Raw genomic sequence first — 40,628 nt, forward strand, 5'->3', positions numbered from 1 at the left:
AGACCCGACAAAGCAAAAAACCCCATTTCGCAAGAAGAGCTCGATAGCGTATCACGCCTTGTAGAAACAAAATTACTTGATTTTAACGTACAAGCAACCGTGGTTGGAGTATATCCAGGCCCTGTTGTTACCCGTTTTGAGCTTGATTTAGCACCGGGTATTAAGGTGTCTAAAATTACTGGGCTGTCAAAAGATTTAGCGCGCTCACTTTCGGCAATTAGTGTGCGCGTGGTAGAAGTTATTCCGGGTAAAACCTATATAGGTATTGAGCTGCCTAATAAATACCGTGAAATTGTACGTTTATCAGAAGTTATAAACGCGCCTAAGTTTGAGCAAAACCCATCGCCGTTAACCATGGTGCTAGGTAAAGATATTGCAGGGCAACCTGTGTGTGCCGACTTAGGTAAAATGCCACATTTATTAGTGGCCGGTACAACCGGTTCAGGTAAGTCAGTGGGCGTTAATGTAATGATATTAAGCTTACTGTATAAATCGGGCCCTGAAGATGTTCGCATGATCATGATTGACCCGAAAATGCTTGAACTTTCTGTTTACGAAGGCATTCCGCATTTGTTATGTGAAGTTGTGACCGACATGAAAGAAGCGGCTAATGCGCTGCGTTGGTGTGTAGGTGAAATGGAACGCCGTTATAAGCTGATGTCGGCTTTAGGGGTACGTAACTTAAAAGGTTACAATCAAAAAGTAATGGAAGCCAAAGAAGCGGGCTACCCAATTATGGATCCATTATTTAAAGATACCGATGGCATGAAAGACGGCCCAGATGAGCTAGATAAATTACCTAGCATAGTGGTGGTGATTGACGAATTTGCCGACATGATGATGATTGTAGGTAAAAAAGTTGAAGAGTTAATTGCTCGTATTGCGCAAAAAGCGCGTGCTGCGGGTATTCACTTAATATTGGCAACGCAGCGTCCGTCGGTTGATGTAATAACCGGTTTAATTAAAGCGAATATACCTACACGTATGGCGTTTCAGGTATCAAGTAAAATAGACTCGCGCACCATACTGGATCAACAAGGCGCAGAGAATTTATTAGGCATGGGTGACATGCTTTATTTACCGCCAGGCACCAGTGTGCCAGAGCGTGTGCATGGCGCGTTTGTAGACGACCATGAAGTACATGCCGTGGTAAACGATTGGAAAGCTCGTGCTAAACCAAATTACATAGATGAAATTTTAAATGGCGATGCCACTGAAGATATTTTATTACCAGGGGAAGCAAGCGAAAATGGCGATGAAGAGTCAGATCCGTTATACGACGAAGCGGTCGCCTTTGTAATAGAAACCGGTAAAGTGTCGGTATCATCAGTACAACGTAAATTACGTGTAGGCTATAACCGTGCTGCACGATTAGTAGAACAAATGGAAACATCAGGTATCGTGAGTGCACCAGGACATAACGGCGCGCGCGATGTATTAGTACCTAATGGAGCAAATTAATGAAAAAATTAAGTAGTTTATTATTAGTGCTTGGTAGTTTAGTGGCGATGCCAAGCTTTGCTGACGACAGCCAAGCATTACAAGATAAGTTATCGACTTTAAGAAGCTTTAAAGCACAATTTAAACAAAACGTAACCGACGGTGAAGGCCAACTGGTAATGCAAGGCCAAGGTAATATTGCGTTGCAACAGCCATTAATGATCCGCTGGCAGCAAACTAACCCAGACGACACTTTATTTGTATCAAACGGTGATAAAACCTATTACTTTGATAGCTTTGCTGAGCAAGTAACCATTATGAAAACCAGCGGTTTAATTGACTCAACGCCGTTTATATTGCTCACCTCTAAAGACCCAGCGCAATGGGAAAAATACAGCGTGATCGCTACCGATTTAGGCTTTAGCATTACCCCAAACAAAGGGGTAGAAAGCCAAGTAGAGCAGCTTGATATTACTTTTGCTGATAACGAGCAAGGGCTTGCAAAACTGGTAGTTAAAGATAATTCAGGCCAGCTGTCTGCGTTTACATTTAGCAATGCACAGGTTAATACTGAGCTTGATAAAACAACTTTTGAATTTACCCCGCCAGCGGGTGTAGAAATAGACGATCAGAGTAACGGTGAGTAATTTAGGATTTAACTTTGGGCCCGATGTGCGCCCACTCGCTGCGCGTATGCGTCCTTTATCGCTTAACGATTACATAGGGCAGCAACATTTACTCAGCGCTGATAAACCCCTTCATCAAGCGATAGTAGCAGGGCGCTGCCATAGTTTAATTTTATGGGGGCCGCCGGGGGTAGGTAAAACTACGCTGGCGCAAATTATTGCCAACCATGCAGACGCTGAACTAATTCAAATGTCGGCAGTAACCGCTGGCGTAAAAGATATTCGCGATAGCGTAACCCAAGCTCGCGATAACTTACAAAGCCGTGGTCAGCGCACTTTGATGTTTGTTGACGAGGTACACCGCTTTAATAAATCTCAGCAAGACGCGTTTTTACCCCACATTGAAGATGGCACTTTTATATTTGTAGGCGCCACCACCGAAAACCCCTCGTTTGCGCTTAATAATGCGATTTTGTCTCGTGCAAGGGTGTATGTTTTAAAATCCTTGCAGGAAAGCGATTTATACACAGTAATAGAGCGCGCACTCAAACAAGACGAACAACTTAGCCAAAAGCAAATCGTGATTGCAGATAACGCTAAACAAGCGCTGTGCCAAGCAAGCGGTGGCGATGCTCGTAAAGTGCTTAATTTACTCGAGCAAGCAGTGGATTTAACCACTGAGCAAAACGGCCAATTTCATGTTGACGAACAGGTACTCAGCCAAGTACTGCCTACGCATTTAGCTAAATACGATAAAGGCGGCGATGAATTTTACGATTTAATTTCGGCGTTTCATAAATCAGTGCGAGGCAGTTCGCCAGATGGTGCGCTTTACTGGTACTGCCGTATTTTAGCCGGTGGCGGCGACCCGCTTTATGTTGCAAGGCGCTTATTAGCAATTGCTACAGAAGACATTGGCAACGCCGATCCGCGCGCTATGGAAGTGGCTTTAAACGCATGGGATATATTCCAACGTGTTGGCCCAAGCGAAGGTGAGCGCGCTATTGCACAGGCCACTTTGTACTTGGCTAGTGCACCTAAAAGTAATGCGGTTTATATGGCGTTTAATCAAGCTAAACAAGACGCTAAAAACGAGCCAAGCTACCCCGTACCAGAGCATTTACGAAACGCCCCCACCAACTTAATGAAAGACTTAGGCTATGGTGCAGAGTATCGTTATGCGCATAACGAAGAAGGCGCATTTGCTGCTGGTGAAAAATACCTACCGCCAGAAATGGATGGCAAACAATACTACCAGCCAAGTGATCGTGGACTTGAGCAAAAAATTAAACAAAAGCTCGATTATTTAAAAGAGCGCGACGCACAAAGCCCAATAAAACGTTATGAGCATGATTAAACTTTACATGATGATAGCCCTTGGCGGAGCGTCAGGAGCCTGTTTACGGTTTTTTATTAGCGAAACCATGCTAAAACTCCTCGGTAGGGGATTCCCTTTTGGCACGTTGACGGTTAATATTCTGGGTTCATTGTTGATGGGCATTTTATACGGTTTAATAGATAAACAAGTTATTGCCGTCAGTCCTGCTAAAACCCTCATCGGAATTGGCTTTTTAGGTGCGTTAACCACCTTTTCAACATTCTCAATGGATTCGTTGTTGTTATTACAACAAGGTCACTTTATTAAAATGGCCCTCAATATCATCTTAAACGTGATGGTGTGTATTTTTATGGCTTGGCTGGGCCTTCAGCTAGTAATGCAAAAAGGTTAAAAAACTAACATGTTAGATTCTAAATATTTACGTCAAGATGTCGAACAAACTGCAGCACGTTTAGCCGCACGTGGTTATGAACTAGATGTAGCGGTAGTGACTGAACTTGAAGAAAAACGCAAAACATTACAAGTAAAAACGCAAGAACTTCAAAGTCAACGTAACGCCAGTGCTAAAGCCATTGGTCAGGCAAAAGCAAAAGGCGAAGACGCACAACCATTGCTAGACGCAGTTGCTAACTTAGGCAGCGAGTTAGACGCGGCTAAAGCTGAGCAAGACGAAGTGTTAGAAGCAATTAAACAAATTGCCTTAGCAATTCCAAACTTACCGGACGAGTCGGTACCAGAAGGCGCTGACGAAGACGACAACGTAGAAATTTTAACTTGGGGCACCCCTAAAAAGTACGATTTTGAAGTTAAAGACCACGTTGACGTAGGGCAAGACCTAAATGGCCTAGACTTTGAAATGGGCGTTAAAATTAGTGGCGCACGTTTTACCGTAATGCGCGGCCAAGTAGCACGTATGCACCGTGCACTTACCCAATACATGCTAGACACCCACATAGATAAAAACGGCTACACAGAAATGTATGTACCGTACTTAGTTAATAGCGCAAGCCTATACGGTACGAGCCAATTACCTAAGTTTGCGGGCGATTTATTCCACACGTTAGGCCTAGTGAACGATGATGGCGAGCAGCAAGCTGGTTTTAGCCTTATTCCTACGGCAGAAGTACCGCTTACAAACAGCGCACGTGATGAAATTTACGAAGAGAGCGATTTACCTATTCGCCTAACAGCGCACACGCCGTGTTTTAGAAGTGAAGCAGGCAGCTACGGTCGCGATACACGCGGTTTAATCCGTCAGCACCAGTTTGATAAAGTAGAGCTAGTACAACTTGTAAAACCAGAAGATTCAATGCAAGCACTCGAAGAGCTAACAGGTCACGCAGAGCAAATTTTACAAGCGCTTGAATTGCCATACCGCAAAGTAATTTTATGTATGGGCGACATGGGCTTTGGCGCAGCAAAAACATACGATTTAGAAGTATGGTTACCAGCACAAGACACCTATCGCGAAATTTCATCATGTTCAAACATGGTTGATTTCCAAGCACGTCGTATGCAAGCACGTTTTCGTCGTGAAGGCGCTAAAAAACCAGAGCTTTTACACACACTAAACGGCTCAGGTTTAGCGGTTGGCCGTACACTTGTAGCAATACTAGAAAACTACCAACAAGCCGACGGTTCAGTAGTCGTGCCAGAAGTATTACGCCCATACATGGGTGGACTTGAAGTGATTGGTAAAGCTTAAAGTACTAGCTGTAAGCTGTAAGCTGTCAGTTTTTAGCTATAAGCTTTAGAAAGCCGCTGTTTTAACGAACAGCGGCTTTTTTGTGGGTTCAGGAAAAAGGTGAAAGGGAAAAGGTTCAAGGCGAAAGTAAAAGTCTAAATTACGCTATTTGTCAGTAAAAATAATAAACCTGCCTCTATTGTTTATTTGCACAACACTTTTGTCTAATATTACTGATCTCCACCATTTTGGTGTTTTTCTGCATCCAGTAAATTTAGATGAGAGGTAACTAATTGTTTACATGTGCTTATTCGCTGGTTACATTAAATTAATTATAATATTTAGACATTTGTCGGTTTATAAAACGGTAAATGTCGGATACAGAGTTGTTAAGTGCCTTTCTGGCAAGGAGAAATATTCTGATTAGTATAGCTTTTGGTGCGGGAGCAAGTTTTGGTTCAGGTGGGTGCTCGCCAAAAAATCCTCCATTGGGAAATGACTTATTCAATGATCTTGAAAACTTGAATGGTGCATTTTATAGACTTAGCTCTGAATCAAAAGCTGTATTTAGAACCTGTGGATTTGAAGCAGGTATGGCTACAGTTGCTGATGACAGCCGAATCATTAACCCACTTCAAAAGGAGTTAGCTTGTTACTTATCAAAATTTTTTACTAGACCAGACAATGCTTATGTACGTTTATTTAATAAACTACGAAGCTGTATGGATAGATAAATATAACAACTTTAAATTATGATTTATTGATAAAACAATCCCTAACTAGGAATGGCTTTAACTTGAATTATAATGCTGATGATAATGGTGTTAACTTATTGAAGCCACCTGGTTCATCTAATTTTCTACCACAACATCCTAATGGCATTGTTATGTCAGGCAATACAATGATAGGTTGTAGAACGTATGTGGAAGGTTTAGAAACTAAAGCTGTGTCGACAGCTCATGACGTAGAAAAATGGTGTAATGACCAAAAAACCCTGACTTGAGCCCCGTTTTAGCTGTGTATGCAGAGGGAAATCGTGTCGTTGTAAATAGTGAGCTGATTAAGAATACACAAAAAAGATATTCTGAAATTATTGCTACCCCAAGCTTAGTTGTTCTTGTTGGTATAAAATATATAGCTCATGATGTACATATCTTCATCTTTTTGTCGGATGGCGTGGCTTTGCCACTTATCCGACCTACGTTAAAAGGTAGGTTGGTTAAGCCAAAGGCGCCACCCAACAGAGTTCTTAAAGCTATTAAAGCGGCTTAATTCAAGCCGCTACTTACCTCTAAAAGCGCAGCGTCTCTTATCCTCTTTGTAAATTAATTTGCTTTAAACAACATCAGCTTTGCCTCTTTTCCATCCGTTAATATCGCCACATTACCTTCAGCAGTGACAAACACATCTCTGAGCCTGCCTGTGGCTTCTGGGTAAATATGAGTCTGGGTGTATTCACTATTCGCTAAATTTACACTGTAGAGCTTTTTATCGACCAATGTAGTAATAAGCACGTGACGTTGCAGTGAAGGGAAGGCTGCATGGTTAGCGCCATAATATGCCATGCCTGATGGGGCGATTGAGGGCGTCCAATCTACGGTTGGTTGAGCCATTCCGGGGTAGTCTCTAAAGGGGGAAATACGTGCTTGTGAATAATCGTCACCGTTGGTGATTACTGGCCAGCCGTAATTGGTGCCAGCCGTTAAATAGTTAAGCTCGTCACCGCCTGCGGGGCCGTGTTCGTGACTAATAATTTGCTTGGTATCGTAATCATAAACCAAGCCTTGCAAGTTACGGTGCCCGAGTGAATAAATGGCATGCGCGTTAGCGTTTTTGTGGCTAATAAACGGGTTATCGCTTGGTATTGTGCCGTTTAAGTTTATGCGTAATGTTTTGCCAAGTTGACTGGTAATAACCTGTGCTTGCTCACGGTAGTCAAAGCCATCGCCACTTGAAAATAATAAGGTGTTATCAGGCAGCACAAGCGCGCGGCCAGAATAATGCTGCGGTGTGCCTTTATCGGTGACTACTTTATAAATAATTTTTGGCGTTGAAAATTGCGCACCATCAAACGTGGCTTTGGCTATTACTAGCCTGTTTGCATCAAGCTCACCTTGGGCGTAAGTGAATATAATTTCTTGTGATTCACTGTAATTTGGCGAAAGCACTACATCAAGTAAACCACCTTGCCCTGCAACGTATAAGCCCTCGAAGTTTATTTTAACTCGGGTTTGTTGGTTGTTTTTAATGATAACAACATGGCCATCACGCTCGGTGATTAACCAGGTATTGTTTGGGAGTTTAACCATGCTCCACGGTGAATTGAGCCCTGTTGCTAAAGTACTAGCAGTATATTGCTGTGTTGGTAACTCGGCACTGGCGTGACAAGAAAACGCTAAAAGTGACAGTAGCGTAATACAATATAGAGATTGTTTACCCTGCAAGCCTTTGCTAGTGTAAGGAAAAAGTTTTATTTTAAGTTGAGATAACCATGCAGTTTTTAACACGTATACTCCCGTCATTTTTAGTTTCTTGGTTACTAACATTCACTCTTGCTAGCTTGTTTCATAGTCAATACGTTGTCAATCAATTAGTTAATGTAGGTGTTGTAGTGGGCTTTAATGATCGTGTTAACTTAACCCTTGAAGATTGGCTCGGCTTGCTACCGACCTATGGCGCTATTATTGCGGTTGCACTTGCTATCGCGTTTTTGGTTACTTGGTTTATTGCTAAAAAAATGAACAAGCAAGGTACACAACTATTTGTTATTGCTGGTGTGGTGGCGTTTGCAACGGCGTTAATTGCGATTGAATCTATTATGAATATTACTATTATTGCAGGCGCAAGAGGTTGGGGTTTTTATGCGCAATTATGTGCAGGTGCAGTAGGGGGTTATGTATTTGCAAAATTCATTAAGGAAAATAAGCACAAGGCAGCGCATCGCGGCTTTTAAGTCAGTATTGGTCTGCAATGTAAAAAGCCGCTATTAATATAGCGGCTTTTGTGTGTATAAATTGCGTCTTGATATCAAAAAATCAAACTAAACAGCTTGTAACCACTTAAGCCAAAAATAAGCACTAACACCGGTAAAGTAAGCAAGTTTACCAACATTGAGTTGGTGTATTTGCCCATTACTGATTTTTGGTTAACCAGCCACACAAGGTAAGTGGTGACAATAGGCAGTAATAGGCCATTAGCTGCTTGGGCAAAAATTATCACGGCAACAGGGTCTAAACCCAGAGACGCCACGGCTGCACCAAATAATAAAATAACAATGGCGACACTTTTAAATCGGATGTTATCCATTTTATTTGACCAACCTAACATGCCACATACTGCATACGCACCGGCAAGGGGGGCTGTAATTGCGCTGGTTAAACCTGCTGCAAATAAGCCAGTAGCAAAAAAGTAATGGGCAGCATCGCCAAGTAATGGCTCAAGTTGTACCGCCATGTTGGCAGCGCTAATTTGCCCTGCATCTGTGCCATAAAATGCCACTGACGCGGTTGATAAAATTGCCAGCGTGATCACGCCACCTAAGGTGATAGACACACCCGTATCTACATTAGTTTTCTTAATAACTTTTTGCTTATCACTTTTACTGTCGTGTCTAGCAGCGAGTACGCCGGAGTGCAAAAATAAGTTATACGGCACAATGGTGGTGCCCACTAATGCCAATACCGTGGTAATTGAACCCTCAGGCATACTAGGAATAAAGCCTGCTAACACATCATTCAGCGAGGGAGCAGCCATAACTAACGTAGAGATAAACACTAGGCTCATTAAAATCACTAATAAAATAAGCGCGTTTTCAACAACTTTGTGTTTACCGCTGTAAAGTAACACCGCACTTAAAAATGCAATGAGTGGCGTCCAAAGCTGGGCATTAACATGAGGAAATATTTCAATTAATCCCATGCTGGCACCGCTAAGGTTGCCAGCCTCGTAGGCGGCACTACCTACTCCAATGGCGCTGATCACTAAAAATATAGCGAGAGATTTACATAGGGGCGTTTCAATGTGAGCTCTTAGCGCTTGCGCTAAATCTTGCCCGGTGGCTACGCCAAGGCGCGCCGCCATAGATTGTAATAATATGGTGGCAATAACTGAAAACAGTAATGTCCATATTAGTGCAAAACCAAAGTTTGCACCTGCCACGCTGGCAGTCGTAATAGTCCCTGGTCCAATGAAGGCAGCGGTGACGAGTAATCCTGGTCCTAATCGCATAATTGACCTTAATAGTGCTTTTGTATATTGCTATTTAAAGTTACATCTAACGTTTTTAACGCGATGCCTGTATTATTGCTGCCACTTATATAAAGTGCCTTGCAGCGATAGCCGCCCCTTGGCAAACCCTTTTGATGATAATCATATGTTAAAAAAGGTCGCGTAGGATACCAACTTATATATAAATTTAAAGGGGGGGTGGCGCGTTTGCACAAAATTAATACAATCAATAAATAACAGTAATACCGGCTGTCTATCATCAACATTCCCAGCTGTCACTTTTACAGCTAATAAACCCCCTTCATCATTATGATGAGGTGAAGTTTAAAGCCATAAAACCAGCCCATTGATCCTTTGTCTCGTTTGGCTTCTCCCGCGAAAACGTGGTTGCGAGGAGTACGCATGTTGTGACACACACCTGATTGATGAAAAGCAATTAATATAGTCATCACTTCGCTAGAGGATAGTCGAGATGGCTTTTCGTTGCTTTTCACCTGATTCTATTAGGTGTTTAAGCCATTGAGGTTCAAACAATAAACAAAAATCATCGACATCTAGGTAAATTGCATCTAAATTATTCATGCCCTTGCCTCGGTAATCTTATGTTTCTTGGTCGAAAGATCTGATCACCGCAAGGGCATTTAGTTCCATTTCGTATGTGCAGCTCAGGTTAGCTAATAAATCGAGATGCTGTACTTCTTCATCAGTGATGACATAACCTATAGGGTTAGTAGGGCAAGACACACAGTACGCTAATGCTGCTGTCGCTTGCTAATACTTGCTCAACAGCTTTAATTTAATGATATATTTAAATTGGTTTGAGCCACTTTCAGTATTTAAAATTTCGATATCGGGCTTTGTTGCTACAAACATATCGTCTGTTAAGGCTTGATCTGCATAGCCTACATATCAGGTGCCAGCGGAAATAAAACCTTTTTATGGCTTCCATCAGGCATACTGCCAGCTAACAGATCGAATAACAAAAAAAATTGGCTTGGCTGCCATTACCCGCAGGGCCATCGTAAAGTCTGAATACGTTGGAAAGTGTATTATTCACAACAAACCTTTGTAACTCATTGATAAAAAATTATTAACCTCAGGCACTAAGGCCGGATTACCACCACCGAGCATAACAATATTTGGATTGTTACTGTTTTTAGCATCGCCTAAATCTTCAATTAACTGAGTAATACCATTAGGTTGAGTAAATTTAGTGCCGAAGTTTGAGTAATCCATAATGACCGTGTGCCTTAAAAAATGATAAGTTAGTGTAAATTAACACTATGAATTTGATATTGAAAAATTTTCACCGCTTAGATTACTATAGTGATAACCCGCTATGATCGTTTTTAATATTTTAAGTAGGGCAGCCTTATCAGCAACCTTGAATCACACACTAAAACACCTTTAAACACCACAGCAGACGATTCGGTTATTACTGATACGAGCCTTAAAATTGCTACTTTTAATTTGTTTAATTACCTCGAGCCGCCTAATGCCTATTATGAATTTGAACGCATATACACCGCAGAGCAGTGGGCTAAAAAGCAGCGTTGGCTTGTAAATTACTTAACCGAGCATCAGCCTGATGTGATTGGCTTTCAAGAAGTATTTAGTATTAAGTCGCTTAAAGAATTAGTTAAAGAGCAAGGTTATGCGTACTTTGCCGTGGTAGATGAGCCCCAGGTAATCGACGACTTTATTTACAAACGCCCTGTAGTAGCGCTTGCTGCTAAATATCCCATCGTTGAAGTGGCGAGTGTTAAGCATGACCATGAGCTTGCTAAAACCCTTGGCTTAACTGAGGATTTTACATTTAGCCGAAAGGTGCTTAGAGCTACAATAACCTTACCGCATATCGGCAATACCGATTGCTATGTGGTGCATTTTAAGCCTAAGCGCTCAATGATAGAGCTCGATGAGCAAAACCAAGACCTCACACCCGAAAAAAACATTATCGAGCTATTAAAAGCCGATATAGCAGGGAGTTGGGGCTCAACAATTCAGCGCGGCAGTGAGGCTACATTGCTGATGATAGACATCATTGCACGCCGCGAATCTGCACAAAACCCAATAGTTTTAATGGGCGATTTTAATAACAACTTAGCCGATGGTGTATTAAGCCATTTGTTAACTAATACGCTGCGTTTTGCCCCGACGTTTGACAGTAAAACTTACCTTGCAAAATATTGCCTTAACGACGCGTGGCAGTTATTTACAAGGTCGCAATTAAATTCGGCTAATCAAAATAATGAAAATACAGTAGATTTAAAGCGAAAGCCTACCTATTATATTGGCGCGAGCAGCTCAGTGCTTGACTACATTTTGCTATCTTGCGAGTTTGACTCAAGTTACGACGACAGCTTTTTTGAGGTGAGGCAGTACCATACTTACGATCGTCATTTAATTAACCCTGAATTTGAGCGTGATGATTTAAGCACCGATCATGGCGTGGTATTGATTAGCTTAGCATTAAGGTCGTGACGGATTTTGTTACTAAAAATTATAAGCTAATCTGCCGCTGACATAATCAATATTAAGGCGCTCAGTAGGTGCCTTGATGTTATCCCTTTCTTTTATCCTGCTGTTTTAAAAAATCACTAATAAATAGTGCATTAACTCTAATTTATATTGATCCACATCATCTTTATTAGCGGTGAGGATGGTAGATTAGTGACGCTGGATTTTTAAGTTCGTTTAAATTGCTTATTACAACTACCCATGTTGTACTTTCAAGGCAGGGTTGCTTTAATATAACAAATAGCGTGCTGTATCATAAAAATTTTTACCTTGACTACCCTCACTTACATTACTTTATACATACATGGAGTTTTAGCACATGACAATTAAATCAACGTTCAAATCTTTGAGTAAGCTCGCTGTTTTGGTCATTGTGGGGGGGGCTGGCTGGTATGCTTGGCAAACCTTGCAGCCTACATCATTTGCTGAACAACTCCCTGACAGTGTTGCCTATGGAAATGGGCGAATTGAAGCGACTGAGTACGATATTGTTACAAAATTACCGGGCCGCTTAGTTGACGTTATGGTGCAAGAAGGCGATATGGTCAAAGCGGGTCAAACGTTAGCGGTTATTGACACTGATGATTTAAATGCACAGTTACGTGAAGCTCAGGCGGGGCTTCGTGTTGCTAATGAGTCTCGTAAATACGCATTAGCGATTGTAGAGCAGCATAAAAGTGAGCTTAATTTTGCACAAACTGAATTGCGCCGCTCTGCAAAATTATTGGAAAAAGGCCATATTTCAAAAGAAGTGGTTGATCAACAACGAACCACCTCTGCTATTGCGCAAGCTGCTTTAACCGCGGCAAACGTAAAAGTTGTGCAGTCGGATGCTGAAATAGAAGCAGCGCAGGCACGTATTGAGCGATTACAAAGCAACATAGCCGACAGCACGCTCACAGCACCAATCAATGGACGCATATTGTATCGATTAGCTGAACCTGGCGAAGTGCTTGGCAGTGGTGGTAAGGTTTTATCGTTATTGGATTTAACCGATGTTTATATGAGTATATATTTACCAACAGCGCAAGCGGGCAAGGTAACAATAGGCTCACAAGCGCGCATTGTTATTGATGCTATTGCCGAGTATACATTACCGGCTAAAGTGACGTTTGTATCTGCACAGGCGCAATTTACCCCTAAATCGGTAGAAACCCGAAACGAGCGCGATAAACTGATGTTTAGAGTTAAGGTAAAGCTCGACTCGCAGTTATTAAAAGATCATATCAAACAAGTAAAAACAGGGGTGCCAGGGCTTGCTTATGTGTTGTTAGCGCCTGAAAAAAATTGGCCTACGTCATTACAGGTACGAGTGCCTGAATAATGGATAACGACGATAAAAACATTCAACAGCCATCAAGTGAAAGTGTGGTTAGGCTTACTAAGGTGAGCCATCGCTATGCTAATAATCGCGTGCTTGACAACATTAGTATTTCATTACCTGCCGGGAAAATGGTCGGGTTTATAGGCCCTGATGGCGTAGGAAAATCAAGCTTGCTGGCACTTATCGCTGGGGCAAGGGCGATTCAAGAGGGGGAGGTTGAGGTATTAAACGGCAATATGCGCAGCAGTGGTTTTCGTAATACGGTGTCGCCACGCATTGCTTACATGCCTCAAGGACTTGGCAAAAATGTGTATCCAACACTTTCTGTGTTTGAAAATATAGATTTTTTTGGTCGTCTATTTTCTCAAAATAAAGCCGAGCGAAAACAACGAATTAATAACCTTTTAAAAAGTACAGGCTTAGAGGCATTTGCCGATCGCCCCGCAGAAAAGCTCTCTGGCGGGATGAAACAAAAACTTGGTTTGTGCTGCGCACTGATCCATGACCCTCAATTATTAATTTTAGATGAGCCAACAACCGGGGTTGATCCGTTATCACGTCGTCAATTTTGGCAATTAATAAACAGTATTCGCGCTGAAAATACACAGATGAGCGTACTGGTTGCGACCGCCTACATGGAAGAAGCCGATGATTTTGATTGGCTAGTCGCTATGGACGATGGAAAAGTAATCGGTACGGGCAGCCCACAAAACCTAAAAACGCAAACGAATAAAGAATCGCTTGATGAGGCGTTTATAGCATTACTTCCTGAAGAAAAGCGCCATGATCATCAGCGGTTAGTTGTGCCACCTCGTAAACAAGACATAAACACAACTCAGTTCGCTATAGAAGCAAATGGATTATGTAAAACATTTGGTGATTTTACCGCCGTTAACAAGGTGAGCTTGAGTATTGAACAAGGTGAAATTTTTGGCTTTTTAGGCTCAAATGGCTGTGGAAAAACCACCACAATGAAAATGCTTACGGGGTTACAACCGGCAACTAGTGGCGAAGCAAAATTGTTTGGTGAAAAGGTCGATGCCAATAACATCGAAAGCCGCAAACGCGTTGGTTTTATGTCACAAGCGTTTTCGCTTTATAACGAGCTTACAGTAAAGCAAAACTTGGTATTGCATGCGCGTTTATTTCACTTACCTGCAGAGAAAATAGAGCCGCGCGTTAAAGATTTAATTACTCGGTTTAACCTTAAAAAATACAGTGACGATTTTCCTACCGATTTGCCCTTAGGTATTCGCCAGCGTTTATCGCTTGCTGTTGCGGTAGTACATAGCCCTGAAATGCTCATACTTGATGAGCCCACATCGGGGGTAGACCCCGTTGCGAGGGATGACTTTTGGCAGCTACTCATTGAGCTTTCGCGCGAACAAGGCGTGACTATTTTTATTTCGACTCACTTTATGGATGAGGCGGCACGTTGCGATAGAATTTCGTTAATGCATGCAGGTAAAATACTTGCCAGCGATACGCCAGCTGCACTGTGCCAAGCGCGTAATACCGACACACTAGAAGCTGCCTTTATTGAATATTTAGAAGAGGCGGTAAATGCAGCCGGAGCAAGCTCGGCGATACAAGCATCGATAACGGATAAAACCAAAGCATTGGATTCAGCGCCCGCTACTTGTAAAAATAACATTAACCCCGCATTTAGTTTGTTGCGGTTATTTGGTTATGCGCATCGCGAAACGCTAGAGTTATGGCGCGATCCTATTCGCCTAACGTTTGCTTTGCTGGGCTCGATAATTTTACTGTTTATTTTAGGTTACGGCATTACATTTGATGTTGAAGATTTAAGCTTTGCGGTACTAGATCAAGACCAATCGCCCGAGAGCCGCAACTACATTCAAAATATGGCAGGTTCACGTTACTTTATCCAAAGAGCAGATATTAAAAGCCCGCAAGAACTTGATAAACGAATGCGAAGTGGTGAGTTAAGCGTGGCCGTTGAAATTCCACCTAACTTTGCTCAGCAATTTAAACGCGGCCGTAAACCTGAAATTGTAGTGTGGATTGATGGTTCTATGCCGTTTAGGGCAGAAACGATTAATGGTTATATGAGCGGCTTGTATTACAGCTATTTAACCAACTTATCTTTGCGCACTTATGCACAAGTACCAAACTTAGTGCCAGCTAATATTGAATCTCGCTATCGTTATAACCAAGATTTTAAAAGCATTGAGGCCATGGTGCCGGCGGTTATTCCACTACTATTGGTATTTATTCCTGCGATATTGATGGCGCTTGGCGTAGTCCGGGAAAAAGAGTTGGGTTCAATCATAAACTTATATGTAACACCGGTTAACCGGCTGGAATTTATTATTGGCAAACAGCTGCCTTACATTTTAGTGAGTATGATCAGCTTTTTTGGCTTAGTCGCACTTGCTATTACTGTGTTTGGTGTGGCGCTAAAAGGCAGCTTTTGGGCGCTTAGTTTGGCTGCATTATTATACGTTACAGCGACTACCGGAGTCGGGCTGTTAATTTCGGCTTTTACAAAAACACAAATTTCAGCATTGGCAGCCACTACGGTGGTTGTGTTGATGATTGCCGTTAACTTTTGTGGGCTAATTGACCCTGTTTCTTCCTTAGAAGGGTTTGGCGCTATTATTGGTAAACTGTTTCCGACCACCTACTTTTTAGAGGCGTGTCGAGGGGTCTTTAATAAAGCGCTTAATTTTTCTGATTTATCAGCCCAGCTACTGCCTTTATTCGCTTTTATACCTGTGCTGACTCTGGCCAGTGTATTTTTACTTCCAAAGCAGGACAAATAGCCATGCAACGTCACGGAAATATTGTTAATTTAGGTATTAAAGAGTTGCGTAGTTTATGGCGTGATAAGGTTTTACTGCTATTTGTTTTTTTTGCTTTTACTGGGTTGATTTATGTGGTGGCTTCAGCCACGTCGATAGAGTTAAATAATGCGCCGATTGCAGTTGTTGATCACGACCAATCGCAATTATCTAAGCGTATTATTAATGCCTTTTATGAGCCTTACTTTAAAACGCCAGACAGTATTTCATTAAGCGATGTTGACTCAGCTATGGATAATGGCCGCTATACTTTTGTGCTTAATATCCCGCCTTATTTTGAGCGTGATGTACTTGCAGCTAAGCAACCTACAATTCAAGTAAATATAGATGCTACGCGCATGTCGCAAGCATTTATTGGTGATAACTATATTCAAACCATTATTAACGGCGAAGTAAATGAGTTTGTGCAAGGTTATCGAACCGTTTATTCACTGCCAATAAAGCAATCGGCGCACATTATGTTTAATCCAAACATGACAAGTGTATGGTTTGGTAGCGTGATGGAATTAATGAACGTGATCACAATGATTTCGATTATTTTAACTGGCGCCGCGGTGATCCGTGAACGCGAACACGGCACATTAGAGCATTTATTAGTGATGCCATTAAGCCCATTTGAAATAGTGATGGCGAAAATTTGGGCCAATGGGGTAGTGATTTTATTACTAACTGCGTTTTCATTATTTATTGTGATCGAAGGTTTGTTACAAGTGCCTATTCATGGCTCGCCAGGCTTATTTTTATTTGGCGTTGCTATTCATTTATTTGCGACCACATCGCTGGGTATATTGTTAGGCACACAGGCGCGCACCATGCCGCAACTCGGGTTACTGATGATTTTAATTTTATTACCATTACAAATGCTCTCTGGCGGTGTTACGCCGCGAGAAAGTATGCCTGAGGTGGTACAAAATATAATGTTATTGGCGCCAACAACGCATTTTGTCAAATTTGCTCAAGCTATTTTATACCGAGGAGCAGGGTGGGATGTAGTTTGGCCTTACTTTTTAGCATTAACAGTTATTGGCAGTGTGTTTTTTACTGTTGCATTAATGCGCTTTCGTAAATCAGTGGCGCAAGGTTAGGGTAATAAAATATAACGCGTGTTTTCAAAAAATCACTTTAAGATAAAGCCACCCGTTAACGTTAAAGCGCTAATGGGTGGCTATTGAAGTATGGGGGAGTGATACCATCCGCAATAATTATTAAGCGAATGGGTTTGACTTAGTTTAGTCTTGGGTTAAGTGGTAAACCTTTCAGTTGTTGTAACGCGCTGTTTGCTAAACGAGTATTTTGTTGTGTGTGCATGCCTAAAGACGGTAGCTGATCCGCATTCAAAACCAGTTTATATTGGCTTAGCGTTTGTATAAGATCAGCGTTTAATACACTGTAATTAAGCGCTATTTTTTTGCGAAATTGCGTTTAATGGTGGCTACGTCTTTGTATTGTGCCAACTTAGCCAAGTTTTCACCTTTTTCGATTTCATATTGAGCTGAAAAAGCGGGCGCTGATACACAGTTCAATAGCGCTAAGGTTACCAAGCATTTGGTTATTTTATTCATCATATTCATTTACCGTTCCGTTATCAGTAACACCATAAAACAACACTTAGAATAAATGCTAAAATAAAAATTATAAAAATATGTAATTAGTACTGGTTTTAAGTTGCGCTCAGACTCTAAAAAAATACCAAGACGCTGTGATAGAGTAAGTTTTATATAAAGAATGAATCTATTACAAAAAATTATTTTACTAAAAAGTAATTACTATATACATCAGTGGCTTATCTTTGGCTTGATAGTTGCTGTAACGACTACTCTAATAACAACACAAAGGATTAAACAATGACCGATATAGCACATTCAGCGTTTATAGCATTTTATTTATATTTAATTATGATGTTAGTTCAGTGGGCAGTGGCGACGTTTAGTAAAGCCAAACAGCCTGGGGCTGTACCAGGAAAAATTGATAAAGACCTATCTCATGAGAGTTTTATATTTAGAGCGCATCGCACCTTTCATAACACATTAGAAAACAGTGCGTTATTTATAGGAACGGTTTTATTTGCCTTTGTGATGAATTACCACAGTTCGGTTTTTGCAATCTGTATTTGGGTTTACGTTATTGCACGTTTAATTCATATGGCACTGTATTACGCCATTGCCACAGAGAAAAACCCCAGCCCGCGTAGTTACTTCTTTTTGATTGGTGTGATTGCAAACATTGTGATGTTAGTGCTGTTAGGACTGCGATTAGCTAGTTAAGTAAATGATTAAAGCGAAAAGCAGACAGTCCCTAGCTTTTCGCTTACTTATTTTATTGGGCTGGCTTTGTTTTTCGGGTCACCATAAAACACATTAATGAGCCTAATGTAACTAATACTACGCCTTGCCAAAATGCGTTGGTGAGCGATAGTGATAAGTAAATAGAGGCAAATAGCGTAGACAATACAGGAATAAAGTAAGACAAGGTGCCTAACAACACTAGGTTACCGCCAATTATTGCTTGGTTCCATAGTGCGTAACCTCCACCAATAACCACCCCTGCCAGCAATAAAGTAAAACTAGAATATACGTTAAACTCAAAGCTGGGTTCATTACTCAGTCCGTAACTTATCCATAAAGAGATTGCCGTGGCTGCAAAAAATACACTAATGGCATTTTTACCCTCGCTAAGTTTAACCGTTACACTGCAATACACAGCCCAAATAAACGCTGCTGCAAACGCCATAGAGTAGGGCAGTGGGTTGTCGCTAATATTAGCGGTTAATACAGCCATAGATAAACCACTGTTGCCTGCAATACACCATGCAACGCCTAAAAATGCAATCAGTATGCTCGGGTAGACTAATACGCTTACTTTAGTGCGGTTAACAATAATCGATAATAATATGGTTAACGCTGGCCAAAGGTAGTTAATAATTGCCATTTCTAACGCTTGCTGGCGACTATTTGCAAAGCCGAGGGATAACGCTAAACACATTTCGTAAATAACAAATAAGCTGCCACCAAAGACTAAATAGCGTTTTGGGTAATTGCTTAGCCTTGGTACACCCATGACTAGTATTAAAAAAATCGCACTGACGCTGTAAATTAAAGCAGCACCGCCAATAGGGCTAAATAACTCTGATAGGTCACGGATAAAGGCAGTTAAACTGCTCCAAAGTAAAATAGCGAACACCCCATAGAGGGTGTATTTATGTTTGATTAAAAATGACATGGTGAATTGCTTGATGAATGATAAAAAGTCAGTCGCGAATGTGGCATTTTAAAAACAGTGGGGCAAGAGGTAGACTATAAAATTCGACTAAATAACTATAAATAGCTTTAAAATCAAAGCATAAGTTTAATTTTAGTAAACAAGAGCGGGCTATAATAGCCCGCCCTCAATTAGTTTAATTACTCAACGCCAATAAAGCCGCCGGTTTGATGTGCCCAAAGAGCAGCGTAAATGCCGCCTTGGGCAATTAATTCATCGTGACTGCCTTGCTCTACAACGCCGCCTTCATCAAGCACGATGAGTCTGTCCATTTGTGCAATGGTCGATAATCGATGGGCAATGGCGATTACTGTTTTACCTGTCATTAAATCATCTAAGCTTGCTTGAATAGCCGCTTCGACTTCTGAGTCTAAAGCGCTGGTGGCTTCATCAAGTATGAGGATTGGCGCGTTTTTAAGTAGTACGCGTGCAATAGCAATACGTTGGCGCTGACCGCCTGACAGGGTGACCCCTCGTTCGCCAACTTGCGCATCAAAGCCTTTGTTGCCTTTGCTGTCTTCTAAATCGGTTATAAAATCAAGGGCTTTGGCTTGCTTAGTCGCATCGAGCATTTCGGCTTCTGTGGCATCGGGTCTGCCGTATAAAATGTTATCTTTTACTGAGCGATGTAGTAGGGATGTATCTTGGGTAACCATAGCAATATAGCGGCGAAGGCTTTCTTGGCTTACATCCGTAATATTTTGGCCATCAATACTAATGCTGCCTTTGTCGGTGTCGTAAAAGCGCAGCAACAAGTTAACTAATGTGGATTTACCCGCGCCAGAGCGACCCACTAAGCCGATTTTTTCACCGGGTTTAATGTTTAAGTTTAATCCGTTTATTACGGGGCCACGGTTATTTTCATTCGCGGCTTTACCGTAGTTAAAATGTACATTATTAAAGTCGATTGCCCCTTGGGTGACCTTTAACGTTTCGGCTTCTGGTTTGTCATCAACCGCAATAGGATTAGAAAGGGTGCGCATGCCATCAGCCACGGTGCCAATGTTTTCAAACAAGCTGCTAATTTCCCACATGATCCATTGGGCCATGCCATTGAGCCTTAATGATAAACTCAATGCCACGGCAATCGCTCCTGCACTAATGGCGCTTAACGACCATAAATACAAAGACACAGCTGCTACCGAAAACACTAACAAATAGTTTAAGCTTTGAATAACCACGTTTAAGCTGGTGACCAAGCGCATTTGTTTATAAACAGGCTGTAAAAATACATCCATACTTTGTTTAGCGTATTGTTCTTCGCGTTGAGTGTAAGAAAACAGCTTAATGGTTGAAATATTTGTGTAGCTGTCGACGATACGGCCGGTCATTTCTGAGCGTGCATCAGCTTGTGAACTTGCAATACTTTTTAATCGGGGTACAAAGTAAATTTGCACGCAAATATACAATGCTAACCACACTAATAATGGCAACATTAAACGCCAGTCTGAGGCGGCCACTAAAAACACCATTGAGCCAAAGTAAACAGCAATGTACATCAGTACATCAAGTAACTTAGTGACTGACTCACGTACTGCTAATGAGGTTTGTAATACTTTTGTAGCGATACGCCCAGCAAATTCGTTTTGATAAAAGCTGACACTTTGACGCAGTAGATAACGGTGTGCCAACCAACGAATCGACATAGGGTAATTCCCCAATAGCGCTTGGTGTAAAATAGCTGATCTAAAAAACACCACTACAGGCATGACGACTAAAAGCATTAACCCCATTTTTATTAACGCGGATTGTTGCTGCGAAAACAGCTCTTCAGGTGTGTACTCGCCAAGCCAGTCAACCAGTTGGCCCATATAACTAAATAAAGACACCTCTAAAATAGCGAGTAATGCGGCACTGAGCGACATAAGCACTAACGACAGTTCCATGCCTTTAGTGTAGTGACGACAAAATGCAAAAAGGGTTTTAGGAGGCTGAGATGGAGAACGCTCTGGGAACGGTTTAGTCATCCGTTCAAATAGTCGATACATATTAACTGCTTAATTAAATATTTATAAAGATGTCCCATTATACCATTGTAAAACACAAAGGCGCAGTGGGAATGAGGTGTGCGTCGGTTAACTTAAGTTGAGTTAACCGTTTAAAGCTTAGTGTGGCCGGTTTTATTTTTTACCAGCCAATACGATATATCCAGTGCTAAAGTAACTAACGCCAGGCCAACAATTTGCTCTGAGGTCACTAATTTTAAATCGAGGACAATAATTTTACACGCCACAGCCATCAATGCGGTAGCAATAACCAGTTCAACGGGCAGCGAGCTAGAGCCCAAATATAACCGGATTTTAGTAAATCAGGGGATCAACATGATCATCTGGTAATTTTTCGTGTTTCTTCATGTTATTTCAGCACCTTATTGATTAAATTAGCCTTTATAAAATGATAGCTGATTAATTTTGTTTAGCACTATATACGGTCAAAACAGTATAAGTGATTATTTTTATTAAAATAGTGTGCTTGAAAAGAGGACTTGTTTGGTGAGGGTTAAATTGTAAGTAAAATTCAAGGTGTTAATAATCTGTAATTAAGCGTGTGATTTTTAGTGTCTATCTCAAAAGGTTTGCGGTTATTGGTTTCTGCTGTCATGTTGGTAGCATTTATTATGAGGATAACAATGCGATGTCTTATTTAGGTTTAAAGTTAGTTAATCGACTTATAAAGTATTGTGTGTTGGCATCATTATGCTCTGTAACGCTTACAAGCTTTGCTGGCGAGTCTATACAACAAGCATCATTGCATAAAATTGCACAAGAGATTTCGGCGCAGCGTATTGAGAGTGATATTCAAACGCTGGTGAGTTTTGGTACGCGACATACGCTATCAGAGACTAAGTCTGATACACGTGGTATTGGCGCTGCAAGGCGTTGGATTAAAAAAGAATTTGAAGCGATTTCGGCACAATGTGGTGGCTGCTTAGAAATAATAGAGGTAAAACAAACCATTTCGGGAGAAAAGCGCATTCCTAACCCTGTAGAAGTGGTTAACATAATTGCGATTCAGCGCGGCAGTACTGAGCCTAATCGTATGGTGATGATGTCGGGTGATATAGACTCTCGCGTTAGTGATGTAATGGATTTTACCAGCGATGCGCCAGGTGCAAACGATAACGCTTCAGGGATTGCCGGTGTTATTGAGGCAGCGCGTGTTTTATCGAAATATACATTTAATGGCTCGGTTGTTTACGCGGCTCTCTCAGGTGAAGAACAAGGTTTATTTGGCGGTAAAATTTTAACCGCTTATGCGCAAAAAAATAATTGGCAGGTTCATGGTGTTTTAAATAACGACATGATTGGTAATATTACCGGTATTAATGGCGTAACCGATAACACCACTGCACGCATTTTTTCAGAAGGGACACGAGTGGTTGAAACCAAAGAGCAAGCGCGTACTCGTCGTTTTACAGGTGGCGAAGTTGACTCAGCGAGTCGTAATTTAGCGCGTTACATAGACACCATTGCCGATAAGTACATTGAAAATTTAGACACTATGCTGGTATACAGACTCGACCGATTTGCTCGAGGAGGGCATCATCGCCCATTTAATGATGCGGGCTTTGCAGCTGTACGTATAATGGAAACTAACGAGCATTACGACCGTCAACATCAAGACCTACGCACCGAAAATGGCATAGTGTACGGTGATACCATCGATGGGGTTGATTTTGATTACGCCGCAAAACTCACGTCATTGAATGCGGTGAGCCTAGCGTCAATGGCATGGGCACCAGCGCCACCGAAAGAAGTGAAAATTAGTGGTGCCGTACGCGCCAGTACCACACTTTCTTGGCAACCATCGGAAGATAAAAATATTGCCGGTTACAAAATTTACTGGCGCTATACGAGTGAGCCACAATGGCAATACAGCCAATGGGTTGATAAGGTAAGCGAGTTTACGCTTAAAAATGTGGTTATTGATAACTACTATTTTGGCGTTGCTAGCGTGAATAAACAGGGTGTTGAATCGCCAGTGGTGTTCCCCGGTGATGTGGGGTCGTTTGATCACAACATAAAATAATCGGTTTGCTTAAAAACCCAGCAAACAGCTGCGAATAAGGTGTTAAGCACGCTATTTATGCTTGCGCCTTATTTGTTATGCCCTTAAAGTGTAAACAAAGAAGTAAAAAGGTTATTAAAATGCAGCAACAAGAACAAAAACCATTAACACCAGAGCAGCAAGCTGAACTTCAGCAACAAGAAATTCAATGGCAGCGCGAATGCTTTCAAAATGCGCAAAAGCATTTAGCTGAAAAAGGCATTATGCCCAAAACATTGCTTGAAAAAGAAAGTCGCTTTTTAGCGCCTTTATGTGCGCTTTGGAAATTTAAAGCGCAAAACGGTAAAAGCTATTGGGTGATCACCGGTCGTTTACCAACTGATCATGCTGAAGCGTCTGCAGCAAAAGATGCACGCGATGCAATGCGTTATTTTTCACTGCAGTGGCAGTTAAAGGCCGATCAAATTATTACCGCGGGTGCGCGAGATAAAACCCAAGCTGATTTTGCAAATTTACTGATTAACCGTGCACATGGTTTATATGAAATGCATGAAAACGAGCAGCTTTGGGCAAAAGAACCCGCTTAATAAATAAAAGTGAATACATTTAAAAAACCTAACTTAGCGAACTAAGTTAGGTTTTTTGTTGGAACTTTAATAATTAAGCTCGAAATATAAATAGACTCTAATAAGCGCTATCTACGCGGACTGTGTTATTAGTTAAATAAATAAGACGCACATTATCACCTTGGTGAAAACGCATAGCGGGATCGTTGTCTTGTACCACCATAAATTGTTCACCACTTTCTACTTGTATTAGCAGTTCAACTAATTGGAGGTTTTCATAGCGTTGTGTCTGTTGCTGATTATGCGCAACATTACCACCAATCACTGATCCTAAAATCGTCGCTACTGTGCGACCGCTGCCACCACCAAACTGGTTACCAATAACACCACCTAATAGGGCACCCCCAAAGGTTTTCCAACCGTTACTTTTATCGTGAACCAATTGTTGCTCTGTAATGTTGCGCACCGACTTCACTTTACCAAATAGTACTTGCTGCACAGGAACGGCTTTATTGCGTTCATACTTGGCAAAAGTGGGGGCGCTAAATATTAATAAAGTGCATAAAAATAAGCTAAGTGTTTTCATGGTTCGCTCCTGTTAGTTACCAACCAAAGGTAGATTTTTCACGGGTTTTACGAATTTCAGTTTCGTCAGCCCATTCAACAAGGCCACTTTGCATATCCATTAAGCGCATTGTAAATTTGTAGTACACATCGGCTTTATCAGCATTGGATTTAACAATGCTCGATAGGTTACCGTACAGCATATATTGCGCACCAATTTGTTTACCAAAGGCCACCGCAGTGCTTGGATTGATCAGTGCATCTTCATTTTGAAATGTAAGTTGTTCACGAACCGCTTCTACACGGGTCATATCAACAAATCTAAATTTTCCACTGCGAAGTAATTGAGTCGAAATTGAGTCGGTAATTGACTCAGTGTCTATGTGTTCACTGGTTTTGTTTTTAATACGCTCAACAAATACCACAGGGCGTGTATTGGCAGTCATAGTACCAACCACTGGCGAACTGAGCAGTGAGTCGGTCATTTGCGAGGCTACTTTTTGTAGGTCGGTAGAGCCAAAGTTTATATCTGTGGTTTCTACGGCTTGGGCATCACCATAACTAACGACTGCTTTATTAGCACAGCCGGTTAGTGTGAGTGCGGCTAGGCCTAAAATTGCATAGCCAGAGAGTGATTTGAATTGTTTATTGATCATCATGGTTTCCTTTAATCTTTAAATTTTTGAGCTTCAGTAGACACTTCTCTTACAGCTAAAGAGAAAGTAACGGCATTAGGGCTAGGCGCGAGTCCTGCAAGCTGAGTTTTAGCAAAGCCAAATAATGTGAGGGCTTGCCACGGCGAGTGGTTGCCTTTAATTACAAAGCCATCTTTATCAAACCAGTTAAATTGATACTGTAAATATTGTGACTTTTTATAGGTACTCGCCAAGGTGACTACCACGTCGGTTAAGTTATTTGTTTGGCGGGTTTTTACATCACTAATTAATAGCTTTTTTGCTAACTGTGGATTGTTAACATTGAGCTGCTCTTTGTAGGCGTTGGTAGTTTGTTCAACTCCAATGCCTGAGGTTACAGGTCGGCTGCTACATGCACTAAGTATAAACAACGCAATAATGGGGAGTATGTATTTCATGATGGCTCCTAAAGTTGCACTACATGGGAGTTAAAATAGTTATTAACAGAGGTTAGGTAGATTAACGTTAACCTTTGCTTACTAACGGTAAAATTTATTGGCGGTTGTGAGCCAACATTTAAGGTATGTTCGCCTGCAGCCACTGCACTGCGGGCAAGACTAATTTGATTGGGTAAGGTAAGCCAGCTGCGAGTATCGGCTTGCTCAGATGCAAGATTATATAAGTTTGCTAAAATATTCCCCACATCACCGCCACTGCGGGCAAGCTCAGCGCGCAGCTTTTCTTTCGCCACTAAGCGAAATATTTGTCTCGATACGCGCCCAGCAACTTGCTGCTCTAACGTTTTAGCGGCCAGTGCTTCTAAGTGTACTAACGAGCTTAGTGATAATACATGGTCATTAATTTTGACGTTGTTAACGGTGCTTTCATAAGCATTATTTATATAAATGGGCATGGCGAGACTATAAAAGCGGGCGTCTCCTTGTGAAGTATAAATGGGTAATCGTAATTTAAATTCGTGTTGTTTTGGTATCAGGCCTTGTTCGAATAATATAACCACTTCACCTTGGTTTTTTTCTAAGCTGTTAACTTCACCAAACTGGCGTTTAAATTGGTTATAGTCATCAGCAAAACCTTGTTGCTTAGCAAGACGCAGTACATCGTGTTGTAAATACGGATTGTTAGGTTGTATTTCGAGCGCTTTTTTATAGTCTATGTAGGCATCATCTCCTTGCTTTGCCGTTTCATATAGCAAGCCTGATAAATAAAACGTGTACGCATTTTGAAAGCCATTTTTAGCCGAGCGAATTAAGTTATCCATATTGGGGTAGTGTTGCTGTGCTTGGGCAGCGGCATTATCAAATTCGCTTTGATTATTTAGTAGTTCATCAACTTGTACTTTATTAGCACGGCGTATTTCAACTAAGGCGCTTTCAATATCATGTTTATAAACATAATTGAGCGCTTTGTAGCTATGCAACATACTCATTTCGTAGGCGGGCGGTGTATAACCAATAGCTGAGTCGTTGGTTAACAGCGCATTACTTTGCTCAAGCCCAGCACTTATTTGTATTTTTGCAGCTTGGCGCTTAGATTGCATTTGTTGATAGACATTTTCAAAATGAATTTGTGCGTTATTGGGGTTATTGGCTAAATCCGCGATGCGGCCTTGCTCTAATTGGCTCAGTAAATAATTACTGTGTGTTTTGCTGTTTTTGCTGTTTTTGCTTATTAAGGAGCGTGCACTCTCAATATTATTATTCGTAATGGCTTGTCTAATAGGGGTGGTATTAGTGGCGTAATCATTAAAGAGATCGTCAAAGCCAATGGTGCTACAACCACTTACAATAAAGCAAAGACTAAAAGTTAAAATGTGACGCACACGCACTCCTTCTTATTTATTCTGTAAGGTTAACATACTGCCAATAAATACAAGTGTGAAAGATTGTAAAAAAGCGTAGTGTATAAACATAGAACAAAAACCCTTAACAAAAACTTTATCATTTAAAAAATAACCATGTTAACGTTTACAACATTGGGCGTTAATTTAATCGGTATATAAATACGGTACATATTTATCAATACGTTAGGAATTAATTTGAAAGCAACACTGTTTACCATTATCGCGTTAGTTGCTTTTGCTGCAAACTCATTATTGTGTCGGTTAGCGTTGGCGCAAGGCTACATTGATGCGTGGAATTTTACCGTTATTAGGTTAATGAGTGGGGCAGTGTGTTTGACCATTATTATGCTGCTCTACACTAGGCAGTTAAATAAAAAAGCGCAGTTAAGTAATCCTATTATTAACGATACTGGCAGTTGGCGAAGCAGTGCTAGCTTATTGATATATGCGCTGTGTTTTTCTGTTGCTTATATCGAGCTTGATACCGGTATGGGGGCGCTTATTTTATTCTCGGCGGTGCAATTTACAATGATTGGCTGGGGCATATATAAACAAGAGCGTTTAAGTGCTATGCAATGGCTTGCATTTATAGTGGCGTTTGCGGCATTTGTTTACTTAATGCTGCCCTCACAGACAGCACCACCGCTGATGGCTGCATTATTAATGAGTATAAGTGGCATTGCGTGGGGAATTTACAGTATTCGTGGCAAGGCGTGTATGTCGCCGCTAAGAGCCACTACCTTTAATTTTATACGTAGTTTATTAGTGCTACCTATTTTAATTGTGGTGGGAATGAGCCAGCTTAAAAATATACGTATCGAAGGAGCGTTACTTGCAATAGCCTCAGGTGCCATCGCATCTGGCGTAGGGTACAGTATTTGGTATGTGGCTATGCCACTATTAAAGAGCACGCATGCAGCCATAGTGCAGTTATGCGTACCCGTTTTGGCGGCTATTGCAGGGGCTGTATTTTTATCTGAAACATTAACTGTACAATTTATGCTCCCCAGCAGTATCATTTTACTAGCGGTATTGGTTTTTACTTTAAATAAAAAGACTAAAACTGCTTAGCTGGTGGACTTACATTGATCACAAAGCGTTCATACAATGCAGGTAAGTGGGTTAAAATAGCGTCTTTACCTAATAAATCACTGTGTTTAATGCAGTCGTGCAACACTTCTGGCGTAAGGTGACCAATAAGCTGTGCTGATTGCGCTATGTGGCTAATATGCCAAAGCTCAGGAGCTACCCCGCCCAAGTCGTACTGGTAAGGTCGATAAAACCCAAATTCTGCTAGATGAGTGTCTAGCCATTGGCTTAATTTAGCAAAAGGCCCACCTTGCTGATATTCATTAGGGCTCAATTGCAAAACATAATCGTCACTTACTGCGCCTTTATCGTAAATATCTAAATCAGTCCCTAAATGATGGCGACTCGCCCCCGGTAGCGCAGAATAAAGCATAATGGCAATGCATTTATCAATATCACTGAGCGAATTAATATCAACGTGTTGCTGGGCTTTGTTTAATACCGGCCGCTTAGCGGAAAATTTAGCGTTCCAAATAGCTGATTGACGGTTAAAATCCCGAAAACTTGATGCAATACATAAGTCAAAGCCTGCTGATGCAGCCGCTGTTTGCAGTGCAATAAAGTCATTTACAATATCGGCATGCAAAGAGTGATTTTGTATGGCAACTAAATGTGCATCACTTTGGCCAGTGATGCATTGTATGAGTTCTTTATTTGCAGTCATTAAGTTAACAGGTGCTCTAATATTTGTTCGTAAATATCGGCCAGCGCGATTAGGTCGTCGGTGCTAACACACTCGTCCACTTTATGAATAGTGGCATTACGTGGCCCTAATTCAATAACTTTAGCACCCGTTTGTGCGATAAAACGACCATCTGAGGTGCCACCTGTTGTTTCTAAGTTAGTGGTTAACCCCGTTACCGATTTAATGGCGGCTACGGTGGCATCAACCAATGGGCCGTGATCGGTTAAAAACGGCAAGCCATTCACAATCCAATTGAGTTCATAATTTAAATTGTGTTTTTGTAAAATGGAATTTACTTTTTGTTGGAGTTGTTGATGAGTAACTTCGGTACTAAATCTAAAATTAAATTGTACCTCTAGTTCCCCAGGGATCACATTGCCTGCGCCCGTACCGCCATTAATATTAGAGATTTGAAAGCTGGTGGCTGGAAAAAAATCATTACCCATATCCCACACAGTTTGGCTTAACTCGGTTAAAGCTGGCGTGGCTAAATGAATTGGGTTTTGTGCTAAATGTGGATAGGCCACATGACCTTGCACGCCTTTTATAGTTAAAAATCCCGTGAGTGAACCACGGCGGCCATTTTTAACCACATCACCGAGTACATCGCGAGAAGAGGGTTCACCTACAAGGCACATGTCTATTTTTTCACCGCGCTCCTCTAAAGTATCAATCACGCGGGTAGTGCCGTTAATAAACGGGCCTTCTTCATCTGAGGTAATTAAAAACGAAATGGAACCTTTGTGATCTGGATGCTTAGTCACAAAGCGTTCGGTTGCCACAATCATCGCTGCTAATGAGCCTTTCATGTCGGCAGCGCCACGGCCATGCAATAAGCCGTCTTCAATTAGGCCTGCAAAAGGCGGGTGCTGCCAGTTTTTTTCAGGCCCAGTGGGCACCACATCAGTATGACCGGCAAAACAAAAATGGGGCGATTGGGTCCCTTTGCGTGCCCATGTGTTTAGGGTATCGGTAAAAAATAGCGATTCAATATCAAAGCCAATGGCGCTTAGACGTTCATTCATCATATGTTGGCACCCGGCATCTTCAGGTGTAACCGACTCTCGCTGAATTAAGGCTTGGGCTAGGGTAATTACTGGATGGGTCATTATTTAAAAATCTCATCGTATTGTGCTGCTTTAAAGCCTAAGTGATATTGCCCGTTATTAACAAGAACAGGACGTTTGATCATCGCCGGTTGTTCAACGAGTAAATTTATAGCGGTTTGTTTAGTCAAGCTTTGTTTTTGCTCATCAGTAAGCGCTCTGTACGTTGTGCCACGTTTATTAACCAATTGTTCCCAATCAATATGTTCTGCAAAGTCGCTTACCATGTCGTTATTAACGCCGTCTTTGCGGTAGTCATGGAAAGTGAATGCGATGTCGTTATCGCTTAGGTATTTTTTTGCTTTTTTAATTGTATCGCAGTTGCTAATGCCATAGAGAGTGATCATAAATCTACTTCTTTTTAATAATAGTTAATAAGGTATCTACACCGGCATTAACTTGCGGGTGAGAATAATGAAAAGTGCCTAAATTATGGCCGTTGAGAATTATAAGGCTGGCTAAAATAGGCGAGTCGAGCTCACGTAAATCAAAATAAGCAAGGCGTTGGCCTTTGGTTATTTTGCTGCCGTTAAGCTGAGCAATATGAGTATGCGTAAGTGTTTGTGAATCGGGAACAGCTAGGTTTATTAATACTTTTAAGCCGTTATTGGCTTTTAAAATAAATTCACAACCGGCACTTTTTACCTGCAGTAAGGTGCCATTGAAGGGCGCTAATACTTTATGACTCGATAAACTAACAACAATACCTGGGCCGAGTGTGCCAAAACGAAAAAAGGGTTGTGGATGCTCTTCCATTGGCATTACTTTACCACTGAATGGGCTCGTGATTTGTATCGCGTTTCGGGGTATTTTATTTTTAGTTAAATAGCTAACGTCTTCAGATTTCATTATTTATTGAGTTACCACGTTGTAGCCATCGGCTTTAAGGGCTGTAATTGCTTTGGTGACCGTTTGTTTTTTTACTAAAATATAGTCGGTATCGTAGGTCGATATCGAAAAAATGGACACGCCAGCTCTGGCTAATACGCCTGACAGGTTTGCCATAATGCCAGTTAACGAAAACCCTAAAGGGCCTATTACCTCCAGTGCTTGCCAATTAGATTCAGTGTCTTGGCTATCAATAATAAAGTCGACAGGGCAAACAACTGACAGTTCATCATGCGTTTTTGAGATAAAAAATAACGGTTGCTTTAACAGCGCAGGCGGTATGTCAGCATCAAGGGCTAAACTATGAATAGATAACACGGTGCTGTGTAATTGTAATGTTTGTTTTGACATTAAACGTATCGCCAGCAGCAAAATAATAGCTTTATAGTATAGAGTATTGAAGCTAAATTAAAGGCTCAAGTTTAGGCCGTGCTATATTTTTATTAGCTAAAAAATAATTGTCCACAATTTCTGTGGATAAGCTTGGGGGTTGTGAGGTATAAATAGCCTAACCAGTTGATTGTTAAATAAAAAATGGCTAGGCTATAAAAAAGGCATGTTAATTACAGGCCTTAATTAAGCGCTTCTACTTGCGCCGCCTGAATGGCTGTTAAAGCAATGGTATACACAATATCGTCAACTAATGCGCCACGGCTTAAGTCGTTAACAGGTTTGCGCATGCCTTGTAACATAGGACCAATACTGGTCAAATCAGCACTTCGTTGCACTGCTTTGTAGGTGGTATTACCCGTATTTAAATCAGGGAAAATAAACACGGTTGCTTTACCGGCAACCGGGCTATCTGGCGCTTTTTTAATAGCTACACTTTCCATAATGGCCGCATCGTATTGCAATGGCCCATCGATAATGAGATCAGGACGCTTTTGTTGGGCAATTTTTGTTGCTTCGCGGACTTTTTCTACATCAGCGCCACTGCCCGAATTACCCGTGCTGTAACTTATCATTGCTACACGAGGTTCTATGCCAAATGCGGCAGCAGAATCGGCAGATTGAATTGCAATGTCGGCTAGTTGTTCAGCATTAGGATCAGGATTAATAGCACAGTCACCATAAACAAGCACTTGATCAGGCAAAAGCATAAAAAATACCGACGAGACTAATGATGAACCTGGTGCGGTTTTAATCAACTGTAAAGGCGGGCGAATGGTATTAGCCGTGGTATTGACTGCCCCTGAAACCAGCCCATCTACTTTTCCTTGCTCTAGCATCATGGTGCCCAGTACCACGTTATCTTGCAGTTGTTCCTTTGCAATAACGTCAGTTAAGCCTTTGTTTTTACGAATTTCGACCATAGGTGCTACGTAGTCATTAATAATACTAGTTGGCTCTATTACAGTCACATGCTCGTTCAGTTCAATCCCTTGTTGCTCCGCGATTCGAAATATTTCATCGCGATCGCCAAGTAAAATTGTTTTAGCAATGCCGCGCTGGCCACAAATAGCAGCGGCTTTAATGGTTCTAGGCTCGTTACCCTCAGGCAGTACAATCGTTTTATCCGCTTTACGTGCTTTATCGGTTAATAAATACCTAAAGGCCGGCGGGGATAACTTGCGGGTTTTTCCCACACTTTTTGCTAATGTGTCCAGCCAATCAGAATCGATATGTGCAGCGTTATGATCTTTTACTTTTTCAATGCGTTGTTCATCGTCGCTAGGCACTTCTAGGTTAAAGTTATGCAGCAATAAAGAAGTGCGCCAGGTATCGCCCTCGGTTGCCAAAATTGGTAGGCCAGTTTGCATAGCTTGTGCACATAGCGCCATAATACGCGGCTCAGGCTCAAAACCACCGGTAAGTAAAATTGCACCTAGTTTTGTGCCATTCATGGCCGATAAGCAAGCTGCAACGAGTATATCTGAGCGATCGCCAGGGGTAACCAATAACGCACCTGGCGTAAAATAGTTTAAAATATTGGATACCGTGCGGGCACAAAATGTAATTCGTCTGAGTCGGCGGTGTACCATATCGCCTTCGTTGATAATAGTGGCTTTTAAATAGGCACTTAAATCTTTAACACGTGGGGCAACCAGTTCAAAATCCCACGGAATAGCGCCGAGTAACATAAACGGGTTTTTTCTAAAAATAGGTAAAGAAGCTAAGCGGTTTAATTCGTTATCAAGCGCTTCTGGCTTATAGGTATCGACTAAATCGGCGCGAGCACGACCTTCCTCATCAAGGGGGGCGTTTACTTTATTAAAAATACAGCCAAGCACGCGAGGGTGGTCAATGCCACCATAGTTACCAGCGGCTATTTCTAGGCGGTCTTCAATTTGAGTAATGTTGTAATTGCCAGGGGTAAGTACAAAAACGATATCCGCCCCTAAAGTTTGTGCGATTTCGCGATTTACTCTCCCCGCATATGGTTGGCGACGGGTAGGCACCATGCCTTCAATAATAGCCACTTCATCATCGTTAATTTTACTTTGAAAACGCTCTACAATTTCTTCTAGCAGGTCATCGCCTTTGCCATCGCCAATCATTTGCTCGGCGTAATCCAGCGCAAATGACGTAGGTGGATCAATAGGTGAGCCTTGGGTAACAATTTGTGTTGACTTTTCTGGGCCTGTTTCACCCGCGCGTGGTTGAGCTATAGGTTTAAAAAAATTAACTTTAACAGTTTTCTGTTCCAGCGCCCTTACCAAACCCACCGATACTGAGGTTAAACCAACCCCAGTTGAAACGGGGATCAACATAATACGACGAGCCATATTATAACTCCTTGGTGATGTTTGCGGCATCAAGTGCGATCACCCATTCTTCGTTAGTGGGCATAACAACCGCTTTGCTACGTGAATCAGCTGTACTAATTAACCCAGCTTGGCCAAAACGTGCATCAAGGTTTGCTTGTGGGTCTAAATTAATACCTAAAAAGGCCAATTGTTTAAGTACTTTATCACGGATAATATCGGAATTTTCGCCAATACCGCCGGTAAAAATAACTGCGTCTAGCTGTTGCAGCGGGACCATGTAAGCGGCTATTTGTTTTGCGAGGCGGTAACAAAACATATTAAGTGCCAGCATAGCTTGCTGGTTGCCTGCAATAGCGGCTTCTTCTATGGTACGACAATCGTTAGACAACTCGCTTATGCCTAATAAACCACTTTTTTGATTGAGTAAGTCATCAATTTGCTGAGCAGTGTAATCGAGTTGCGTGGTTAAAAAGTTAAATAGGCCCGGATCAATGTCGCCACAGCGCGTACCCATAATAAGCCCTTCAAGCGGGGTTAACCCCATACTGGTATCAACACTTTTGCCATTTTTAATCGCACACACTGAGCAGCCGTTGCCTAAGTGGGCGCTAATAAAGTTACTGTTTTCAATGGGAAGTGCCAACAACTTCGCAGTTTGTCCTGCCACATAAAAATGGCTGGTGCCATGAAAACCATAGCGCCTAACACCAAAGTCTTTATAAAGCTGATAAGGAAGGGCATAAAGATAAGCGACTTCATCCATCGTTTGATGAAATGCCGTGTCGAACACGGCTACTTGCGGTAAATTTTTAAATGATGCTTGCGCTGATGAAATACCCAGTAAGTTAGCGTGGCCATGCAAAGGTGCTAGCGTGGCTGCTTGCGTGATACCTGCAGTAACGCGTTCGTCAATTAATACTGATTGGGTAAAATGCTCACCGCCATGCACAACACGATGACCAACAGCAACTAGTTGCTCATCAAGATTGTGATCTTTTATTAAATCAACCAGCGTATCAATCACATGCGCGTGTGCCTGATTAGCAGCAAGTTTAATGGTGGTCTTTTCTCCCTTAAATTTATATTTTATTGAGGGAGCATCTGCACCTAGGCGCTCAGCTAAACCTGAAATAATGTCTTTTCCTGTGTTTGCATCAATAATTGCAAACTTTAAACTTGAGCTTCCACAATTAAGTACCAAAACATGGTTTGGTTTTTTTGGGAGAGTTGGCATAGAATCATTTTCCATTTAAATATTAATCAGTACACTTGGTTGATATATAAGCATTGTAGGCTTAAATGGGTCTAGACTAAAGTGTAGTTGACTTTATTAAAAGGGCTTTGTGGAATTCTTTCTATAATTTATGCTTTTTGTGAGTTTTACTAATGAAATTAAGCATTTTTACCGATAAAGTGAGAGTTGTGTTACACTTTTATAAGCAAGATGCTTTTACAAGTGTTAAATGCCGTGATTGTGAGGATTTATAATGCAAAAAAGTGTGATATCACAAGTTCAATTAGGGCGCGCTTATGCTAAAACATGGCCTATGCGTAAAGAGGTCGCGCCATTATTTGCCGAGTTTAAAGTGATCAGAGCAACCGAGCTTGCGATTACAGTAATGCCTATTTTAGCCATGCTAACTTTGTTTTTTCAGCTTAATTATTTAGGCCCTGATTTTTTACCTCAAGCTATTGCCAGTAGTCTATTTTTTATCTCCTTGCCGTTACAAGGACTTTTATGGCTAGGTAAACGTGCGCAAACAGAATTAGAACCCGCTATGCTGCAATGGTACAACGAGTTGTTTGCAAAAATGGTCGCCAACGGTTACGACGCACAAATGGGGAAAAACAAGCCCCGCTATTTGGAGCTTGCTGAATTGTTAAAAGACATGTTTGATAAAATGGATAAAACCTTTACTAAAGAGCAGTTTTAACAAACTGGCTAATATAAAATGACAAGGTAACCTTATGATGCTGTTTTTGTTCAAGTGCCTGCCAATGCTCGGGTCTGAACTTCCATGCAAAGGGTGTCATCATTATTAAATTTCTTACGTCGCTAAATGTGAGTGACACTTGCTCTGTAATGAGCTGTTGCGATGATTGGTTAAAGCCTGTTGGCGTAGCAACTTCAGTATGTTCATTTACCGTATTATAGATATATTTTTTCAACTCTTTGAGGTGCATAGGCCCAGGGCTTGCCACCACTAAACAGCCATCCTCTTTAACAAGGCGAGAAAGTTCATCGTCGAACAAAGGGGCAAACACGCTAATTAACACATCAGCAAGGTGATCATTAAAGGGCGCGTGGCTTATTGATGCCACGCTAAATTGACATTGTTTGTATCGTTTTGCTGCGTATTTTACCGCCGACTTAGATATATCAACACCATACACAGTAGCTTGCGTGTTATTTGCTATAGCATGGGTGTAAAACCCCTCGCCACACCCTAAATCAATCACTATATTTGCATTGAGCGGTTTGACTAAATTAGCTAAGGCCGTCTGTAAAAATGCATAATGGCCTTGCTCTAAAAATGAACGCCTTGCTTGTACCATTTCTAAAGAGTCACCGGGCTGTTTAGAGTTTTTATTTTGCACGGGGAGTAAGTTTACATAGCCTTCTTTGGCAAAATCAAAGCTGTGGTTATTATCACAGCGTAATGTTTTTTCATTAAGTGCCAATGGAAGTTTGCAAATAGGGCAATGGTAATGAAGACTCATGAGCCTAAATAGTCCTTATCAAAAAAAGTTTTTACCCAGTGCGGGCGATAGGTGATCATAACAGTTATTGCCATACCGTTTAGCATTGCTTCAGGAAACGCTAAAATAGGACTGAGATAAATGTAGTTTTCTGTTAGCTGATGCCAATTATATTCGCCAATTGCGTAATAAAAAACACCCCCGAGTATAATGTTAACGCAAGCAACGACACCAGCCGTTAAAAAGCTACAAACAAATATATAGATAAAAAAGTGCCGCGCTAAGTAGTGGTAACAAAGCATAAATACAAAGTAGCTTAATAATACTGGAATAAACGCACTTATTAGTAATTTTACCGCAATCAGCTCGAATGCTATTTGTCCAAAAGCAGTTAGCAGGGCTGTTGCTAATACACAACTTAAAATAGCCAGACGCCAGCCTAAAATCAGCGTAACAGCAGTAATGCCAAGTATATGAAGATCAAGACCAGGTAAAATACCGGCTTTTATACGCCATAGTAAAGCGAGCACCAGCGCGCAGGCAAACACACCGGTTTGCCTTGCTGGCGTATTAAATAAATTGGCGTATGTTGATTTATTAACACTTAAAAAGCCAATAACAATAACACCAATCCACAGTAATGCCTGTAATTGCACGCTTAGCATAATCGTTAATTAAACTCAGACCAAATAGGGGCATGATCTGAAGGCTTGTCGATAGCACGTAATTCGTAATCTATACCGGTGTCGATACAGCGAGCTGCTAAGTCATGCGTTGCCAGAACCACATCAATCCTTAGTCCACGATTATCAACAAAACCCTTAGAGCGGTAGTCAAACCACGAGTATTGATCGTTAGTTTCTGGGTTTTGCTCCCTAAAGGTGTCTTTAAAGCCCCAGTTTAATAACGTTGCTAGCCATTCACGCTCAACGGGTTGAAATGAACATTTTCCGGTTTTTAACCAGCGTTTTGCGTTTACCTCACCAATACCAATATCTAAATCGGTTGGAGAGATATTAATATCGCCCATTACAATTACATCTTGATCAGGCGTGTAATGACTATTTAGGTGAGTCATTAAGTCTTGATAAAATTGACGTTTATAAGGGAATTTAGTTTCGTGATTGATGTTATCGCCTTGCGGGAAGTAGCCATTCATAACATGTAGGTCACGGCCATTTTCTTGCTCTACGGTAACGCTGATCATTCGCTTTTGCGACTCATCTGTGTCGGTGGAAAAGCCTTTTAATACCGACTTAGGCTCTTTTTTGCATAACATTGCCACACCGTAATGCGCTTTTTGTCCATGAAAATAAACGTGATAACCCATTTTTTGTACATCGTCTAGCGGAAATGCTTCATCGTGCACTTTGATCTCTTGAAGACCAATAATATCTGGCTGGTGTTTATCAATAATAGCTTGTAACTGATGTAGGCGAGCACGCAGACCATTGATATTAAAAGAAATCACTTTCATAAAGTTTACCTTCAAATTTATTTTCATTGTTGGCTAAATTGTATCAGTATTTGGAGCGACATAACATGACTGAAACGAGAAAATAGCTGCACAAATGTTGATCAATTTTTGCTTAATGTTTAAACATTGTAAATGCAATATTAAACAATAAAATATTCAATTTATATGTTAAAACTTGTCTATATAATGCGCAAAAATCGTATGTTTAACTCGTTCAAATAGGACCTCCTAATGAAAACTCAATTACTTTTAGCCGCCTCTCTTTTTGTTTCTGTAACTGCTACTGCGCAAAGCAATACGTATTACAGCCAAGACAACAAATTAGAGTCTAACTTATGTGTAGTAAGCGCCAATGAGGGGTTTTCGGCTGCTCGTAAAATGGCAGCAAAGCACGGTGTATATTTATCACGTTATTCAAAAAGTATCCTATGTAACGGTCAAGACATCCATGACATTGCAAAAAAAGAAGAAGCAACGCAATCAGTTGTGTCTAAAGTAGAAGTATTTGCAAAAGATTCACACCAAGAAACACAGTTATGTATTACTGCAGTAAAGCAAGGCCTACAACCAGTACGTAAGCAAATTGGTAACTTAAATTCATTAAAGTGTAATGGCCAAAGCGTTACTGATTTTGTTAAGCGTTACCAAAACGCTGCAATCTAAATTACCGTTTTAGATATAAATAGCTCGGTTCTTACCGAGCTTTTTTTTGCAAAAATTACATTATTGAATATCGCAATAGAAGTTTTTTTTGGTTAATTGTTTGATTTTAGTAATTTATTTTTTTTTGGCATCGTATTTGTATTACTAGATTTGAAATTTATTAATACAAGGATACGTCTGATGAAAAAATTAACGATAGTTTCTACTGTTTTAGCCGCATTGAGTTTAGCAGCTTGTTCTTCTAATCAAGGTTTAGAAAAAATCGACAGTGATTTTGCAAGCTTAGATAACGATAGCGATGGCTTTATTTCTAAAATAGAAGCCGACGATGATAGTATTTGGCAGCACTTTTCGAATATAGATACTAATATGGATAATCAAATTAGCCGTAATGAATATGACGCTTATATGCAGCTAAATGCTGGGAAAGTTGCTACAGATAGTGAAGTGAGTGAGTCTGCATTTAAGGCTGATATTGCGAAGTTTGATAAAATAGAAAATGACTTTAAAAGCTTAGATAATGATAGCAACGGTTTTATTTCAGTTTCTGAAGCTGACGATGATGATATTTCAAATCATTTTGGTTACATGGACAGCAATAAAGATAAACGAGTAAGTAAAAAAGAGTTTAATAGCTATATCCAAAAGCATGGTGATTCTGTTGCAGAGGACGATGCACTTGAGCAATTTAAAAAATAGCTAAATTACATTATTAGATACACTTGATACCAAGCCAGTGTTTTTCACTGGCTTTTTTATACCTATAAAATGTTATTTTATTAATATGTTTTCCTAGTTTGCCGTTGTTCTGTCATAATAGATGGCTGTGTGTGTTTATTAACTTTAGAGTGATTATGGTTGGTCGGCGAATTAGTGATGAACAATTAATTGAAATCATTGAAGCGGCGATTTTTGTGGCAGGCAAGCCCGTATCAAAACGTCATCTTAAGGACACGGTTTTAAACGACTTAGCAATTTCTATGGCGCGCATTAATGATGCTGTAGAGGCCATTCAAGTTCACTATCAGACGCGTGGAATACGTTTAGTTGAGGTAGGCAGTGGCTATCGTTTTCAAGCGTGCAGTAGTTTAAGCCCATGGTTGAGTAATTTATGGCAAGAACGTGCCCCTAAATACTCGAGAGCTTTACTCGAAACCCTGTCGTTAATTGCATACAAGCAACCCATAACCCGTGGTGAAATTGAGCAAGTGCGGGGTGTAGCAACAGGCTCAAATATTATTAAAACTCTGCTTGAAAGAGAGTGGATTAAAGTAGTTGGGCATAAAGAAGTACCCGGTAAACCGGCACTTTATGCAACGACTAAACAATTTTTAGATTATTTTTCGATAACGGGACTTCATGATTTACCCGCATTGCCAGAGCAACAGCAAAGTAAAATTACCCAGTTATTAAGTGATCCTTCTGTGAGAGAACCATCCGAATGAGTATACAAGGTGAAAAGTTACAAAAAGTCCTAGCCCGTGCAGGTGTAGGCTCACGCCGTGAAATGGAAAAATACATTGATGCAAATCGTGTGAGTGTAAATGGTAAAGTAGCTAAGTTAGGCGACAGGGTTGAAGAAACCGATTTAATTCGTGTTGACGGCCATACCGTTAAAATAGAAGAAAAAGCAGACAGAATTTGTCGTGTAATTATGTATAACAAACCAGAGGGTGAGTTAAGTACGCGTAAAGACCCTGAAGGCCGTAGAACCGTTTTTGACCGCTTACCTCGTATTGATGGCGATCGCTGGATAGCAGTAGGCCGATTAGACGTTAATACCTCAGGTCTAATGCTGTTTACTAATGACGGTGAATTGGCAAACCGCTTAATGCACCCAAGCTATGAAGTTGAACGCGAATATTCAGCACGTGTATTTGGTGAAGTCACTAACGAAACAATAAAAAACTTACTGCGTGGCGTAGAACTTGAAGATGGCCCCGCAAAGTTCACTGGTATCAAGCCTATGGGCGGTGAAGGTATTAATCGTTGGTATAATGTAACGCTTAACGAAGGTCGTAACCGTGAAGTGCGTCGTTTATGGCAATCACAAGATGTGGAAGTATCACGTCTTATTCGTATTCGTTACGGTAAATTAGAGCTTGATAAGCGTGTACCGCAAGGTGGCTGGATTGAGTATGATTTAGATACGGTTAACTATTTACGTAAAACAGTAAAGCTTGGCAAAGAAACACAAACTAAGCTGTCGGTTATTCCTGAAAAGCGTAAAGACAAGCGCGCTAAAATAAACCAAATTCGCAAGGCGGTTAAAAAGCACAATCAACGTGTAAAACCGACTAAACGTAAGTAAATACGCTACTAGCTACTAATAAAATAATAAAGCCGCTTTTTATAGTAATGCGGATCGTTTAAGTTAATTGAACGATCTTTCAGAGGCTTCATAATAGGCTACAACAAAAGTTGTGGCCTAT

Annotated in this window: 40 protein-coding genes and 2 pseudogenes (1 of these 42 only partly in view); 20 read left to right on the top strand and 22 right to left on the bottom strand. The window is 41.0% G+C overall.

From position 1 onward, the window contains the following. The 6 genes from MTN97_RS13245 to MTN97_RS13270 all read left to right on the top strand — a co-directional run. On the top strand, positions 1-1,461 hold the 3' portion of the coding sequence (locus tag MTN97_RS13245; RefSeq protein WP_076920930.1) for a DNA translocase FtsK. It extends 1,029 nt beyond the left edge of the window; 1,461 of the gene's 2,490 nt are visible here — the last part of the coding sequence; its start codon lies beyond the left edge, outside the window; the stop codon is at positions 1,459-1,461. Continuing rightward, positions 1,461-2,087 (top strand): outer membrane lipoprotein chaperone LolA, encoded by a 627-nt coding sequence (gene lolA / locus MTN97_RS13250; RefSeq protein WP_248474589.1) that lies wholly within the window; start codon positions 1,461-1,463, stop codon positions 2,085-2,087. Before MTN97_RS13245 ends, lolA begins: the two co-directional genes overlap by 1 nt. Then, positions 2,080-3,423: a replication-associated recombination protein A gene (locus MTN97_RS13255; protein ID WP_248474590.1), complete on the top strand. Its 1,344-nt coding sequence runs from the start codon at positions 2,080-2,082 to the stop codon at positions 3,421-3,423. The genes lolA and MTN97_RS13255 overlap by 8 nt, the downstream gene beginning before the upstream one ends. Beyond that, positions 3,416-3,796, top strand: coding sequence for a fluoride efflux transporter CrcB (gene crcB / locus MTN97_RS13260; RefSeq protein WP_010389726.1), 381 nt, complete (start codon positions 3,416-3,418; stop codon positions 3,794-3,796). The genes MTN97_RS13255 and crcB overlap by 8 nt, the downstream gene beginning before the upstream one ends. Positions 3,797-3,805: 9 nt before the next feature. After that, the gene (serS, locus tag MTN97_RS13265; RefSeq protein ID WP_248474591.1) at positions 3,806-5,110 is read left to right on the top strand and encodes a serine--tRNA ligase; all 1,305 of its coding nucleotides are present in this window, start codon (positions 3,806-3,808) and stop codon (positions 5,108-5,110) included. Between the two features lie 350 nt (positions 5,111-5,460). Next, positions 5,461-5,823: a hypothetical protein gene (locus MTN97_RS13270; protein ID WP_248474592.1), complete on the top strand. Its 363-nt coding sequence runs from the start codon at positions 5,461-5,463 to the stop codon at positions 5,821-5,823. 591 nt (positions 5,824-6,414) lie between these two features. On the opposite strand, the gene MTN97_RS13275 is transcribed toward MTN97_RS13270, so the two are convergent. Next, positions 6,415-7,596: a PQQ-dependent sugar dehydrogenase gene (locus MTN97_RS13275; protein WP_248474593.1), complete on the bottom strand. Its 1,182-nt coding sequence runs from the start codon at positions 7,594-7,596 to the stop codon at positions 6,415-6,417. Here MTN97_RS13275 and MTN97_RS13280 point away from each other — a divergent pair. Beyond that, positions 7,581-8,042: a hypothetical protein gene (locus tag MTN97_RS13280; protein WP_069439366.1), complete on the top strand. Its 462-nt coding sequence runs from the start codon at positions 7,581-7,583 to the stop codon at positions 8,040-8,042. The two genes, MTN97_RS13275 and MTN97_RS13280, sit on opposite strands and share 16 nt — an antisense overlap. Before the next feature lie 74 nt (positions 8,043-8,116). Here the strand turns inward: MTN97_RS13280 and MTN97_RS13285 are convergent, their stop codons facing one another. From MTN97_RS13285 to avtA, 3 genes and pseudogenes are all read right to left on the bottom strand, one after another. Further along, on the bottom strand, positions 8,117-9,316 hold the full coding sequence (locus MTN97_RS13285; RefSeq protein ID WP_248474594.1) for an Nramp family divalent metal transporter: 1,200 nt from the start codon (positions 9,314-9,316) through the stop codon (positions 8,117-8,119). 243 nt (positions 9,317-9,559) lie between these two features. Beyond that, positions 9,560-9,898 (bottom strand): annotated as a pseudogene (locus tag MTN97_RS13290) (transposase); the annotation flags it as partial. A gap of 90 nt (positions 9,899-9,988) precedes the next feature. Beyond that, a pseudogene (avtA, locus tag MTN97_RS13295) lies at positions 9,989-10,552 on the bottom strand (valine--pyruvate transaminase); the annotation flags it as partial. Positions 10,553-10,786: 234 nt separating this feature from the next. Between avtA and MTN97_RS13300 the strand changes: the two are divergent. The 4 genes from MTN97_RS13300 (at position 10,787) to MTN97_RS13315 (ending at position 17,073) form a co-directional block, all read left to right on the top strand. Next, positions 10,787-11,800, top strand: a complete 1,014-nt coding sequence (locus tag MTN97_RS13300; RefSeq protein WP_282447381.1) for an endonuclease/exonuclease/phosphatase family protein — start codon at positions 10,787-10,789, stop codon at positions 11,798-11,800. 355 nt (positions 11,801-12,155) lie between these two features. Continuing rightward, positions 12,156-13,160, top strand: a complete 1,005-nt coding sequence (locus MTN97_RS13305; RefSeq protein WP_036982884.1) for an HlyD family secretion protein — start codon at positions 12,156-12,158, stop codon at positions 13,158-13,160. Further along, positions 13,160-15,949, top strand: a complete 2,790-nt coding sequence (rbbA, locus tag MTN97_RS13310) for a ribosome-associated ATPase/putative transporter RbbA (RefSeq protein ID WP_248474595.1) — start codon at positions 13,160-13,162, stop codon at positions 15,947-15,949. Before MTN97_RS13305 ends, rbbA begins: the two co-directional genes overlap by 1 nt. Positions 15,950-15,951: 2 nt before the next feature. After that, positions 15,952-17,073 carry an ABC transporter permease gene (locus MTN97_RS13315; protein WP_248474596.1) on the top strand — a complete coding sequence of 374 codons (1,122 nt, stop codon included), beginning with the start codon at positions 15,952-15,954 and terminating at the stop codon, positions 17,071-17,073. A gap of 315 nt (positions 17,074-17,388) precedes the next feature. Here MTN97_RS13315 and MTN97_RS13320 read toward each other — a convergent pair whose 3' ends face one another. Beyond that, a complete protein-coding gene (locus MTN97_RS13320) occupies positions 17,389-17,559 on the bottom strand; it encodes a hypothetical protein (protein ID WP_248474597.1) in 171 nt (56 codons plus the stop codon). A 273-nt stretch (positions 17,560-17,832) separates the two neighbouring features. Here MTN97_RS13320 and MTN97_RS13325 point away from each other — a divergent pair, with 273 nt between their 5' ends. After that, positions 17,833-18,252 carry an MAPEG family protein gene (locus MTN97_RS13325; RefSeq protein WP_036982878.1) on the top strand — a complete coding sequence of 140 codons (420 nt, stop codon included), beginning with the start codon at positions 17,833-17,835 and terminating at the stop codon, positions 18,250-18,252. 52 nt (positions 18,253-18,304) lie between these two features. On the opposite strand, the gene yddG is transcribed toward MTN97_RS13325, so the two are convergent. The 3 genes from yddG to MTN97_RS13340 all read right to left on the bottom strand — a co-directional run bounded on the left by yddG (position 18,305) and on the right by MTN97_RS13340 (position 21,545). Then, entirely contained in the window at positions 18,305-19,207 is a 903-nt protein-coding gene (yddG, locus tag MTN97_RS13330; RefSeq protein WP_248474598.1) for an aromatic amino acid DMT transporter YddG, read from the bottom strand. A gap of 179 nt (positions 19,208-19,386) precedes the next feature. Further along, on the bottom strand, positions 19,387-21,234 hold the full coding sequence (locus tag MTN97_RS13335) for an ABC transporter ATP-binding protein (RefSeq protein WP_036982874.1): 1,848 nt from the start codon (positions 21,232-21,234) through the stop codon (positions 19,387-19,389). 110 nt (positions 21,235-21,344) lie between these two features. Beyond that, positions 21,345-21,545, bottom strand: a complete 201-nt coding sequence (locus MTN97_RS13340) for a phosphate-starvation-inducible PsiE family protein (protein ID WP_312842963.1) — start codon at positions 21,543-21,545, stop codon at positions 21,345-21,347. A 335-nt stretch (positions 21,546-21,880) separates the two neighbouring features. Between MTN97_RS13340 and MTN97_RS13345 the strand changes: the two genes are divergently transcribed. Both MTN97_RS13345 and MTN97_RS13350 read left to right on the top strand, forming a co-directional pair. Then, complete coding sequence (locus tag MTN97_RS13345; protein WP_248474600.1) at positions 21,881-23,275, top strand: M28 family peptidase; 1,395 nt, start codon at positions 21,881-21,883, stop codon at positions 23,273-23,275. A gap of 119 nt (positions 23,276-23,394) precedes the next feature. Continuing rightward, a complete protein-coding gene (locus MTN97_RS13350) occupies positions 23,395-23,841 on the top strand; it encodes a DUF4826 family protein (protein ID WP_008110031.1) in 447 nt (148 codons plus the stop codon). 97 nt (positions 23,842-23,938) lie between these two features. Here MTN97_RS13350 and MTN97_RS13355 read toward each other — a convergent pair whose 3' ends face one another. From MTN97_RS13355 to MTN97_RS13370, 4 genes are read right to left on the bottom strand one after another with little or no spacing between them, the layout of a single operon-like run. Next, complete coding sequence (locus tag MTN97_RS13355) at positions 23,939-24,406, bottom strand: glycine zipper 2TM domain-containing protein (RefSeq protein WP_024602570.1); 468 nt, start codon at positions 24,404-24,406, stop codon at positions 23,939-23,941. A gap of 16 nt (positions 24,407-24,422) precedes the next feature. After that, positions 24,423-25,040: a penicillin-binding protein activator LpoB gene (lpoB, locus tag MTN97_RS13360; protein ID WP_051894383.1), complete on the bottom strand. Its 618-nt coding sequence runs from the start codon at positions 25,038-25,040 to the stop codon at positions 24,423-24,425. An 11-nt stretch (positions 25,041-25,051) separates the two neighbouring features. Continuing rightward, positions 25,052-25,477: a YcfL family protein gene (locus tag MTN97_RS13365; RefSeq protein ID WP_248474601.1), complete on the bottom strand. Its 426-nt coding sequence runs from the start codon at positions 25,475-25,477 to the stop codon at positions 25,052-25,054. A gap of 8 nt (positions 25,478-25,485) precedes the next feature. Continuing rightward, on the bottom strand, positions 25,486-26,859 hold the full coding sequence (locus MTN97_RS13370; RefSeq protein ID WP_248474602.1) for an adenine DNA methylase: 1,374 nt from the start codon (positions 26,857-26,859) through the stop codon (positions 25,486-25,488). Between the two features lie 216 nt (positions 26,860-27,075). On the opposite strand from MTN97_RS13370, the gene MTN97_RS13375 reads away from it, so the two are divergent. Further along, complete coding sequence (locus MTN97_RS13375) at positions 27,076-27,951, top strand: DMT family transporter (RefSeq protein WP_069439379.1); 876 nt, start codon at positions 27,076-27,078, stop codon at positions 27,949-27,951. On the opposite strand, the gene MTN97_RS13380 is transcribed toward MTN97_RS13375, so the two are convergent. The 7 genes from MTN97_RS13380 to MTN97_RS13410 all read right to left on the bottom strand — a co-directional run bounded on the left by MTN97_RS13380 (position 27,938) and on the right by MTN97_RS13410 (position 34,590). Further along, positions 27,938-28,633: a M15 family metallopeptidase gene (locus MTN97_RS13380; protein WP_248474603.1), complete on the bottom strand. Its 696-nt coding sequence runs from the start codon at positions 28,631-28,633 to the stop codon at positions 27,938-27,940. The genes MTN97_RS13375 and MTN97_RS13380 overlap by 14 nt on opposite strands. Continuing rightward, positions 28,633-29,763, bottom strand: a complete 1,131-nt coding sequence (dapE, locus tag MTN97_RS13385; protein WP_033102505.1) for a succinyl-diaminopimelate desuccinylase — start codon at positions 29,761-29,763, stop codon at positions 28,633-28,635. The genes MTN97_RS13380 and dapE overlap by 1 nt, the downstream gene beginning before the upstream one ends. Further along, positions 29,763-30,107 carry an ArsC family reductase gene (locus MTN97_RS13390; protein WP_069439382.1) on the bottom strand — a complete coding sequence of 115 codons (345 nt, stop codon included), beginning with the start codon at positions 30,105-30,107 and terminating at the stop codon, positions 29,763-29,765. The genes dapE and MTN97_RS13390 overlap by 1 nt, the downstream gene beginning before the upstream one ends. Positions 30,108-30,111: 4 nt before the next feature. Further along, positions 30,112-30,609: a PTS glucose transporter subunit IIA gene (locus MTN97_RS13395; RefSeq protein WP_036982864.1), complete on the bottom strand. Its 498-nt coding sequence runs from the start codon at positions 30,607-30,609 to the stop codon at positions 30,112-30,114. 3 nt (positions 30,610-30,612) lie between these two features. Continuing rightward, positions 30,613-30,999 carry an ACT domain-containing protein gene (locus tag MTN97_RS13400; RefSeq protein WP_029609972.1) on the bottom strand — a complete coding sequence of 129 codons (387 nt, stop codon included), beginning with the start codon at positions 30,997-30,999 and terminating at the stop codon, positions 30,613-30,615. Positions 31,000-31,220: 221 nt separating this feature from the next. Next, the gene (pta, locus tag MTN97_RS13405; RefSeq protein ID WP_248474604.1) at positions 31,221-33,374 is read right to left on the bottom strand and encodes a phosphate acetyltransferase; all 2,154 of its coding nucleotides are present in this window, start codon (positions 33,372-33,374) and stop codon (positions 31,221-31,223) included. Between the two features lies 1 nt (position 33,375). Beyond that, positions 33,376-34,590, bottom strand: coding sequence for an acetate kinase (locus tag MTN97_RS13410; RefSeq protein WP_076920976.1), 1,215 nt, complete (start codon positions 34,588-34,590; stop codon positions 33,376-33,378). A gap of 253 nt (positions 34,591-34,843) precedes the next feature. Between MTN97_RS13410 and yfbV the strand changes: the two genes are divergently transcribed. Further along, positions 34,844-35,290: a terminus macrodomain insulation protein YfbV gene (gene yfbV, locus MTN97_RS13415; RefSeq protein ID WP_036956398.1), complete on the top strand. Its 447-nt coding sequence runs from the start codon at positions 34,844-34,846 to the stop codon at positions 35,288-35,290. Here the strand turns inward: yfbV and rlmA are convergent. Genes rlmA through xthA form a run of 3 tightly spaced genes read right to left on the bottom strand, consistent with a single transcriptional unit; the run spans position 35,274 to position 37,533 of the window. Continuing rightward, a complete protein-coding gene (gene rlmA, locus MTN97_RS13420) occupies positions 35,274-36,077 on the bottom strand; it encodes a 23S rRNA (guanine(745)-N(1))-methyltransferase (RefSeq protein WP_036982858.1) in 804 nt (267 codons plus the stop codon). The genes yfbV and rlmA overlap by 17 nt on opposite strands. Continuing rightward, complete coding sequence (locus MTN97_RS13425; protein WP_013464794.1) at positions 36,074-36,721, bottom strand: energy-coupling factor ABC transporter permease; 648 nt, start codon at positions 36,719-36,721, stop codon at positions 36,074-36,076. The genes rlmA and MTN97_RS13425 overlap by 4 nt, the downstream gene beginning before the upstream one ends. Before the next feature lie 5 nt (positions 36,722-36,726). After that, the gene (gene xthA / locus MTN97_RS13430; protein WP_013464795.1) at positions 36,727-37,533 is read right to left on the bottom strand and encodes an exodeoxyribonuclease III; all 807 of its coding nucleotides are present in this window, start codon (positions 37,531-37,533) and stop codon (positions 36,727-36,729) included. A gap of 231 nt (positions 37,534-37,764) precedes the next feature. On the opposite strand from xthA, the gene MTN97_RS13435 reads away from it, so the two are divergent. From MTN97_RS13435 to rluB, 4 genes are all read left to right on the top strand, one after another. Next, entirely contained in the window at positions 37,765-38,196 is a 432-nt protein-coding gene (locus MTN97_RS13435; RefSeq protein ID WP_248474605.1) for an exonuclease III, read from the top strand. A gap of 180 nt (positions 38,197-38,376) precedes the next feature. Continuing rightward, positions 38,377-38,895 (top strand): EF-hand domain-containing protein, encoded by a 519-nt coding sequence (locus tag MTN97_RS13440; protein ID WP_076920981.1) that lies wholly within the window; start codon positions 38,377-38,379, stop codon positions 38,893-38,895. Positions 38,896-39,050: 155 nt separating this feature from the next. Beyond that, on the top strand, positions 39,051-39,641 hold the full coding sequence (gene scpB, locus MTN97_RS13445; RefSeq protein ID WP_013464798.1) for an SMC-Scp complex subunit ScpB: 591 nt from the start codon (positions 39,051-39,053) through the stop codon (positions 39,639-39,641). Beyond that, positions 39,638-40,507, top strand: coding sequence for a 23S rRNA pseudouridine(2605) synthase RluB (rluB, locus tag MTN97_RS13450; RefSeq protein ID WP_036982855.1), 870 nt, complete (start codon positions 39,638-39,640; stop codon positions 40,505-40,507). The genes scpB and rluB overlap by 4 nt, the downstream gene beginning before the upstream one ends. Positions 40,508-40,628: the final 121 nt, after the last annotated feature.

Origin of the sequence: Pseudoalteromonas sp. 2CM36K (assembly GCF_023161865.1) — a bacterium.
In the GTDB taxonomy this organism is placed as follows: Bacteria; Pseudomonadota; Gammaproteobacteria; order Enterobacterales; family Alteromonadaceae; genus Pseudoalteromonas; species Pseudoalteromonas tetraodonis.

Bases quoted from the DNA above. Each gene is read 5' to 3' on its own strand.
- lolA (WP_248474589.1), top strand. From the start codon at position 1,461: ATGAAAAAATTAAGTAGTTTATTATTAGTGCTTGGTAGTTTAGTGGCG.
- crcB (WP_010389726.1), top strand. From the start codon at position 3,416: ATGATTAAACTTTACATGATGATAGCCCTTGGCGGAGCGTCAGGAGCC.
- serS (WP_248474591.1), top strand. From the start codon at position 3,806: ATGTTAGATTCTAAATATTTACGTCAAGATGTCGAACAAACTGCAGCA.
- MTN97_RS13270 (WP_248474592.1), top strand. From the start codon at position 5,461: ATGTCGGATACAGAGTTGTTAAGTGCCTTTCTGGCAAGGAGAAATATT.
- MTN97_RS13280 (WP_069439366.1), top strand. From the start codon at position 7,581: ATGCAGTTTTTAACACGTATACTCCCGTCATTTTTAGTTTCTTGGTTA.
- MTN97_RS13285 (WP_248474594.1), bottom strand. From the start codon at position 9,316: ATGCGATTAGGACCAGGATTACTCGTCACCGCTGCCTTCATTGGACCA.
- MTN97_RS13305 (WP_036982884.1), top strand. From the start codon at position 12,156: ATGACAATTAAATCAACGTTCAAATCTTTGAGTAAGCTCGCTGTTTTG.
- rbbA (WP_248474595.1), top strand. From the start codon at position 13,160: ATGGATAACGACGATAAAAACATTCAACAGCCATCAAGTGAAAGTGTG.
- MTN97_RS13315 (WP_248474596.1), top strand. From the start codon at position 15,952: ATGCAACGTCACGGAAATATTGTTAATTTAGGTATTAAAGAGTTGCGT.
- MTN97_RS13320 (WP_248474597.1), bottom strand. From the start codon at position 17,559: ATGAATATGATGAATAAAATAACCAAATGCTTGGTAACCTTAGCGCTA.
- MTN97_RS13325 (WP_036982878.1), top strand. From the start codon at position 17,833: ATGACCGATATAGCACATTCAGCGTTTATAGCATTTTATTTATATTTA.
- yddG (WP_248474598.1), bottom strand. From the start codon at position 19,207: ATGTCATTTTTAATCAAACATAAATACACCCTCTATGGGGTGTTCGCT.
- MTN97_RS13335 (WP_036982874.1), bottom strand. From the start codon at position 21,234: ATGTATCGACTATTTGAACGGATGACTAAACCGTTCCCAGAGCGTTCT.
- MTN97_RS13345 (WP_248474600.1), top strand. From the start codon at position 21,881: ATGTCTTATTTAGGTTTAAAGTTAGTTAATCGACTTATAAAGTATTGT.
- MTN97_RS13350 (WP_008110031.1), top strand. From the start codon at position 23,395: ATGCAGCAACAAGAACAAAAACCATTAACACCAGAGCAGCAAGCTGAA.
- MTN97_RS13355 (WP_024602570.1), bottom strand. From the start codon at position 24,406: ATGAAAACACTTAGCTTATTTTTATGCACTTTATTAATATTTAGCGCC.
- lpoB (WP_051894383.1), bottom strand. From the start codon at position 25,040: ATGATCAATAAACAATTCAAATCACTCTCTGGCTATGCAATTTTAGGC.
- MTN97_RS13365 (WP_248474601.1), bottom strand. From the start codon at position 25,477: ATGAAATACATACTCCCCATTATTGCGTTGTTTATACTTAGTGCATGT.
- MTN97_RS13380 (WP_248474603.1), bottom strand. From the start codon at position 28,633: ATGACTGCAAATAAAGAACTCATACAATGCATCACTGGCCAAAGTGAT.
- dapE (WP_033102505.1), bottom strand. From the start codon at position 29,763: ATGACCCATCCAGTAATTACCCTAGCCCAAGCCTTAATTCAGCGAGAG.
- MTN97_RS13390 (WP_069439382.1), bottom strand. From the start codon at position 30,107: ATGATCACTCTCTATGGCATTAGCAACTGCGATACAATTAAAAAAGCA.
- MTN97_RS13395 (WP_036982864.1), bottom strand. From the start codon at position 30,609: ATGAAATCTGAAGACGTTAGCTATTTAACTAAAAATAAAATACCCCGA.
- MTN97_RS13400 (WP_029609972.1), bottom strand. From the start codon at position 30,999: ATGTCAAAACAAACATTACAATTACACAGCACCGTGTTATCTATTCAT.
- pta (WP_248474604.1), bottom strand. From the start codon at position 33,374: ATGGCTCGTCGTATTATGTTGATCCCCGTTTCAACTGGGGTTGGTTTA.
- MTN97_RS13410 (WP_076920976.1), bottom strand. From the start codon at position 34,590: ATGCCAACTCTCCCAAAAAAACCAAACCATGTTTTGGTACTTAATTGT.
- yfbV (WP_036956398.1), top strand. From the start codon at position 34,844: ATGCAAAAAAGTGTGATATCACAAGTTCAATTAGGGCGCGCTTATGCT.
- rlmA (WP_036982858.1), bottom strand. From the start codon at position 36,077: ATGAGTCTTCATTACCATTGCCCTATTTGCAAACTTCCATTGGCACTT.
- MTN97_RS13425 (WP_013464794.1), bottom strand. From the start codon at position 36,721: ATGCTAAGCGTGCAATTACAGGCATTACTGTGGATTGGTGTTATTGTT.
- xthA (WP_013464795.1), bottom strand. From the start codon at position 37,533: ATGAAAGTGATTTCTTTTAATATCAATGGTCTGCGTGCTCGCCTACAT.
- MTN97_RS13435 (WP_248474605.1), top strand. From the start codon at position 37,765: ATGAAAACTCAATTACTTTTAGCCGCCTCTCTTTTTGTTTCTGTAACT.
- MTN97_RS13440 (WP_076920981.1), top strand. From the start codon at position 38,377: ATGAAAAAATTAACGATAGTTTCTACTGTTTTAGCCGCATTGAGTTTA.
- scpB (WP_013464798.1), top strand. From the start codon at position 39,051: ATGGTTGGTCGGCGAATTAGTGATGAACAATTAATTGAAATCATTGAA.
- rluB (WP_036982855.1), top strand. From the start codon at position 39,638: ATGAGTATACAAGGTGAAAAGTTACAAAAAGTCCTAGCCCGTGCAGGT.